The sequence below is a fragment of the Exiguobacterium sp. s191 genome, assembly GCF_018618955.1.
Classification (GTDB): Bacteria; Bacillota; Bacilli; order Exiguobacteriales; family Exiguobacteriaceae; genus Exiguobacterium_A; species Exiguobacterium_A abrahamii.
Genome location: NZ_JACSNC010000004.1, coordinates 1 through 57,671, shown reverse-complemented (window position 1 = coordinate 57,671; position 57,671 = coordinate 1). Strand labels below are relative to the sequence as shown.

Annotated in this window: 54 protein-coding genes and 1 pseudogene (1 of these 55 running past the window's edge); 27 read left to right on the top strand and 28 right to left on the bottom strand. The window is 47.0% G+C overall.

Annotation, left to right across the window (positions count from 1 at the left end):
- On the bottom strand, positions 1-2,226 hold the 5' portion of the coding sequence (gene pflB, locus KNQ09_RS14875) for a formate C-acetyltransferase (RefSeq protein WP_214858906.1). Its footprint begins 24 nt before the window's first position; the window shows 2,226 of its 2,250 coding nt (coding positions 1-2,226); the start codon lies at positions 2,224-2,226; the stop codon falls past the left edge of the window.
- 339 nt (positions 2,227-2,565) lie between these two features.
- Between pflB and KNQ09_RS14870 the strand changes: the two genes are divergently transcribed.
- Genes KNQ09_RS14870 through KNQ09_RS14860 form a run of 3 tightly spaced genes read left to right on the top strand, consistent with a single transcriptional unit; the run spans position 2,566 to position 4,836 of the window.
- Positions 2,566-2,994 (top strand): hypothetical protein, encoded by a 429-nt coding sequence (locus KNQ09_RS14870; protein WP_023467265.1) that lies wholly within the window; start codon positions 2,566-2,568, stop codon positions 2,992-2,994.
- A gap of 28 nt (positions 2,995-3,022) precedes the next feature.
- Positions 3,023-4,195 carry a DEAD/DEAH box helicase gene (locus tag KNQ09_RS14865; protein ID WP_023467266.1) on the top strand — a complete coding sequence of 391 codons (1,173 nt, stop codon included), beginning with the start codon at positions 3,023-3,025 and terminating at the stop codon, positions 4,193-4,195.
- Positions 4,192-4,836, top strand: a complete 645-nt coding sequence (locus KNQ09_RS14860) for a hypothetical protein (RefSeq protein WP_023467267.1) — start codon at positions 4,192-4,194, stop codon at positions 4,834-4,836. Before KNQ09_RS14865 ends, KNQ09_RS14860 begins: the two co-directional genes overlap by 4 nt.
- Positions 4,837-4,891: 55 nt before the next feature.
- On the opposite strand, the gene KNQ09_RS14855 is transcribed toward KNQ09_RS14860, so the two are convergent.
- From KNQ09_RS14855 to KNQ09_RS14825, 7 genes are all read right to left on the bottom strand, one after another.
- Positions 4,892-6,679 carry a GGDEF domain-containing protein gene (locus KNQ09_RS14855; protein WP_214858905.1) on the bottom strand — a complete coding sequence of 596 codons (1,788 nt, stop codon included), beginning with the start codon at positions 6,677-6,679 and terminating at the stop codon, positions 4,892-4,894.
- Positions 6,680-6,689: 10 nt separating this feature from the next.
- The gene (locus KNQ09_RS17610; protein WP_214858904.1) at positions 6,690-8,531 is read right to left on the bottom strand and encodes a diguanylate cyclase domain-containing protein; all 1,842 of its coding nucleotides are present in this window, start codon (positions 8,529-8,531) and stop codon (positions 6,690-6,692) included.
- 171 nt (positions 8,532-8,702) lie between these two features.
- Complete coding sequence (locus KNQ09_RS14845) at positions 8,703-10,604, bottom strand: ABC-F family ATP-binding cassette domain-containing protein (RefSeq protein ID WP_214858903.1); 1,902 nt, start codon at positions 10,602-10,604, stop codon at positions 8,703-8,705.
- 1 nt (position 10,605) lies between these two features.
- Positions 10,606-11,304 carry a lysophospholipid acyltransferase family protein gene (locus tag KNQ09_RS14840; RefSeq protein ID WP_029340873.1) on the bottom strand — a complete coding sequence of 233 codons (699 nt, stop codon included), beginning with the start codon at positions 11,302-11,304 and terminating at the stop codon, positions 10,606-10,608.
- 78 nt (positions 11,305-11,382) lie between these two features.
- Positions 11,383-11,640: a hypothetical protein gene (locus KNQ09_RS14835; protein WP_023467272.1), complete on the bottom strand. Its 258-nt coding sequence runs from the start codon at positions 11,638-11,640 to the stop codon at positions 11,383-11,385.
- A 38-nt stretch (positions 11,641-11,678) separates the two neighbouring features.
- Positions 11,679-11,984 (bottom strand): hypothetical protein, encoded by a 306-nt coding sequence (locus tag KNQ09_RS14830; RefSeq protein ID WP_050678231.1) that lies wholly within the window; start codon positions 11,982-11,984, stop codon positions 11,679-11,681.
- A gap of 125 nt (positions 11,985-12,109) precedes the next feature.
- Positions 12,110-12,277, bottom strand: a complete 168-nt coding sequence (locus KNQ09_RS14825; protein ID WP_023467274.1) for a hypothetical protein — start codon at positions 12,275-12,277, stop codon at positions 12,110-12,112.
- Between the two features lie 233 nt (positions 12,278-12,510).
- On the opposite strand from KNQ09_RS14825, the gene KNQ09_RS14820 reads away from it, so the two are divergent.
- The 5 genes from KNQ09_RS14820 to map all read left to right on the top strand — a co-directional run bounded on the left by KNQ09_RS14820 (position 12,511) and on the right by map (position 17,668).
- The gene (locus KNQ09_RS14820) at positions 12,511-13,365 is read left to right on the top strand and encodes a CvfB family protein (RefSeq protein WP_047395140.1); all 855 of its coding nucleotides are present in this window, start codon (positions 12,511-12,513) and stop codon (positions 13,363-13,365) included.
- A 332-nt stretch (positions 13,366-13,697) separates the two neighbouring features.
- Positions 13,698-15,257 (top strand): degradosome RNA helicase CshA, encoded by a 1,560-nt coding sequence (cshA, locus tag KNQ09_RS14815; RefSeq protein ID WP_035398788.1) that lies wholly within the window; start codon positions 13,698-13,700, stop codon positions 15,255-15,257.
- Positions 15,258-15,363: 106 nt separating this feature from the next.
- Positions 15,364-15,630, top strand: a complete 267-nt coding sequence (locus KNQ09_RS14810; protein WP_214858902.1) for a hypothetical protein — start codon at positions 15,364-15,366, stop codon at positions 15,628-15,630.
- Positions 15,631-15,702: 72 nt separating this feature from the next.
- Positions 15,703-16,893 (top strand): EAL-associated domain-containing protein, encoded by a 1,191-nt coding sequence (locus tag KNQ09_RS14805; RefSeq protein WP_023467278.1) that lies wholly within the window; start codon positions 15,703-15,705, stop codon positions 16,891-16,893.
- A gap of 13 nt (positions 16,894-16,906) precedes the next feature.
- A complete protein-coding gene (map, locus tag KNQ09_RS14800; protein ID WP_023467279.1) occupies positions 16,907-17,668 on the top strand; it encodes a type I methionyl aminopeptidase in 762 nt (253 codons plus the stop codon).
- Between the two features lie 292 nt (positions 17,669-17,960).
- Here map and menC read toward each other — a convergent pair whose 3' ends face one another.
- The 6 genes from menC to KNQ09_RS14770 form a co-directional block, all read right to left on the bottom strand.
- The gene (gene menC, locus KNQ09_RS14795) at positions 17,961-19,031 is read right to left on the bottom strand and encodes an o-succinylbenzoate synthase (RefSeq protein WP_214858901.1); all 1,071 of its coding nucleotides are present in this window, start codon (positions 19,029-19,031) and stop codon (positions 17,961-17,963) included.
- Entirely contained in the window at positions 19,028-20,410 is a 1,383-nt protein-coding gene (gene menE / locus KNQ09_RS14790) for an o-succinylbenzoate--CoA ligase (protein ID WP_353049759.1), read from the bottom strand. The genes menC and menE overlap by 4 nt, the downstream gene beginning before the upstream one ends.
- A 63-nt stretch (positions 20,411-20,473) precedes the next feature.
- Positions 20,474-21,298, bottom strand: a complete 825-nt coding sequence (gene menB / locus KNQ09_RS14785) for a 1,4-dihydroxy-2-naphthoyl-CoA synthase (protein ID WP_023469886.1) — start codon at positions 21,296-21,298, stop codon at positions 20,474-20,476.
- Positions 21,299-21,316: 18 nt separating this feature from the next.
- The gene (menH, locus tag KNQ09_RS14780) at positions 21,317-22,093 is read right to left on the bottom strand and encodes a 2-succinyl-6-hydroxy-2,4-cyclohexadiene-1-carboxylate synthase (RefSeq protein ID WP_214858899.1); all 777 of its coding nucleotides are present in this window, start codon (positions 22,091-22,093) and stop codon (positions 21,317-21,319) included.
- On the bottom strand, positions 22,090-23,718 hold the full coding sequence (menD, locus tag KNQ09_RS14775; RefSeq protein WP_251138222.1) for a 2-succinyl-5-enolpyruvyl-6-hydroxy-3-cyclohexene-1-carboxylic-acid synthase: 1,629 nt from the start codon (positions 23,716-23,718) through the stop codon (positions 22,090-22,092). The genes menH and menD overlap by 4 nt, the downstream gene beginning before the upstream one ends.
- Before the next feature lie 4 nt (positions 23,719-23,722).
- Positions 23,723-25,108 carry an isochorismate synthase gene (locus KNQ09_RS14770; RefSeq protein ID WP_214858897.1) on the bottom strand — a complete coding sequence of 462 codons (1,386 nt, stop codon included), beginning with the start codon at positions 25,106-25,108 and terminating at the stop codon, positions 23,723-23,725.
- A gap of 159 nt (positions 25,109-25,267) precedes the next feature.
- Here KNQ09_RS14770 and KNQ09_RS14765 point away from each other — a divergent pair, with 159 nt between their 5' ends.
- The 4 genes from KNQ09_RS14765 (at position 25,268) to KNQ09_RS14750 (ending at position 28,704) form a co-directional block, all read left to right on the top strand.
- Positions 25,268-26,161 carry a 1,4-dihydroxy-2-naphthoate polyprenyltransferase gene (locus KNQ09_RS14765; protein WP_029340886.1) on the top strand — a complete coding sequence of 298 codons (894 nt, stop codon included), beginning with the start codon at positions 25,268-25,270 and terminating at the stop codon, positions 26,159-26,161.
- 178 nt (positions 26,162-26,339) lie between these two features.
- On the top strand, positions 26,340-27,251 hold the full coding sequence (locus KNQ09_RS14760) for a guanosine-inosine kinase (protein WP_058704971.1): 912 nt from the start codon (positions 26,340-26,342) through the stop codon (positions 27,249-27,251).
- Between the two features lie 29 nt (positions 27,252-27,280).
- Positions 27,281-27,709, top strand: a complete 429-nt coding sequence (locus KNQ09_RS14755; protein ID WP_064300795.1) for an NUDIX hydrolase — start codon at positions 27,281-27,283, stop codon at positions 27,707-27,709.
- Positions 27,710-27,795: 86 nt separating this feature from the next.
- The gene (locus tag KNQ09_RS14750; protein ID WP_023467287.1) at positions 27,796-28,704 is read left to right on the top strand and encodes a YihY/virulence factor BrkB family protein; all 909 of its coding nucleotides are present in this window, start codon (positions 27,796-27,798) and stop codon (positions 28,702-28,704) included.
- Between the two features lie 51 nt (positions 28,705-28,755).
- Here the strand turns inward: KNQ09_RS14750 and KNQ09_RS14745 are convergent, their stop codons facing one another.
- Entirely contained in the window at positions 28,756-30,705 is a 1,950-nt protein-coding gene (locus tag KNQ09_RS14745; RefSeq protein ID WP_214858896.1) for a heavy metal translocating P-type ATPase, read from the bottom strand.
- 185 nt (positions 30,706-30,890) lie between these two features.
- Here KNQ09_RS14745 and KNQ09_RS14740 point away from each other — a divergent pair, with 185 nt between their 5' ends.
- Positions 30,891-31,820: a DMT family transporter gene (locus KNQ09_RS14740; protein ID WP_023467289.1), complete on the top strand. Its 930-nt coding sequence runs from the start codon at positions 30,891-30,893 to the stop codon at positions 31,818-31,820.
- Between the two features lie 163 nt (positions 31,821-31,983).
- Complete coding sequence (locus KNQ09_RS14735) at positions 31,984-32,271, top strand: hypothetical protein (RefSeq protein WP_023467290.1); 288 nt, start codon at positions 31,984-31,986, stop codon at positions 32,269-32,271.
- Positions 32,272-32,312: 41 nt separating this feature from the next.
- On the opposite strand, the pseudogene KNQ09_RS14730 reads toward KNQ09_RS14735, so the two are convergent.
- The 3 genes and pseudogenes from KNQ09_RS14730 to yfkAB form a co-directional block, all read right to left on the bottom strand.
- Positions 32,313-33,467 (bottom strand): annotated as a pseudogene (locus KNQ09_RS14730) (MFS transporter); the annotation flags it as partial.
- A gap of 68 nt (positions 33,468-33,535) precedes the next feature.
- A complete protein-coding gene (locus tag KNQ09_RS14725) occupies positions 33,536-33,718 on the bottom strand; it encodes a hypothetical protein (protein ID WP_023467292.1) in 183 nt (60 codons plus the stop codon).
- Positions 33,719-33,805: 87 nt separating this feature from the next.
- Positions 33,806-34,918 carry a radical SAM/CxCxxxxC motif protein YfkAB gene (yfkAB, locus tag KNQ09_RS14720; RefSeq protein WP_064300792.1) on the bottom strand — a complete coding sequence of 371 codons (1,113 nt, stop codon included), beginning with the start codon at positions 34,916-34,918 and terminating at the stop codon, positions 33,806-33,808.
- Between the two features lie 84 nt (positions 34,919-35,002).
- On the opposite strand from yfkAB, the gene KNQ09_RS14715 reads away from it, so the two are divergent.
- Positions 35,003-35,215, top strand: a complete 213-nt coding sequence (locus KNQ09_RS14715) for an SE1561 family protein (RefSeq protein WP_023467294.1) — start codon at positions 35,003-35,005, stop codon at positions 35,213-35,215.
- Positions 35,216-35,255: 40 nt separating this feature from the next.
- Positions 35,256-36,641: a 23S rRNA (uracil(1939)-C(5))-methyltransferase RlmD gene (rlmD, locus tag KNQ09_RS14710; RefSeq protein ID WP_035398768.1), complete on the top strand. Its 1,386-nt coding sequence runs from the start codon at positions 35,256-35,258 to the stop codon at positions 36,639-36,641.
- Positions 36,642-36,691: 50 nt separating this feature from the next.
- Here rlmD and KNQ09_RS14705 read toward each other — a convergent pair whose 3' ends face one another.
- The 7 genes from KNQ09_RS14705 to KNQ09_RS14675 form a co-directional block, all read right to left on the bottom strand.
- A complete protein-coding gene (locus KNQ09_RS14705; protein ID WP_064300791.1) occupies positions 36,692-37,570 on the bottom strand; it encodes an aldo/keto reductase in 879 nt (292 codons plus the stop codon).
- Between the two features lie 32 nt (positions 37,571-37,602).
- Positions 37,603-38,169: a TVP38/TMEM64 family protein gene (locus KNQ09_RS14700; protein WP_214858894.1), complete on the bottom strand. Its 567-nt coding sequence runs from the start codon at positions 38,167-38,169 to the stop codon at positions 37,603-37,605.
- Complete coding sequence (locus KNQ09_RS14695) at positions 38,166-39,560, bottom strand: sensor histidine kinase (protein WP_023467298.1); 1,395 nt, start codon at positions 39,558-39,560, stop codon at positions 38,166-38,168. Before KNQ09_RS14695 ends, KNQ09_RS14700 begins: the two co-directional genes overlap by 4 nt.
- Positions 39,557-40,240, bottom strand: coding sequence for a response regulator transcription factor (locus KNQ09_RS14690; RefSeq protein ID WP_023467299.1), 684 nt, complete (start codon positions 40,238-40,240; stop codon positions 39,557-39,559). Before KNQ09_RS14690 ends, KNQ09_RS14695 begins: the two co-directional genes overlap by 4 nt.
- 127 nt (positions 40,241-40,367) lie before the next feature.
- Positions 40,368-40,928 (bottom strand): GNAT family N-acetyltransferase, encoded by a 561-nt coding sequence (locus KNQ09_RS14685; protein ID WP_023467300.1) that lies wholly within the window; start codon positions 40,926-40,928, stop codon positions 40,368-40,370.
- Positions 40,929-41,158: 230 nt separating this feature from the next.
- Complete coding sequence (locus KNQ09_RS14680) at positions 41,159-42,298, bottom strand: amidohydrolase (RefSeq protein ID WP_214858893.1); 1,140 nt, start codon at positions 42,296-42,298, stop codon at positions 41,159-41,161.
- Positions 42,299-42,316: 18 nt separating this feature from the next.
- Positions 42,317-43,225 carry a TIGR01777 family oxidoreductase gene (locus KNQ09_RS14675; RefSeq protein ID WP_214858892.1) on the bottom strand — a complete coding sequence of 303 codons (909 nt, stop codon included), beginning with the start codon at positions 43,223-43,225 and terminating at the stop codon, positions 42,317-42,319.
- Positions 43,226-43,357: 132 nt separating this feature from the next.
- Here KNQ09_RS14675 and KNQ09_RS14670 point away from each other — a divergent pair, with 132 nt between their 5' ends.
- The 5 genes from KNQ09_RS14670 (at position 43,358) to KNQ09_RS14650 (ending at position 48,947) form a co-directional block, all read left to right on the top strand.
- Positions 43,358-44,173, top strand: coding sequence for a RecX family transcriptional regulator (locus tag KNQ09_RS14670; RefSeq protein WP_064300788.1), 816 nt, complete (start codon positions 43,358-43,360; stop codon positions 44,171-44,173).
- 321 nt (positions 44,174-44,494) lie between these two features.
- On the top strand, positions 44,495-46,222 hold the full coding sequence (locus KNQ09_RS14665; RefSeq protein ID WP_064300787.1) for an ABC transporter ATP-binding protein: 1,728 nt from the start codon (positions 44,495-44,497) through the stop codon (positions 46,220-46,222).
- A gap of 14 nt (positions 46,223-46,236) precedes the next feature.
- Positions 46,237-48,297 carry an ABC transporter ATP-binding protein gene (locus KNQ09_RS14660; protein ID WP_214858891.1) on the top strand — a complete coding sequence of 687 codons (2,061 nt, stop codon included), beginning with the start codon at positions 46,237-46,239 and terminating at the stop codon, positions 48,295-48,297.
- Positions 48,298-48,357: 60 nt separating this feature from the next.
- The gene (locus KNQ09_RS14655; RefSeq protein WP_023467306.1) at positions 48,358-48,678 is read left to right on the top strand and encodes a DUF1811 family protein; all 321 of its coding nucleotides are present in this window, start codon (positions 48,358-48,360) and stop codon (positions 48,676-48,678) included.
- Positions 48,675-48,947 (top strand): YfhJ family protein, encoded by a 273-nt coding sequence (locus KNQ09_RS14650; protein ID WP_023467307.1) that lies wholly within the window; start codon positions 48,675-48,677, stop codon positions 48,945-48,947. The genes KNQ09_RS14655 and KNQ09_RS14650 overlap by 4 nt, the downstream gene beginning before the upstream one ends.
- 47 nt (positions 48,948-48,994) lie before the next feature.
- Here KNQ09_RS14650 and KNQ09_RS14645 read toward each other — a convergent pair whose 3' ends face one another.
- Positions 48,995-49,978, bottom strand: a complete 984-nt coding sequence (locus KNQ09_RS14645) for a metal-dependent hydrolase (RefSeq protein WP_214858890.1) — start codon at positions 49,976-49,978, stop codon at positions 48,995-48,997.
- A gap of 103 nt (positions 49,979-50,081) precedes the next feature.
- Here KNQ09_RS14645 and mutY point away from each other — a divergent pair, with 103 nt between their 5' ends.
- The 4 genes from mutY to KNQ09_RS14625 all read left to right on the top strand — a co-directional run bounded on the left by mutY (position 50,082) and on the right by KNQ09_RS14625 (position 54,006).
- On the top strand, positions 50,082-51,098 hold the full coding sequence (mutY, locus tag KNQ09_RS14640; protein ID WP_214858889.1) for an A/G-specific adenine glycosylase: 1,017 nt from the start codon (positions 50,082-50,084) through the stop codon (positions 51,096-51,098).
- On the top strand, positions 51,098-51,523 hold the full coding sequence (locus KNQ09_RS14635; protein ID WP_064300784.1) for an SRPBCC family protein: 426 nt from the start codon (positions 51,098-51,100) through the stop codon (positions 51,521-51,523). Before mutY ends, KNQ09_RS14635 begins: the two co-directional genes overlap by 1 nt.
- Positions 51,524-51,639: 116 nt before the next feature.
- The gene (gene ntdP / locus KNQ09_RS14630) at positions 51,640-52,182 is read left to right on the top strand and encodes a nucleoside tri-diphosphate phosphatase (RefSeq protein WP_023467311.1); all 543 of its coding nucleotides are present in this window, start codon (positions 51,640-51,642) and stop codon (positions 52,180-52,182) included.
- A 90-nt stretch (positions 52,183-52,272) separates the two neighbouring features.
- A complete protein-coding gene (locus KNQ09_RS14625) occupies positions 52,273-54,006 on the top strand; it encodes an ABC transporter ATP-binding protein (protein WP_064300881.1) in 1,734 nt (577 codons plus the stop codon).
- A gap of 50 nt (positions 54,007-54,056) precedes the next feature.
- Here the strand turns inward: KNQ09_RS14625 and KNQ09_RS14620 are convergent, their stop codons facing one another.
- Positions 54,057-55,355 (bottom strand): glutamate-1-semialdehyde 2,1-aminomutase, encoded by a 1,299-nt coding sequence (locus KNQ09_RS14620; protein ID WP_214858888.1) that lies wholly within the window; start codon positions 55,353-55,355, stop codon positions 54,057-54,059.
- Between the two features lie 175 nt (positions 55,356-55,530).
- Between KNQ09_RS14620 and perR the strand changes: the two genes are divergently transcribed.
- A complete protein-coding gene (perR, locus tag KNQ09_RS14615; RefSeq protein WP_369792039.1) occupies positions 55,531-55,953 on the top strand; it encodes a peroxide-responsive transcriptional repressor PerR in 423 nt (140 codons plus the stop codon).
- A 14-nt stretch (positions 55,954-55,967) separates the two neighbouring features.
- Here the strand turns inward: perR and KNQ09_RS14610 are convergent, their stop codons facing one another.
- Positions 55,968-56,330, bottom strand: a complete 363-nt coding sequence (locus KNQ09_RS14610; protein ID WP_029340912.1) for a DUF2614 family zinc ribbon-containing protein — start codon at positions 56,328-56,330, stop codon at positions 55,968-55,970.
- A 114-nt stretch (positions 56,331-56,444) separates the two neighbouring features.
- Between KNQ09_RS14610 and KNQ09_RS14605 the strand changes: the two genes are divergently transcribed.
- Positions 56,445-57,314 carry a nucleotidyltransferase-like protein gene (locus KNQ09_RS14605; RefSeq protein ID WP_035398755.1) on the top strand — a complete coding sequence of 290 codons (870 nt, stop codon included), beginning with the start codon at positions 56,445-56,447 and terminating at the stop codon, positions 57,312-57,314.
- Positions 57,315-57,671: the final 357 nt, after the last annotated feature.

Sequence of the window (57,671 nt, the reverse complement as noted above, 5' to 3'; positions counted from 1 at the left end):
ATTGATGACATCGATCTGTTGTTCACGCGTCAGTTTAATGAAGTTAACGGCATAACCGGATACCCGAATCGTTAACTGTGGATATTGTTCTGGATGCTCCATGGCATCGAGTAACGTCTCACGGTCAAAGACGTTGACATTCAAATGGTGTCCTTTTGAAGTCGTACCACCCATATATCCGTCAAGTAATCCGACCGTATTGCGAATACGTGTGGGCTCATCCTTACCAAGTGCTTTTGGAACAATCGAGAACGTGTAGGAAATCCCGTCGAGCGCATGTTCATATGGTAATTTTCCGACAGATGTCAGTGCGGCGACAGCTCCTCTAGTGTCACGTCCATGCATCGGGTTAGCACCCGGTGCGAATGGTTCACCCGCACGGCGTCCATCTGGCGTATTTCCTGTTTTTTTACCATAGACGACGTTTGAAGTAATCGTCAGGACAGACTGCGTCGGAAGGGCATTGCGATACGTTGGATGTTTACGGATTTTCTCCATGAACAGTGTGACGAGATCGACCGCCATCTGATCCACCCGTTCATCGTTATTCCCGAACTTCGGAAACTCGCCTTCGATTTTAAAATCAACTGCAATCCCATCCGCATCTCGGATTGGACGAACTGTTGCGTAACGGATGGCGGATAGACTGTCAGCGACGACCGATAAACCAGCGATACCGCATGCCATCGTCCGTAAGATTTCTGGATCATGTAAAGCCATTTCAATCCGTTCGTAGCTGTACTTATCATGCATGTAGTGGATGACATTCAGTGTGTTGACGTACAGTTCTGCGAGCCAATCGAGTTGACGATCATAAGCCGCCATGACGGTTTCGTAATCGAGTACTTCGTCGAGCATTAGTGGTGTAGCTGGGGCAACTTGGATTTTGAGCTTCTCGTCCATTCCGCCATTGATCGTATAAAGTAATGCTTTTGCCAGGTTTGCTCGCGCACCGAAGAACTGCATCTGTTTCCCGATCTTCATCGCGGAGACACAACAAGCGATGCCGTAATCATCTCCATAAACCGGTAACATCAAATCATCGTTTTCATATTGAATCGAGCTTGAAACGATCGACATCTTCGCACAGAATTCCTTGAATCCGCGTGGAAGCTGAGTAGACCAGAGAACGGTTAGATTCGGTTCCGGTGCCGGACCAAGTGTCGAGAGAGTGTGTAAGAAGCGGAATGAACTTTTCGTGACGTTTGATCGCCCATCTTCACTCATTCCACCGATTGATTCCGTTACCCACGTCGGATCACCTGAGAACAGATCGTTGTAGTCTGGTGTCCGTAAGAACTTAACGATCCGAAGCTTCATGACGAAATGATCGACGAGTTCTTGTGCAGTCTCTTCCGTCAAGCGACCAGCCGCAAGATCACGTTCGACATAAATATCAAGGAACGTCGAGACTCGACCGAGTGACATGGCTGCCCCGTTTTGCTCTTTGATGGCAGCAAGATAGGCAAGATAGACCCACTGGAATGCTTCTTGTGCTGTTTCTGCAGGGCGGGAGAGATCGAAACCATAGCGAGCTCCAAGCTCGGTCAATTCCGTTAATGCGCGCAACTGTTCATTCATCTCTTCACGGTCGCGAATCATCGATTCAGATAAGAACCCGCCACGTGCCTTTAAATCCTGCTTACGTTCTTCGATCAAGCGTGCCGTTCCGTACAAAGCAACACGACGATAGTCACCGATGATCCGTCCGCGACCATAAGCATCAGGTAATCCGGTGATAATACCGGCTTTACGTGCAGCGCGCATCTCAGGGGTATAGGCATCGAAAACCCCTTGGTTATGTGTCTTCCGGTACTCGCTGAAGGTTTTCGTGACGGTCTCGTCTGCTTCAAAGCCATACGCAGCTAGGGCATCATTCACCATCCGAATCCCACCGTTCGGATGAATCGAACGTTTAAACGGTTCGTCTGTCTGTAAACCGACGATTTTTTCGAGTGAGCGATTCAGATACCCTGCATCATGCGAGAGGATCGTTGATGGTGTTTTAGCATCGACGGCATACACACCACCACGTTGTCGCTCTTCATTCGTCAGCTGTAGAATTTGTTGCCAGAGACGTTCCGTTGCTTGCGTCGGACCGACTAAAAAGTGATCATCTCCTGTATATTCCGTGCGATTGAGTCGGATGAAGTCTGCGACATCGATCGTCTTTACCCATTCACCAGACGTAAAGTTCGTCCAGGCACTCGTTTTTTCTAATAACATGGATACCACTCCTTTAATATTGAGCTAATCATCAGTTCCTTATGTGAATAGTGTAACAAAAGGAAGGGGTGATTCCCTTTACGTTCATGTGAATGTTTTAACAAGTGAACAAACGTTGATATGACGGGCTTTCTTTATTTCTGTATTCATATGAGAATAGTTTAAAAAAAACAGTTTTAGATTGCTAATTCAAGGTTTTTTGGAAACTGTATGAGTTGATTTGAAAAAGATTCACTAGAACAGTTGAAACTGTGAGGAATGTCACGCTACGGTGCCTTGTATTTTTAAGACGTATCGTTGACAATGAAAAAGGGAATATAGAACGTGGAGGTGTGCCAAATGGAGTATGTATCATTAACACAACAAGGAGAGTATCAGTCAGGAGACTGGGTCTCGCTGAAAATCGGATCGGATGGTTCAACGCGAACGGGAATGATCACGGAATTCGAAAATGATGGATTCTGGATTCGGTTTGAAGATGATTTTGATTATGAAGACTTTATCGGCTATGATGAATCGTATTGGATTGCGCTTGTTCGTCGTCCGGTTGACGTAAAAGCGACGTATGCGAGTCTTGCCGAGTACCCGGCACTCGCTGCAGAATTACAGGATCGTGTCATCCAAGGATTCGAAATTTTAGAAGAAGAAGCCGGTGAAAGCGAGATTCGATTCCATATTCGATTGCTCGACGCAGGAAATGAATATACACAGACATTACGGGGATACCGTGATGCATCAGGAGATCATGTCGAATACGTAACGGCATGATGGAATTAAGAGAGTAGGAGAAATCGTTATGAACTTTACAAAACCATTTTTACAGGAAGCATGGGAACGCGCACGCTTTACGGAGTTGATGCCTGTTCAAGAACAAGCGATTCCGTTGTTGCGCGAAGGAAAAGATGTCCTGGCGGAAGCGCCGACAGGAACAGGGAAGACGCTTGCCTATGTCATTCCAGCTTTAGAAAAGATTGAAGTAGAAGAACCACACGTGCAAGTCGTGATCACGGCACCAACACGGGAACTCGTCATGCAAATTCATCAAGTCATTCAATTGTTTGCTCAAGGAAGTGGTATCAAATCCGGTGCATTCATTGGTGGTGTTGAATTAAAACGACAATATGAACGATTGAAGAAAAAACCACAAATCATCGTCGGAACACCAGGGCGTCTCGTTGAGTTGATTGATTCGAAGAAGCTGAAGATGCATAAGGTGAAATTGATCGTCTTGGACGAAGCAGATCAAATCTATGAGAGTGGTATGAGTGACTCGGCGACGCGGATCGCAAACAGTGCACTACGCGATCGTCAGTTAGCATTCGTCTCAGCGACATTACCGGAACGGACAGCAGAATGGGGACGGACGCTTGCGAATAATCCTGAGACAATTCGTGTTGAGCGTGCCGTCAGCACACAAGTGACATTTGGTTATTTGGAGACTTCACGTCGTCAGAAGCCGGAATTGTTACGTCGTCTGGCGAACATGCAAGGATCAAAAGTGCTGACATTCATTAATAACCGCTCCTTCCTCGGACCATTGAATGGCGAGTTGAGTAAATTTTCATTGAAATACCGGATTTTAGACGCTGAAAAAGGCAAACGAGAGCGGATGGAGACGTTACGTTCTTATAAAAAGGGAGAATTTCCGTTACTCGTCACGACAGGTCTTGCGGCACGTGGTCTAGATATCGAAGCAGTCACGCATGTCGTCCATTATGATTTGCCGGAGTCGCTTGACGATTTCGTACACCGTTCAGGTCGGACGGGACGCGGAAACGCGAACGGAATGGTACTTGCTCTTGTTACGGATCAAGACTTAAAACACTTAAAAACACTTGCGAAACAAATGGGCGTCGAGATGGAAGCGATGGAAATTTACCGTGGGGAAGTCATTCCAAAACGTGAATTCACAGCACCTCAGACGATTAAACGACCGGCTACTCCTCACCGGAAAGGGCGATCGAAATGAAGAACGATCGAAAAGTAATTCCGTTTCCGACGACGGTTTCTGAAGCGGAAATGAATGCAGCCTTGAAGAAGATGTATCAAGAAGCAGCGACAGCGCGTAGTACGGATTGGGTCGCTTTCATTGAAGAGATTGCGACGGAGGGACGTTGGTATTTAAAAGATGCTGAATTGTTCCGGGACTTATTCGTAGATTGGGCAATCTTCTATGAGACGGATGATCAAGGAAAAACGCCGCACGGTCGTTTTCTTGAGCAGGTCAAAGAAGAGTTATCGCCTAGCCTCTACCGTGCCTTGCGTGGATTAGCGGACCCGATGCCTTCGTTGTTTCAAGTCGAGGCGGATGGTGTCGTTGATTTAATGTCAAAACAGACGTATCAAACGGATTTGTCTGAGATTGAAGTCGAACCAGGTGATTTGTTGATTGGGAAACTGCTCTACATTTCTGGGAAATGGCGCTTTGCGATTGCCTATATGAAAGTAGCGCGCGCACTGGTACCAGAAGTCCTCGCTTTGTTGACGGACTTCGTGGATGAAGTAGGAGAAGACGCGTTGCTTCGCCAGTACCCTGAGTTTTGTGCGGAATTGATCGACTTACTCCTCGATATTGAAGAAGGCAACATTGCGCCGAGACCAGAAGAATAATCGAAAAAACCTAGGACACATGACCGATTATGATCAATGTGTTCTAGGTTTTTTTTCAAGAATCTGCTCGATATAGGGCGACATCGTTTTTATCCCGATGTTTCACGCGATACATGGCAAGGTCGGCTTGCTTTAAGCATGTTTCAAGATCAGCCTTATGACACGCGGTCACACCGATGCTTGCAGAAACGAATAAGGATTGTCCTTTATAAACGTAAGGACGTCTTAAAAAGTGTAAGAAGGATTTGCATTTTCGACGTAAGGACAGTTCATCATCGGCGTGTAAGAGGATCGCGAACTCATCTCCACCAAGTCGATACACCTGTTCTAAAGAATTCGTATGCTCGCTCAATCGTTTCGCGACCTCGATCAATACGTAATCACCTGCTTCATGACCATACGTATCATTGACTTGTTTAAAACCGTCTAAATCGACTACCGCAAGATAATTCATCTCGAGGAGATGGTTCGAAAAATCTCGCTCTAACGAACGACGGTTTCCGATACTTGTCAAGGCGTCATGGTAGGCGTGGTATTCGATACGTTTTTGCCGGAGCTTTCGTTCAGTGACGTCATGTAAAATCGTGAAACGTCCCATCGAGGTGGTGGCAATTTGAATCGGAATATCAATGATCTCATATCGTCTATGTTGTTCATCTTCATACTCATCGATATCTGTCTCAAGTGTTTCTAATAAGTGACGCATCGTACGAGGAATATGTTCAATCGTCATGTCGGGTAAATGAAACAGACGTTGGGCAGCTAAATTTGCGTATAGTGCCGTTCCGGATTGATCGAGTCGAATCATCGGGTCAGGATGACCGAGAAAGAGTGGAATGACTTGCTGTTCACTATCTTTGATTTGTTGTTTTCGGTGCTCGATGCGTGAAGCGAGTTGTTCATTCCGTTCGTGTAATTGTGCGACGATCAACCCATGCTGACGAGCAATCAAGATTTGTCGAATGATTAGTAAAACTAAAATGATGAAGATATCGAGCTTTCCGCCTTCTCGTTCCACCATGTAATGAATAAATAAAGGAACGGCCAGTAGAGGGAGCCAGGAACGGGGAATGACCGTCGTTCGAGTGGTTCCTTCTTCGATATGATCAATATGCCATAGAATAGCTGCACTTTGCGCCAAACGGATCAAGATCGGGAAAAACAATAGATAATTTGCTGAGAAGTCCGGGAAATAAACACTTGAGACTTCGTAGATACCGCGAATGAAAATGGATAAGAACAATAAGAATAATGCCATCCTTGATACCCAATGAGTTTCTTGAATGAACGTGAAATAGAAGAAGACGAATAAACCGAGTGATGTATTCGTAATGACGATGATGGCATAAGGAACAGTTTGCAGTCCCGGATTCGTCAATTCATTGAGGACATGAAACGCAACAAGTGCTACGAAAACGACGATGATCGCGGCATCGACGAAAGCGAGCACGTGTTGCCCGAGTGTCCGTTTTGTGATGATTCGGTAAAAAATCGCGTATAAGAATACATAATGAGATATTGAAAATAAAATCAGGCTATAAATAGATGGAACTGGAAAGTCTGGATCGAAGAAATGTAATGTCTCAAGAACGGAACCGATGCAGGATAAAACCAGTGATCCTAAAGCGATCAGCCAAAACTTTCGTCTGGGTACGACCAATGTTTGTTCCTTACGATAAGCAGTAAGAATAAAGTAAGCAATCAATCCAAGAGAGACATACTGTAGTACTTGTTCAACGATCCGATTAGAGATGGAAGGAGTCCATGTAGCAAGGATCATTAGAGCAAAAGATATGACGAGCATGGCAGGAAACCAACGGATGAAATAGTTCGATTTAAGCATGGACTCCCTCCTAACGTTTAATTTGAGTAGCGAACAAAAAATTGTTTTTTTCGGTCTTCTTAATATGGTACATGGCTTCATCTGCTCGAATCAATAATTGTTCAGAGCTTTTACCATCTTCAGGGTATAAGGAAATTCCGATTGATGGTGTGACTTGAAGCGTATGTGTCTGAATATAGAACGGATGATTTAGAACTTCGAGAACGTGTTCGGCAAACTGGCGTGTTTCCGAAGCAGATGCCTGAATGAAGATCAAGAACTCATCTCCTCCAAGACGTGCAACGAGATCAGTTGACGTCGTCATCGATTGAAGGCGGCTCGCCGTCTCTTGTAACACGAGGTCACCAACATCATGCCCATAAGTGTCATTGATTTGTTTGAAACCGTCTAAATCAATGAATAGTAAGGAGCCGTATTCTAACGTCGGCAGAGTCAGATAAAGTTGTTCCTCGAAGTAACGCCGGTTTGGCAAATGCGTGAGCGAATCATGGTACCCCATACGTTCTAGCCATACTTCCTGTTGATAATCTTCCGTGATATCCGCCAAGATGACGAAATAGCGTTGTTGATCCGGGATATCGATGATTGTCGTATTCAAAAAGATTTCCGGATGTTCCTCCGTGGCCGGTACATGTAGCAAGTGAGAGGGACAAATCAGCTGCGCTTGTTGAAGCAATGGAATGAGTCGATCAAGTTGTAGCCGTTGGCTCGGTCCGAGCGGTAAATCGCTCCATCCAGCTTCGACAGCAGCTGGATTGACAGATCGAATCTGATACGTAGCATCGATTTCAAGAACAACTTCTGGATAAGATAGAAAAAGCGACGTTAGTTCTTTTTCGCGTAACTGTAAGAGTGCTGTCTTTTGATGGACGATGTCTTCTAGATTCGTTTGCAGTGCTGTTGTTTCCTGTAACAACCGCAGATTTTCCTGATATGAAAAAAGCTGTCGTGTTAAAAATAATAAAAACGTAATGCCGACGGAAAGTGAGAAGAAGGTTTGGGAGACAGGGAAGAATGTAATATAGAGAATCAGTACAGATAATAAGATGTACGACATCAAGGAACGCGTAAGTGTTTCGACCCGAATAAGAGTTGCTTGTTGTTCATGACTGATGGGAAGAGCGCGAGTATTCATGAAGGCAAGGATGAAGAGTCCGCTGAGTGGGTATAGCGGAAGCAATAAACCAGCTATTCGCGGTTCACCGTTCAATAACAACGTATAAAAAATAAAGTTCGTCATACCGAGCACGAACGTTCCGAATACTAGGAAGAGGAACCCTAATCTCGATACGTTTCGCTTTAGTCCAGAAGCATAAAGTAAGAAAAAGAACAGCGTCAACAGAATCGTCAAGAAGGCATAGAAGGTCCAACTGATTTGCTCGAGCACCGTCCGCGTATAAGAGGGGACAAAGCGGAAAATAGCGATGTATCCAGCAATCATCGATACAGTGAACAATGTTAAAGAATCAAGAATCAATAATTTTTGTTTTTGAAACAAAGTCAAATCCAACTGCCGAAATAAGAAGATGACCATCATCGTTAAATGAACCGTGTAAGGCAGATCCAGTAAGACGTTCAGGTTAACAGCGTTCCATTGAAAAAGACGACCAATCATATTGAGGAGATCGCCTAGAAAATACGAGAAAAAGGCGACCGATAACCATTTATATGGAATGGAAGATTGTTTGAAAGCCTTTGATTGACTAAGTAGGAAAATGACGAAAGAACCAACTAGACTAATGATCGCTGAAAGTTGTAACGAGCGATCTTGTGGCAATAGCCAGAGCAGGGTGTACGTGACAACTAAGTAGAATGCGACGGTAGGGTAGATGTTTTGAACGATCCGTTTCACCGGAACTCCTCCTTTCGCAAGCCTTCCATGAAAATGAAATATGCTATAACATTACCCGATATCTAGTTTGAATTCACATTTATTTTCAGATTTAAAATGAAAATAAGAGGCAATTCCCATTTCATGAAAAAAGCGGGGTTCTTCTTTAAGGAAGAACTCCGCTTATCGAAATTATTGATTAGATTGACGATAGTTTTCAAATGCCTCGATTTTTTCAGAAAGGTACGTCCAATACTCCATCCGTTCATCAAGCATCGCTTTCGTTTTTTCAATGGCTTGATACAGTTCATTGACTTTACCAAGATCGCTTCCTGCCGAAGCAAGTTCGGCTTCTAATTGCTCCAGTTCTGCCTCACTTTCTTCGATTTGTTGTTCAATGATTGCCCAATCTTGTTGTTCCTGATAACTTAGTTTCTTTGGCGTCTCTATCTTTGGTGCTGTAGCAACCTCAACCGTCTTTTCAACAACGATTGATGGAACGGGTGCTGTCATTTGCTCAAGATAGTCTGTATATTGTCCATAATAAAAGACGACATTCCCGTCTTCAAATGCAATCAAGCGATTGACGACCCGGTCGAGGAAGTAGCGATCATGACTGACTGTGATGACGGTGCCTGGGAATGATTCCAAATAATCTTCGAGTACGGATAACGTTTCGGTATCCAAGTCGTTCGTCGGCTCATCGAGGAAGAGGACGTTCGGTTCCTCCATCAAAATCGTCAACAATTTCAATCTCCGCTTTTCTCCACCAGATAGTTTACCGATTTGTTTATATTGTGCTTCTGGCTTAAAGAGAAACTGTTCGAGCATCTGACTTGCCGTGATTTCCTCACCAGCAAGTGTCGTGATGACTTTTGCGATCCGTTCGACCTCATCGATGACACGGCGTTCGGGATGCGTGAACTCGGCAAATTGCCCATAAAAGCCAATCTTCACCGTTTCGCCGTGAATGATTTTACCGGTTGTTGGTTCTAAGCGTTTCGCAAGGATTGAAAGAAGTGTTGATTTTCCGCTCCCGTTTCGCCCGACGATACCATACCGTTCTTTCCGTCCGATCAGAGCGTTAAACGATTCAAAAAGAGTCCGTTCACCAAATCGATGCGAGACATCATGCGCTTCGATGACCTTTTTACCAAGACGGGTCGAACCGACTTGTACTTCGAGTGTCGATTCTTCTTCCTCGTACGAGAGGTCTTGTAAAGCATCCACGCGCTGGATCCGAGCTTTTTGTTTCGTCGTCCGCGCCTTTGCTCCGCGGCGCAACCAGGCGAGTTCACGACGGAGGATGTTTTGACGTTTTTCTTCCATAGAAGCCGTCCGTTCACGACGTTCGGCACGTTTCTCAAGAAACGATTCATAGTTTCCGACATAGAAATAAGCCGTACCGTTCGCGATTTCCATCATATGATTCGTCACACGATTCAAGAAATAGCGATCGTGGGTAATCAGTAGAATCGCACCACGGTATTCCTTGATTTGAGTCTCAAGCCAACTGATCGTCTCAGCATCGAGTTCGTTCGTCGGCTCATCGAGCAGGAGAAGATCGGCTTCATCAAGTAAAGCTTCAGCGAGTCCGACACGCTTGCGTTGTCCTCCGGAAAGAGAGCCGATCAGCGCGTTCAAGTCGAGGATGCCGAGTTTGTTTAAAATCATCTTTAAGCGTGATTCCGTGTCCCAAGCTTGCGCAGCATCGACTTCTGTCTGAGCTGTGATGAAGCGATTGAGTAGTGTTTCACTCGTCGGATCTTGTTCGAGTGCTAGACGCGCTGTTTCATAGTGACGTAACGCGTTAATTGTTGGTGTATCACCAGACAACAATACTTCCATGACCGTTTGGTCTTCCGGATAATCGGTCGTTTGCGATAGCAAGCGAATCCGATAATCATTCGGGTGATGCATCGTACCAGCGTCTGCCGTCTCTTTACCTGCCAAGATATGCAGGAGTGTCGACTTACCGGTCCCATTGACGCCGATGATGCCAATCCGGTCGCCAGGTGAGACGGAGAATGTCACATCTTCGAAGACGATTTTATCGGCGAATTCTTTTTTGAGATTTTCTGCTTTCATTAACATATTAGACACCTTCTACAATCTGTTTGATTTGCTGTTCGACTGTTTGGACGAGTTCTTTCTGTGTCATCGTACTCGGATCAATCGACGGTAAGATCGTGACGTCGACCGTGGCAGGACGAATCTTACCCGTCTCCTCCATGACACGATAACTTCCTGAAATTGCGACAGGTACGACACGAGCGCCACTTGAGGTCGCGAGTGTGAAGCTACCCGCTTTGAACTCCGCCATTGGACCGCCTTTGGAGCGTGTTCCTTCCGGGAAGATGATCATCGATTGTCCGTCCTTGATCGTCTCGACACCAGAACGAATCGCTTTCAGCGATTGGCGTCGATCTTTTCGATCGATCATGACACATCCCATCAGATTCATCCAAACATTGACGATTGGAATTTTATTCACTTCGATTTTTGAGATGAATGCTTTCGGTTTATCGATTGTTCCAAGTAGAATCGGAACATCGAAGTTCCCTTGGTGATTCGAGATGAAAACGACGGGTTCGTTTGCTGGGATGTGTTCACGACCTGTTACGTTGACACGAACGCCAGCGAGTCGGAGAAGAGAGTTTGCCCAGGCGCTTGCTACACGCTGGACGAACGCATAGCGCGCGAGGTGAGTTCGACGTTTTGCACTAGGTAAAAACGGTAAGGTACAGGGTAAGACAAGTCCAAAATAAATGAACCATATGACAGTACGTATCATGGTGAAGTGACAGCTCCTTTTTTCATTACTGATGTTATTGTACAAAAAAAGACCGGGCGTCGCACCCGGTCTGCGTGATTATTCCCAGTAACGAGGTTCAGATTCCTCTTCGCTTTCTCCTAGTTCAAAGGTGAGGCGACGTGTCGTTGGATCAACAGAGAACGTAGCGTTCGTATTGTCGATCTGTTTGATTTCCATCGTTTCCTCATCCAAAATGAGAGTCAAGCGGACCTTATCTTCGTGATCTACGAGCAGTACGCCATCTTCCTTCAACCATAAATCGATGACAGGGGAGTAGCGAAGTGTCCAACCGTTTGATAAAGGGATTTCGTTCATAATGAATCTGTTCCTCCTAGATGATGAAATCGTGTTCTTTACTTATCATGCTGGTCTGTCGCGGAGAATGCAAGTGGTGTGCTGGAATCTTGTTGAGGATAGGAGACTTGATAAGAAAGTTCACGCTTTTTCATCCGTTCGTATTGTTTTTTGACACGACGGTGTTGGATGTATTCAATGTAAGTCAGATAGGACGTACGTATCAGCTGGCGGATTGATGATAGTGACAGACAAATCGCTAGCGTAAAGACGAACACACCGATCGAACTCGTATAATAACCGGTAACAAAACTTAAATATGTAGTGATGAGACCCGCAATCGTCGTGAATAAGTAGAAGAGCACGTCCGTTTCCTCCTCGAAATTAAAATAATGGTATGTCCATTACAATTCGAGGTAAGTCGTGATTTTCCTTTATCGTCCTGTAAATGTCCGGAAAAAATAAAAAATCCACACGGAAGGTGTAGATTTTAAGGGCGATCGATTTGCTGAAGCGCTGGTGTCTTCGGTGTCATATCCGTACTGTTCGATCCTTCTGCGAAGACGATTCCAATCGTAGCAAGGAACGCAAAAAATGCAAAAACCAATGTTTTCGTGAAGCGTCGTGCGAACGAACGCGATTGAATGTTATGAAACATTTTTATCCCCCATATTTACCTAAACTAAACCTTCTTTTTCCTGTTATTTAATCATATATCTTTTTTTCAAAAAAATCACGCAAATGTGTTCCGTTCACAAATATGTCACAACTGTCATCGTTGTGTCGATATCAGAGATGAATGAAAAAAGAGTATAGTATGGTAGGGAAAGAACAGCAGAACGATTCACAAGGACTGGAATCGATTCAAATACAGAGAGGAGATGACCCGAAATGGGATTACGCGCAGGACAGGTTGTCACATTAAAAGTAGAACGCGAAGCAGAGTTTGGAGTGTTTCTGACAGATGGAAATGAAGACGTGTTGTTGCATAACAATGAACAAACACGGAAAGTAGCCCTCGATGAAGAGGTAGAAGTCTTCTTGTATCAAGATAATGAAGGGCGTCTAGCATCATCAATGACGATTCCAGAAGCTTCATTTGAAGACTATGTCAAGACGACGGTTAATGGAACACGCTATAACACAGGAGTGTTCGCGAATATCGGCATTCAAAAAGACGTTCTCGTCTCACTCGACGATTTGCCGCAGCGCCGGATGTTCTGGCCAGAAGAAGGCGATCAACTCTTCATTCGTCTGAAACATGATCAGAAGCTTCGGTTACTCGGAGACCCTGCACCTTATGCATACTTCAACTTACGTGCGAAGCCAGCTCCAGAAGAGTGGAACAACATGGACGTTGAAGGTCTCGTCTTCTCACAACGCGAACCAGGCGTTAACGTCTGGGTCAACGATCAATCGATCGGATTCTTACATGAACGTGAGATGGAACGCTGGCCGCGTCTTGGAGAAGTCTTGAAATTACGAGTGACAAATGTAAAACCAGATGGTACAGTATTACTTTCAGCACGACCACGTGCCTTTGAAGCCATTGATACAGACGCGGAGTTGATTCTGAACCATCTACTTGAACATGATGGCCAGATGCCGTATGGTGATAAGACAGCTCCCGAGACGATCGATGAAGTATTCGGTCTCAGTAAGGCAGCATTCAAACGAGCGCTCGGTCGCCTGTTGAAAGATAAAAAAATAGAAAAAAATGAAACGGGTATTCGGTTGACGAAATAATCGGACCGAGTAAGCCTGCGTTTCGAATAGATAGTAAGGAATTCATCATTTTGGTGGTTGCGGCTGGTTTGATTACCGGCGACCATTTACTGAATATACCCCATCACTAGTGGGGGCACGCGATGACGTACATCGCACGGTCCGGGCACTTCGCCTTTCCCTCGCCCTTATGGCAACGATTATGATGGTGACTTCCCTAAACATTATTATAAGAGAAACCACTCTATCTTTATGTGATAGATTCTGTTATAATAGGTAGTCGATTGTATTCGTTACGGTAGCGTCTGTTTAGTGGCAGACGCTTTTCATATGACAAAGGAGAGTATTTAGCATTGACAACATTTCGTGAATTAAATCTTAGTGAGGCACTTATCAAAGGTGTCCTAAAAATGGGCTTCGAAGAAGCAACACCAATCCAAGCAGAAACAATTCCAGTCGGACTCAGCGGCGTTGACTTAATTGGTCAAGCACAAACAGGTACTGGTAAAACTGCAGCATTCGGTATCCCAACAATCGAGCGTCTTGACGCAAAATCACGCAACATCCAAGCGTTGATTCTTGCTCCAACACGTGAGCTCGCAATCCAAGTAGCAGAAGAATTGAACCGGATCGGTGAAGTAAAACGCGTTCATGCACTTCCTGTTTACGGCGGTCAGCAAATCGATCGTCAAATCCGCGCACTTCGCAAAAATCCACAAATCGTCGTTGCGACACCAGGACGTTTGATGGACCACATGAACCGTAAGACGTTGAACCTCGATCACGTTCAAACGGTCATCCTTGACGAAGCAGATGAGATGTTGAACATGGGATTCGTCGAAGACATCGAGAAAATCCTCGGTGCACTTCCTGAAACACGTCAAACACTCTTATTCTCAGCAACGATGCCACCACAAATTCGTAAAATCGCAGATCGTTTCATGACGACTCCGACACACATCAAAGTCAAAGCAAAAGAAATGACAGTTGAAAACATCGACCAGTCATTCATCGAATTGAAAGAAAGCCAAAAATTCGACGTTCTTTGCCGTTTGATCGACACGGATTCTCCGGAACTCTCAATCATCTTCGGTCGTACGAAAAAACGTGTTGACGAAATGACTGAAGGTTTGATCCAACGTGGATACACAGCTGACGGTTTACACGGTGACTTAACACAAGCAAAACGTGACCAAGTCATCCGTCGTTTCAAAAAAGGAACGATTGATATCCTCGTCGCGACAGACGTTGCAGCACGTGGTCTTGACATCTCTGGTGTCACACACGTCTACAACTTTGACGTCCCACAAGATCCAGAGAGCTATGTTCACCGGATCGGTCGTACGGGTCGTGCTGGTAAAACAGGATCGGCTGTCACATTCGTTACACCACGTGAATTCGGTCAAATCAAAACAATCGAACGTGTCACGAACAAAAAAATGTCACGTCGTCATGCACCAACACTTGATGAAATCTTAGAAGGCAACTTGAAGCTTGCTGCACAAGAACTCATCAAACGCGTTGAAGCAAAAGACTCAAAAGAATATACGACACTTGCACAAGAACTCTTAGAAGAGTACGAAGCAGTGGAACTTCTTTCAGCAGCACTTAAAGGATTGACGAAAGAGCCGGATGCAACACCAGTCCAAATCTCTTCAATCGAACCAATCCGCGTGAAACGTTTCGGTAGCAACGGTGGTGGAAACCGTCGTCCTTACGGAAACAAAGGTGGAAGTGGAAGCGGCAACCGCAGTGGCGGATACCGTGGAAACAACCCACGCGGTGGCGAGCGTCGTGAAGGTGGTCGTTCATCTTCTTCATCAGATCGTCGTGAAGGCGGTTATGCTGGACGTAGCAACCGTAGCGAAAGCGATCGTAACCGTGGTGGACGTAAACCACGTTTTGAAAAGTAAACGATTCGAACCGATTTGTCACAGACAAGTCGGTTCTTTTTTATGATTTATCTGAGCGGTCATGATAAAATGAGCCATGAACGATAGGGAGAGGGCTGAATCATTCGTGTATACCATTTATGTAGCAGCATTCGTCTGTCTCGTTGCACTGATCGTCGCGACGAAAAAGATTTGTGAGCGGACGACAAAAGGACATTTTCGTTATATTCCGTTGGCGACCTTATTATTTGGCGGTATCATCTTTCTTGTGCTAGCCATCGGTAAGGGGGGAGCCGTCGGAATCCAATACGGTGTCCTGAGTATCATCTACTTGACGGCGACATTCGGTGTGTACTTGTATATCGCATTGCGGAAAGATACGACGTTATCGTAAAACAGGGGCTCTCTCGTTACAGAGAGGCTCTTTTTTTGTTAAGATAGAACAAGAGTACAAGGGGGGAATAGAATGGATGCATTAGATGTCATCGTTCATCCCGAAGAGATAGAGGCGTGGTTTCAACCGATCGTAGGCGCTGCCCCTTTTAAGGTGGAAGGGTATGAAATCCAGTCCCATTTTCGTGGTGAACCGTTAAAACCATTTTTTCAGGAAGACGATGTTCCAATCGAGTATCAACTCGAAGTCATGGGGCATGTCGTCCGTCAAGCATTCCAAAAAGTACCCTCCGATGCACAAGCGTTTATTCTGATCCGTTGCCGTCCAGCTTGGCTGTTTGAAAACGGTGGGGAGGACTTCTTGCATGTCTTACGGACGGTCGACTCGTCGTTTCCAAAAGAGCGGATGTACGTTACTTTGACGGATGTCCAAGTCGATGATTTTGACCGTCTGGGTCGGATCGTCGCGTATTACCAGAACTCTGGACTGAAGGTAGCGCTGGACCGTGCGGAAGCAACGAGTCTTGAACGTGTCTTTTCGATGTCACCGGATATGTTGATCGTCGATTTATCCTCCATGATTGAAAAAAAGACCGTCTCAGCGTCGTATCCACATCTCTTACAGACGATGGAGCATCTTTGCGACCAGCTTGGAGCGCCACTTTTGTATAAGAACATCAGTCATCTCGGTCAACTTCGGTATGCGTGGCAGCACGGAGGACGTTACTACATGGGGAATCTACTTGGAGAAGCATCACCTGAATGGGTCATGACCTGTCCTGGTATGGAAGTGTTGATTCATGAAGTCCCGATGTTTTATAAATATGATCGCGAGCAGATGAATCGCTTGTTTCAGCTAGAGCAAGACTGGACGGTTCGATTTAATGAAGATTGTCAGTCCTTGAAGCCGGAACAAGATCTCGATCAATGGTTGCTGACGCTCGCCCGGAAGATGGAGCCGGAATTCATCCGGTTTTATATCACGGATGCGAATGGATTCCAACAATCTTCAAATGTCAGTAAAAAGAGTGGGGAGTGGAAACTGTATTCCTTCTACAAAGGGTACAACTGGAGTTTCCGTCCTTACTTCATCCGGACGACGGTAGCGATGGAACGACGACATAGTGGATATTTGTCCGAACGGTACGTCGACTTCAGCTCGAGTGAACAAACGCGGACATTTAGTATGCCGCTCAGTAATGGGATGTTCTTATTTGCGGATATCTCTGCAGATTATCTATATCAAGAACGATTGAGTGAATGAGGAGGAAATGAAAGTGTTAGATTATGATTACGAGGCATTACGAGAAATTGGACGAATCGTCGCCATGGCACGCGATGAGATGGCGGATGCCGTCAAACCGGGAATTACGACGAAGGAACTCGATGACATCGGAGCACGCATCCTGAAGGAACAGGGAGCAGAATCTGCTCCAATCGTCATGTACGATTTCCCAGGAGCGACATGTATTAGTGTCAACGATATCGCAGCACACGGTATCCCAGGGAAGTATGTCATTCAAGAAGGTGATATCGTCAATGTCGATGTCTCGGCTGTGAAGAACGGTTACTACTCGGACACAGGGAAGACGGTCATCGCAGGAGAAGCAAAACGTCCGGAAGATGTCCGACTCGTTGAAGTGTCATTGACGGCGCTTGAGAAAGGACTTGAAAAAGTCAAAGCCGGAACGAAGGTCAACCAGATCGGAAAAGCAATCTATGCCGAAACACGTAAGAGCGGTTTCACGGTCATCCGTAACTTAGCGGGACATGGTCTCGGTAAGACACTTCATGGTGAGCCAGAATCCATCTCGAACTACTTCAATCGTGAAGAGAATGATTTGTTGAAGGAAGGCCAAGTCATCGCTGTCGAGACGTTCATTTCAACAGGAGATGAGTTCTGTATCGAAGATGAGCGGGACGGTTGGACGTTATACACACCGAACCGGAGCCTCGTCTCACAATTCGAGCACACGGTCGTCGTCTTGAAGGACGGGTATGAGATTTTGACGAAAGTCGAAGGCAAAGAATCGTTCTAAGAAAAGCTCATATAGTAAAACACGAGAAGGGGGCTGACTCAAAAGTCAGTTTCCACAAAGGTAAGGGTGGCAGAATGATAATCTGCCACCCTTATTTCATAACAAAAAGAATGACGCGTTTCACGCAACTCCTACAGGAAAAAGCGCATCTTTGCGCTGTCAGAGACAAACAAGACCCGCTTTCCTGCTTGAATAAGGCAGGAAAGCGGGCTTGTGTCTCGACTGAGGAAAGGGCGTGAAAAGACGCGTCATTCTTTTTGAGTCAGCCTTCTTTTTCGTCGTAGTGCTCCTATTATAAGGATATCCGGGACGTTGCCAATTTGTTTAACTGTGACTCGGATACGGCTGGAGCGGAATAACGAATGTGTCCGTGTTCGACATGATACGGGGTCTCAAGCAAATCTTCTTCGAAATAATCGGCAGTACTTGCCATATCGATCGGATAAGCGAGTCCAGGCAGTGTTGCAAAAGCAAGGGTCTGACGACGCCCGATACCGCTCTCGAACATCCCACCGAGCCAGTAGGGTGCTTTTGTTCGAAGGGACAAAGCGTTCGTCAGTCCACCGACGCGTGCCGGCTTGATGTTCAGAATCTGACCAGCGTGGAGCGTCTTCATCAACTCGGCATCCACTGGAGCGACGATGGATTCATCGAGACAAATCGGTGTCTGTAAGAGTCTAGCGAGACGTTGATGTCCGGACCAATCCGACGCTGCGAGCGGCTGTTCCATCATAACGAGACCGAATGAATCCCACTGTTGTAATAGAGGGAAGTCTGCTTCAGTGAAGCTGCCGTTAGCGTCAAACATCAAGGGCGCATCAGGGAAAGCGGCACGTACTTGCTCAAGAACGACGGTATCCGTCGGAGCGAGCTTCAGCTTGATCCGTCCATATCCGGAAGCGATCGCTTGTCCGACGGCTTCGACGGTCTGTGCTGCAGAAGCACGTCCGAGTGCTTTCCCGCAAGGTACGAGAGATGATTCATCACCTCCGAGATACGTGGCGAGCGATTGACCGGTAGCTGCTGCGAATAATTCATAAATCGCTCCTTCGAACATCGCCTTTGCCATCGGATTACCTTGCACGATGTGGAAGCGATCCGTAACGTCTGCTGGATGATGGAGCGGTTGTTCAAGTAATCGATACAGCAGCGGAGCGATTCCTTGAAGAGAGTGCTGCGTTTCTGATGTATACCACGGTGTATCAAACGCGACACCTTCCCCGTAACCGATTCGTCCTTCCGAATCAGTCAGACGCAAAATCGTCGTCCGACGTACTGTCAGCGTCGAGAGGGCGGTTTGCATCGGACGACGAAAAATGAGCGGAACATCGAACAGTTCGGCAGACTGGAGAGTGATACTCATAATGACTCCTTCAGTTGCTTCCGCAATAGTTTACCATTTGCATTGCGTGGCAGCGCGCTATGATAGATATAATCAACCGGACATTTATATTTAGCGAGCAATTGACTGATTTCCGTTCGGACGATGACTTCATCGAGTGTACTGACGATGAAGGCGACCGGAACCTGTCCCCATTTAGCATCAAATCGTCCGACGACACCTGCTTCTTGAATTCCATCAATCGAGAGAAGTGCTGATTCGACTTCAGCTGGATAAATGTTTTCCCCACCTGAGATGATGAGGTCGCTTCGACGATCGAGGACGTAGAGGTATCCATCGGCGTCCAAGCGTCCTAAGTCACCAGTCTTGAAAAAACCGTCTGCCGTAAAGGCGTCTGCCGTTTTCTCTTCCTCATGAAAATAACCTTTCATGATCGTCGGTCCTTTGACTTCGATTTCTTGGTGACGCGTAATGCGGATTTGCGTCGGATGAATCGCTTGCCCGGCCGATCCAATCTTTCGTAAGGCATCCTCTGGCAAGAGGGTTGCGATTTGAGAAGCTGTTTCCGTCATCCCGTATGTCTGCATGACCGGGATATTGCGGTCGAGTGCGCGCGTCAGAATCGGTAATGGTACAGGACCGCCTCCTGTCAGTACGACGCGAAGCGCGTGGCGACGTAGCCCGGCTTCGAGCAGTCGATCAAGCATGACCGAGACGAGTGAGACGTGGGTGATCTTTTCCGTCGTAATCCAGTGCAAGGCGCGTTCTGGTGAAAAATGTGGCTCAAGAATGATCGGTACTCCATAGATGACTGCCCGATAGACGACAGCTAATCCACTCATATGGAACAGCGGCGTGACGATCAAAAAACGATCCTCTGGCAGTGATCCGATATGACGCGCGGCGTTCGTCGCACTCGAAAAATGATTCAACATCGTTTGTTCGACGGCTTTCGGATGTCCGGTCGTACCACTCGTAAAGAGCATCGATTGGACGTATTGCTTGGGCATATGGCGTATTAACAGGTCAGGTGCTTCTTTTTCATAAGAGAAAGCCACGCACGGAATCCTTGTATCAAGTGTCCGGTCCGTCACGATGAGTCGTACATCTGCCTGTTTGAATTGACGTAATACTTCCGTTTGCGTCAAACGTGTGTTGATCGGGACGACGGTCAATTCAAGCAATTGAGCTGCGTGAAGTGCGACGATGTAGCGCGCACTCGATGGACCGTACAGGGCGATCCGGTCTCCACGTGTCACGATCGTCGCCCAAGTACTCGCTAAGCGATGTGCGCGTGCATATAGTTCGGACCACGACCAACGCTCTGTTTCCGTAATGAGCGCGATGTCATCCGGCTGTTCTTTTGCCCGTGTATAGATCCAAGGATACAAAATAGTCACTTCCTTTTGAGATGAATATACGAAAAAGGTTCAATGTCGTAAGACGATTGAACCTTTTTTTCATTATGGGAAACGCGGGAACTGTCCGAAGTCCGGGTTGCGTTTTTCTTTGAACGCATCGCGTCCTTCTTTTGCTTCGTCCGTTGTGTAGTACAACAACGTTGCATCTCCTGCGAGTTGCTGAATCCCTGCAAGACCATCTGAATCAGCATTGAATGCCGCTTTGAGGAAACGAAGAGCCGTTGGTGAATGTTGAAGGATTTCAGCACACCATTGAATCGTTTCTTGCTCGAGATCTGCGAGTGGAACGACCGTGTTGACGAGTCCCATATCAAGTGCTTGCTGTGCGTCATATTGACGGCAGAGGTACCAGATTTCACGCGCTTTCTTGTGTCCAACAACGCGTGCGAGGTAACCAGAGCCATATCCAGCATCGAATGAACCAACTTTTGGACCAGTTTGTCCGAAGCGGGCGTTGTCTGCAGCGATCGTCAAGTCACACACGAGGTGAAGGACGTGTCCGCCGCCAATCGCATAACCTGCGACCATAGCGATGACTGGTTTTGGGATGACACGAATCAAACGTTGAAGATCAAGAACGTTCAAGCGTGGAATTTCATCGTCACCGACATATCCACCATGTCCACGTACCTTTTGATCTCCGCCAGAACAGAATGCGAGATCGCCTTCACCTGTTAAGATGATGACGCCGACATTTTGATCGTCACGTGCACGTGAAAATGCGTCGATGAGTTCGTGGACCGTGTGTGGTCGGAACGCATTGCGAACTTCAGGACGGTTGATCGTGATTTTCGCGATCCCGTTCCATTGTTCATATTTGATGTCTTCATAGCTGCGGGCTGATACCCATTCCGGAGCATATTTCATGTGAATTCCCCCAATATGTTAGTAATGAATAAGTAGATTCTCTACCATTGTAACAAACTTTTGCGGTTGGTCGATATGTGGGGCGTGCGAAGCGTGCAAAATCACGTGAATTTTTTCAGGTGATGCCGCTCGTGAAGCGATGGCACGGAATTTTTCATCCTCTGCCCCGACGATCCAATCAATCTCTTTCGGAAGGCATGACCATAGGGATGGCATGCTTCCTGTACCTTGTGCACGTAACGAAGCACTCAGACCTTCCACCGTTTGGGACAGGCGCTCCTGACGCAGTCGCGTACGTTGCGATTCCGGGAGAAGGGCTTGGGGTTTAAATAGTCCAAGTGTCTCCCAGTGATCGATGAAAGCTTCGAGTCCGCCTTTTTCGAGTCGCTCCGCAAGCACTCGATCCGATGTACGACGTACTTTTCGCTCGAGTGCCGTCTCGATACCCGGTGTCGTACTAACAGCGATCGTCCGAGCGATTTGCTCAGAGACGACGCTCAGCATTAAAGCGATTCGTCCACCCATCGAATATCCGAGGACGATCCATGGCTCGGATCGCATAGCGAGCAGTGCCTCGAGATCCTTGACCTGTTGCGTCAAACGCATTCGTTGCTCAGACGCCGGTGTCGTTTTTCCATGTCCCATCAAATCGAGGCGATAGACGGTGAAGTGAGTCGATAAATGCTCACTTAGCATGTCCCACGTCGAGAGGGAGCCTGTAAAACCATGAAGCAATAGGAGCGGTGGACCCGATCCCTCGATTTTCACATGATACGTATGCCCACGCAAAATCATTGGAACACCTCGGCTAACGCATGATTCGTCACGTCCCAGATCGAACGGTGCATCTGTACGTTTTCTGTTCGTGTCGTCTTGACTTCAAGAATCCGAGTGACGTTCGTCTCTTCCGCAAGTGCTTGACGTAACGCGGCGATGGAATCGATCGCCTGATAGGTTACACCGTATCCGGAAGCGAGAGAAGCGAAGTCGAGATGCTGCGGTGTACCGAAGAGTGGTTCGAATACCTCTTGCTCAAGTCGTTGTTGCGGTAAAAAGCTAAAAATGCCACCACCTGCATTGTTGACGAGAATGATCGTTAACGGAAGCGTCCGTGCTGTCATCAGACCGTTGATATCATGAATGAAAGCCAAGTCACCGACGAGTAAGTAGCGATGTGTGGCATCAAACGTTGCTCCTAGAGCGCTTGAGAGAATGCCGTCAATTCCGTTCGCTCCTCGGTTCGCGAGTAGACGAAGGGATGTTCCTGTCGGTAGGAACGTATCGACATCCCGGATTGGCATACTGTTCGAAACAAAGAGACTTCCGTCCTGTAACGTCGCCAATGCACGGACGACGTTATATTCCGTCATCTCCTCTTGATCGATTGTCGCAAAAGCAGCGGCGACGCGTCGCTCCGCCTGTTGCAACAGTTCGAGGTACTTAGGGTCGTGCGGAACAGATTCATGATGCGCGAGTTGTCGCGCGTGACCAATCACGAAATCCGAATGAAGCTGTGGATCGCGCCAGTTTCCTGGATGACCGACGACCGTCGTCGGAATATCCCGAGACCAAAGCAGATAAGGTTTTGACGTCGGCATGGCACCGAAACGAATGATTCGATCTGGTCGGACGTGCTGAGCGGTAGCGGGATGTTTGAGCCATGTATCGTAATAGGCAAAAACGTGAGCATCATGCGATTGTCGTCCTTGACTGAGTGGATCCGCCAACACCGGAATCCCTGCTTGTTTCGCATACGAGATGACAACCTGACTGTCCACCGCAGTAAGTTGTGGTCCAAGTACAAAAAGAAGACGCTCTTCTTGAAGTGCAGTCGCTAAAGCGTTGTTTACGCCCGGTGTCGGTTCAGGTAAAACACCGACCGGACGCCCTGTCCGTAAGAGATCGAGTTCCGGCACGAGCGGTTCACGTAACGGAACATTGATTTGAACCGGGCCAGCTGGTTCCGTCAGAGAGAGTAGGGTTGCACGTTGTGCAACATGAGCGACGTAAGGAAGGCTCGCTTCTTCTGCTAACGGAAGATCAAACGCATGCCGAACCTGCTTCCCGTACAGACCAACCTGATCAATAGCTTGTGGCGCACCGACATTCCGTAATTCATGTGGTCGATCGGCGGTCAAGACGATCAGCGGAAGTTCAAAAATATTCGCTTCGGTCACGGCTGAATAATAGTTCGTCGCAGCGGTACCGCTTGTACAAATCAACGCAACGGGACGAACGCGTTCTTCCGTCCGTGTTAGACCTAAAGCAAAAAAACTAGCCGACCGTTCGTCAACAAGGACGTGGGTACGGCTAGAAGGATGCAGAAAAGCAGCAATGGCAAGTGGTGTCGAACGGGAACCGGGACTGATGACGAAGTCCCGGACACCAGAAGCGACGAGCGTATCAATTAACGTGTGCATCCACTTAGTCAACATAAATATCATCCTTTTCAATCGAACCGACGTGTCCAAGTGCTTGTACCATCGGTGATAGTTTAGTTTCCGTCTCTGCCAGTTCACTATCGAGATGAGAGCCTTCGACGAGACCACAACCGGCGTAAAGAATGACCGCCCGTTCTGTAAACAATCCAGATCGAATGGCGACGATGAATTCCCCGTCATCCTGTCCGTTCATCCAACCAACAGGTGAACCGTACCATCCTCGTTCGAACGTCTCAATTTCTTGGATGGCATCGACTGCTAACTGCTTGGGTTCGCCTCCAAGCGCAGGTGTCGGATGCAGTTTTTCGATTAATTGGAATAACGTCACATCTTCTTTTAAATGAGCTGTGATCGGTGTATAAAGATGTTGAATATGGCGATTCTTCAAGAGAATCGGCGTATCCGGACAATCCAGTTCCTCTGAAAAAACAGATAATGTTCGTTCGATCGAATCCGCGACGATTCCGTGCTCCACCCGATTCTTTTGATCTTGTAATAACGATTGACCGAGTGCTTCGTCCATCTCATCCGTTGCGTGGCGTGGTGCAGAACCAGCGACGGCTGCCGTTTCAAGACGACGTCCACGTTTTAAGACGAGTCGTTCCGGTGTAGCGCCGATAAAGGCTTCTTCCGGATTTGGTTGGAAACAGAAGACGTAGCTGCCGGGCTGCGTATCTTCGAGTTCAGCGACGACAGCGGCTATATCGAGTGGACGATCCAGTTCATAGACGACTTCGCGCGCCAGGACGATTTTTTCAAGTGTCGTCTCCAAGTAGTGCATAGCTTGATGGAACGAAGCTTCAAAGGCTTCATTTCCATCCCGCGATAGTCGTAAGCGCGTGACGCCTGCGGAAGTCGATGGTTGCGGTTGATTGACTTTGGCGAAATCGAGTGCGAGTTCATTTAAGATTGAATCGACTTGATCCATTGGCTCGACGCGGGCAAAAATCGTCACACGTGTCTTGCCATCTTGTTCTAGAAATAAAAACTTCGGAATCGTCATCGAGGCATCTCCGAAGGAAGACCAGCGATAATCCGGTTGTTTGAGTTCGGTAAACGAAAATCCGCTGAACGCAAATAAATCATGACCGACATGATCGCGATTCAAGTTTGTCCATTGCGATTGAATCCGTAAAAAACGATCCGTTCCTGAAGCCTGAAGTTGTTGTACGATGCCAAACCCGATGGCCCGCATCGAGCGATCAGGTGTCGCGAAATAAAATCGTTCCTCGATACCCTGTTCGAGGGAACGCATGTCAGTTGCTTCGATTTCCCATGAATACGAAGCGAGTATAGGTCGTTGTGAGGCGTTCGCCTGACTGACGGCCTGTTCGATACACTGTTTTAGCTCTTGTTGAGCGTAAGCCATACCGCTCATTGCCCCCTAGTCTATAGATACTGTGATATGTTTCACTTAATCTAAGTGTAAACTTTTTGCGGACAAAAAAGAAGGAATAAGCTATCTCGGATTGAACATTGACAGCAAAAAACGAAACCCGATACACTTAGACAGGAAAGGGGTTATTATATGAATAAATCAATCGCTGTCTATTGGCGAATGACACGACCGCATACGTTAACAGCAAGTTTTGTTCCGGTCGTCGTCGGTACGGCAGTTGTCGCACCACGCGTGGAATCGATACGCTTGGATTTGTTCGTGGCGATGTTGATCGCATCGATGCTGATTCAAATCGCAACGAATCTGTTCAATGAATACTACGATTACAAACGTGGTTTAGATACGGAGGAGTCGGTCGGAATCGGTGGATCGATCGTTCGTGACGGATTCAAGCCGGGAACGATCCTAGCGTTCGCACTTACATTGTATGGCATCTCGGCATTACTCGGTGTGTATCTGTGCATCGAGACATCGTGGTGGTTACTTGTCGTAGGACTCATTTCGATGTTCGTCGGATATATCTATACAGGAGGACCGCTTCCGATTGCCTATACACCGTTCGGAGAAGTCGTTGCAGGCTTTTTCATGGGATATATCATCATCGCGATTTCGGCGTACTTGCAAATTGGTTATGTTCCGACAGAAGCCGTTGCGATTTCGGTACCAGTCGCCATCTTGATTGGTTCAATCCTACTTGCGAATAACATTCGGGACTTGGATAATGATAAGGTCAACGGACGAAAAACGATTGCCTGTCTCGTCGGACATCGCCGTGCCGTGTACGTCTTGATTGGATTTTTTGCGGCAGCTGTCCTGTCTCTCATTATTGCTGTACTCGCATTCGAAGTCTCATGGTTTGCGTTACTCGCGTTATTGAGTATTCCGCTCATGATCAAAGCAGTACGTCTCTTCTGGGAAGACTTACCACCGGAAAAGCTGATGCCTGGCATGGCACAGACCGGTAAAGTGAACACGATTTTCGGACTCTTACTCGCCATCAGTCTCGTGATCGCGAATATCTAATCTTTAATCAAAGCAGCAGGCGATCCGCTTGCTGCTTTTTTAACGTGAAGATAGCGAACAGTTAGAAAAAAAGTACTTCGGTTGTCACTGATTTAAAATTTTACTATAATTGAAGCAATGTGCCTGAAAGATCAAACAAGGTCGGAAATCAGGAAATATGGTTAGAGGTGGAACTGAAATGAATAAAATCGCGGTAATCGGAAAAGTATTCGTCGACATAAAAGGAACTTCGTTCGCTCCTTTGCATAAGGATGCGAAAAACGTAGGAGACATCACGTTTTCAAATGGAGGAACAGGACGCAACGTAGCACAAAATCTAGCCGTCCTCGGGAATGAAGTTCGCTTTATCTCGACGGTTACGAATGATCAGATTGGCGTGGGAGTGCTCGATGAGCTGAAATCTTACGGTGCAAATGTGGATCATGTCGAAATGTTAGAAGATCATGGAATGGGCATGTGGCTAGCTGTCATGGATAACGAAGGTGATTTGCAAACATCGATCTCGAAACAACCGGATGCGAAGTTGCTCGAAGAGGCGATTTTACGTCAATCGGTCTATGCACTCGATGGAGTCGATGCCGTTGCAATCGATCTTGATTTGTCCGTTACGGTCTTAGAACGTTTGATTCATTTATGTCGCAAAATGGAGTTGCCGTTGTTTGGTGTTTGTGGTCACTTGAGCGTCATCGAACGAAATCGTCATCTGCTACAAGGGTTCACTGGATTCATTTGTAGCCGAGAAGAGGCGGAAATTCTGTCTGATCTGTCGATCGTGACGGTTGAAGATGCGATTCATGTAGCAAATGAGCTAGCGAAAAAAGGTGCTCCATTCACGGTCGTGACGATGAGTGAACTCGGGGCGGTCTACGTTGATCGTCGTACAGCGACATCAGGTCACGTCGGAACGAAAAAAGTGAAGGTCGTTGACTCAACGGGAGCAGGCGACTCATTCTTCTCTGCTGTCTTGTCTGAATTGACACAAGAGAGACCGGCAGAAGAAGCCTTGAAGCTTGGCATGAAGGTTGCAGCGGAAGTCATCGCTTCGACAGAAAACGGACTCGTTCCTGAAATGCTGGATGCTCTTCGATAAGTAGAAATGATAAAAGGGGAGGTGGCGTCATGCCGATTCAACGAAGTGCAATCATTTTACGAAACGAACAGGATGAAATTGCGTTGATCCGACGGGATAAACCGAACGAAACGTATTATGTCTTTCCAGGCGGTGGGAAAGATAACGGAGAATCGTTAGAAGAAACAGCGATTCGTGAAGCACATGAAGAACTTGGAATCGATGTGGAGTTGACCGGTATTGCCGCCATCGTCCGTTTTAATGGATTCGACAATCCTTATTTTTGGGCGAAAACAATTGGGGGTCGCTTTGGCACGGGTACGGGTGAAGAGTTCGAAGAGGAAGGATCGGGTTATACACCGGTCTGGATCAAGCGTTCGGAGCTACCTTCGTTACCGATTCGTCCACCGTCACTTGCCAAACAGCTGGCAGAAATGACAGAACCATTCTATGGATTGATCCTTTCTGAAAACGAATGAGGTTTTAGTTGAAATAAAATGGGAAAAGTATATTAAAACAATGAGGTGGTCTTCGACTGCCTCTTTTTCATGAAGGAGAGATGACGATGGCGCATTCACGCGATCCAAAAGGGCTTGCCCTGAACTTAAAGCAACGAATGTCCGATCATAACATCACGGATTATGCAGGGACACTCGCTTATTACTGGTTTTTATCCATTTTCCCAGGTATCATTTTCGTCATTTCCGTCTTATCTTTCTTTGACATCGATCGTCAGACGCTCGAATCACAAATTCGTGACTTAGCGCCAGGTGGAGCCGTCAACACATTCACCGATACGATTTTCCAAGCTATCAAGGAACCACAAGGTGGATTGTTATCGATCGGTGCGATTCTTGCCGTCTGGTCCGCCTCAAAAGGAGTCGATCGTTTGATCACGACGGCGAACCATGCCTATGGAGACTTCTCTCCCCGTGGTTTTGTCGCAGCACGTGGGATTGCCTTGTTGCTCACAATCGTGCTCGGAATCGGGATGTTGTTGCTGATCGTCTTGAATGTTCTCGGTGGTCCGATCATCACGTATCTTGCCAATTTCGTCCTGCCGATCGATATGGGGCAAAAAATCCTACTGACGGTCTTACGGTATGTCGTGTCGACGATTCTATTGATTGGTATCCTGTCGATTTTTTACCGCGTCGCACCAAAGCGCCCGATTACATTCAAAGAAGCAATTCCAGGAGCCGTTTTTGGTGTCATCGTCTGGCAATTATTATCGGTTGGATTCGGATTTTACGTCTCGAACTTCTCGAATTACAATCAAACGTACGGTTCGCTCGGTAGTGTCGTCATCTTGTTATTATGGCTCTACTTCACAGGGCTGATCATCTTACTCGGTTCTGAATTGAACGCATCATGGGAACGATTCATGAAAAAAGCGGATCCAAAGAAGATGGAAGAGAAACGCTTGAAGGAACAAGCTGAACTTGATGCGATTCCGACGAATACGTTCGGATGAAGATACGAAAAAACGTCTGACTGCCTTCCGGCAATCAGACGTTTTTTCGTGTTAAGCAGCTAATCGTTTTTCAGATGAACGCTGTGGAAGACTTGGTAAAGCATCCTGTTGAAGAAGGCGTAAACCGTTCAGGATGACGAGAATCGTTGATCCTTCGTGTCCAACGACAGCGAACGGCATGATCAAGAATTGTGACAAGTTCGATACGATCAATAAGAGAATGACACCGATCGCAAGCGTGATGTTTTGTTTGACGATCCGGTTCATCTTCCGGGCTTTATGCACAGCATAGGCAAGACGACCTAAATCATTTTTCATCAAGACGACGTCAGCGGTCTCAAGCGCAGCGTCCGTTCCTTCACCCATCGCAATCCCGACATGTGCTAATGCAAGGGCTGGGGCATCGTTAATGCCGTCACCGACCATCGCGACGGTCCGACCTTCTGTTTGGTATTGTTTGATGTAGCGGACTTTATCTTCCGGTAGGCACTCAGCGACGAAATCCGTTAATCCTGCTTCACGCGAAATAGCAGCTGCCGTGACCGGATTATCACCAGTTAACATGATCGTTGCGATGCCGAGATCATTTAAGGCAGCAATCGCTGTTTTGGCTTCCGGACGAATCGTATCACGTAACGCATAAAGCGCTACGATCTGTGCTCCATTGCTGACATAAACGATCGTATGCCCTTGCTCTTTCAATGGCTGTTCGATCGCGACGAATGGATCGTCTAAACCATCATGGAACGCCCGTTTACCGATACGATACGTGACACCATCGACAGTTGCTTCAATCCCGTATCCTGTCACATCTTTAAACGTTGATGGTTCGCGGACATCGGTTTTTAAGTGATCGACGATTGCTTGTGCGAGTGGATGGTTCGACTGCGCTTCGATGGAAGAGACCGCTTGTTGGACTGTTCGGACGTCCATGCCTTCCGCGTAACGACTTTCAGTGACGACGGGTTTCCCTGTTGTCAGTGTTCCCGTTTTATCGAAGACGATCGTATCGACTTGACCGAGCGTCTCAATGTGGGCGCCTCCTTTAAAAAGAACGCCATTTTTCGCAGATGCGGCAATTGCAGATAAGGCAGCAGGTGTAATCGACGCAACAAGGGCACAAGGTGAGGCGACGACGAGAAGAATCATCGCGCGGTAAATACTTGTCTCAAATGTCCAGCCAACGACGTAATGAGGGAGGACCATCATCAGTGCGACGACAAGCAATACGATTTTGACATAACGGCTTTCGAAACGTTCGATGAACTGAGCAGATGGAGACTGTTCACTTTGTGCGTTTTGGACCATATGAATGATTTTTTGGAACAACGATTCGTCAGCAGCTTTCGTCATCTCAATCGTCAAGACACCATTCATGTTGACAGTCGAGTTATAAACGGTATCACCTGTTTGTTTTTCAACCGGAATCGATTCTCCTGTAATCGATGCTTCTTCGATCGCGGCTTGACCGCGTACGATGACACCATCGACTGGAATCCGCTCCCCAGGACGAACATAGACGAGGTTACCGATCGCTAATTGTTCGATTCCGACGACTTCGAGTTGACCGTTTGCATTCAGACGTGTTGCTTCCTCTGGTTGTAAGGACATCAAGCTTTGCAAGGCACGTTCGTTTTTATTCATCGTGTATGTCTCAAGGGCACCGGATAACGCAAAGATGAAGATGAGGATCGCACCTTCCATCCAGTAGCCGATGGCAGCCGCACCGATGGCAGCTAAAATCATCAACAATTCGACGTTCAACGTTTTTTCTTGATACGTCTCCGTCAATCCTTCCTTCGCTTTCGCATATCCTCCGATTACATAAGCCGATAAGTACAATGTGACATAAACGGCAGACGCCGTATTGAATTTTTCGAGTCCGTAAGCAACTAAAATCAATATTCCGCTAAACAATGCTAGAATCAATTCGTGATGCTCATCCCAAGCATGACGGAATACGGAACGCTGTTGAACATCGGTAGTAGTGGAAGTCGTCATATTAAAACTCCTTTCAAAATGTAAATGAGAAATGAAATCATTATAGAAAGAGAATGAGAATGTGATATATCAATGAGTTTAACTGATTGATAATGAGTTTCATTGTCTCTAGATTATAATTATTATTATCTGTAGAATTACTATACCATGCTTCAGTGAAAAGGAACAGGAAAGGAACTAGAAAGATGCAAAAAATTTTAACCCATCGGATTGGACTCGTCGTCTTTGCGTTACTGACGACTTTTTTGTGGGGCAGTGCGTTTCCCTTCATTAAAAAAAGTTATGACTTATTACAGATCACATCTTCCGAATACGGAGAGCAATTGCTGTTTGCGAGCTATCGTTTCTTTTTAGCAGGTGTGTTATTACTTGTCGTCAGTGTCTTCGTCTTCAAACAGACGATCACACTGAAGGAGCGGACTTACGCCTATAGTCGTCTCGGCTTCTTTTTGACGTTCTTGCAGTACGTCTTCTTTTATATCGGTCTATCTTTGTCAACTGGCGTACAAGGATCAATCATTGCCGGATCGACTTCGTTCTTCCAGATGTTGCTGGCACATTTTCGATATGAAGACGATCGACTGAATCGATTTAAAGGACTCGCCTTATTCCTTGGATTCACAGGTGTCATCTTGGCCAACTGGCCACAAGGTGGGCAAGGTGTCTCGTTTGGAGTAGGGGAAGGATTATTGATCGCAGCAATGGTTTCCGGGGCGTTCGGTAACTTGATTGCCAAAGAATACTCGGCACGTTATCCAGTGGCACCGATGACTGGATGGGCGATGGTCATTGGATCAATCGGTCTCTTTATCGCAGGAGTCATTCTCGATGGTCACGTCGCACCATTCACCTTTTCAACGACAAGTGCTTGGATGCTCGTGTATCTTGCCTTCTTATCAGCGACTGGATTTACACTTTGGAACTTACTAATGAAATATAATCCAGTCAGTAAAGTGTCGTTGTTCATGTTCTTCGTACCGATCTATGGTGTCAGTTTATCGGCCTTGATTCTCGGCGAGACGATTCCACCGCAAGCGTTGCTTGGATTACTCTTCGTCGTCAGTGGTATCTTAGTCTCGACGTACCTTCCTGTATGGTTTCAAAAGCGAGGTTGACGAAGATTCAGAATCGTGCAAAAATAGTTTCAATCAAAGTAACTCCCAATCGTTCGTTGCTCAAGCCGACCTGTTCGGCTTTTTTCTGTACGGTCAAGTGAAGACCGATTCGGCCTTGTCTGAAAGGCTAGTGCGACTATAAAACGGAAGGAGATGAAAACGAATGGAACGGAATGAGATCGTTCGAAAGATCATTGCCACTCGTCGTCCGCGTGATGAGTTTGCCCGGTTCGTCGTAACGTGCGTCAGTCAACAATTGAAGGAAACCCATGGAGATGTGGATGTGGAAATCATCGAGGCGGAGAGAGGTTACGATTCAGTGTGGTCAATCAACGGTCGAGAGGTCGTCGTGCTGCTCGAGACAGAAGAGCTGAAGCGTGCAAAAGAACAGCCGTATGCGATCGACGATAAGCTCTGGCGGAGTTTTCGGCAAGAAGGAATCGTGAAATAAAACAAAGGATCTTGCGCATCATTAGCGCAAGATCCTTTGTTTTAGATCCGGGATGATTCGTGACGTTTCGCGTATCGTAAGAGAAACGCAAGTGTCGCTAGAACCAGAACGAATAGACTGAAATAAAGCATAGCTGGAAGCAGAACAAACAAGCTGCCGGCAATCGGTCCGAGGATCGAACCAAGACTAAAGGCAATCCCCGCAAGCAAGTTGCCCGTCGGAAGAAGGTGTCGCGGTAACTGTTCCGTCATATAGGCGACGCCGAGCGAGTACGTCGAGCCAAGTGCCATCCCGCTGACGGCGAAAATCGCAAACAACCAACCGTATCGTTCGAAGACGAAGCAAGCAACCAGGAAAGCGACAGAGCCAATCGAAAGAACGGTTACTAACGTCCGACGTTTTCCGAAGTGATCAGCAAGTCGTCCAAGTGGAAGTTGCATGATCAACGAGCTGACGACGAATGTCGTGATCAAGGTACTCGTCTCAGATAGACCGTACCCGTTACGCGTCGCAAAAACGGGAAAACTGGCATTCAGTGTGGCTTCGAGAAAACCATATGTAAAGCCAGGAAGTAATGTAAACCAAGCGGTTGATAAGACAAGTCGATACCGTGAGGCAGCACTTTGCAGCTCCTCCGGCATGACGGAGGACGGTTTTTCGTTCGGCATACGCGATAACAAGATCAGGACGATGACAGTCAATGTACCAGTCAACACGAATGGTAGCCAGTTGATGACATCGACGAGAGGTGCCGCAAGAGGACCGAGAGCAAAACCGAGACCGAATGCCATCCCGTATAGTGACATCGTTCGTCCTAACCGTTCATTTGGGGTAATGGACGTCACCCAAACCTGTGATCCATAGTGTAACGTCTGATCACCAAATCCGACGAGGAACCGTAAAATCATCCAAGCAATGACGCTTGGAAGAAGTGGAAATAAGAAAACCGCTACTGCAACAAGAGCGAGTCCAAACGAGATGACCGGAATATAACCACGTCGTCGTAGTGGACCTTCCATGAGAGGGGCGGCGACGATGACACCGATATAGAGAACGGCAGCGCTGAGACCGTTGATGAAAGCGGGGGTTCCTTGGCGTTCAAGTAAAATAGATAACAGTGGAATCAGCAGACCTTGCGTGAATCCGGAAATGAAGACGATCGATAAGATAAGAGCAAAACGACGTGACACAAGTAACGACGACCTTTCTTTTTTCTTTTAGCATAACACGCCCCGGTCTATGAAACGGGAGACCGGGGCGTGCTTCATTTATTTTCTTGTTCAAAACGTGTCGGACGCGGCATATGCAGAAGATGTTCGTCCCAGTCTGTCTGGTCGAATACTTCATCATGTTCGATGCTGTGTGAAGCGCGAATACCAACCATCATGACGAACAAGACCATACTGAACGTACCGATGATTGCGACAATACCTACGAGCCATTCCATCCCGGTCACCCCTTTTAGAAAAACAGAATGTGTCTACTTTGTGACATTTTTCCCGGGATGCCATCGTTCAAAACCTTTTTTTTAGTTTTAAAGCCGGCTGGACTGTTTTGTGAAATCAATCTCAGGGTAATATGCGTTTTTCACAAGCGCGTTCGGTCCAAGGCATTGCACCGCAGGGCAGTGACATGACAAGCTTTTATTCAGTTCTGTCTCTTGCCACTCAGCATAAGCATCATTGAAGGATGTCTCATGAATCGTACCTAGCGAAGCAAGTTCGTCACCGAAATCCGTCACGATGATCTCGCCATCAAAGATGTTGACGTTGAGACGGGAACGTCCATCAGGGTCATTGCGAACAGAGACGTTTTTCTCTTGACGCAAGCGACGATGAAGTTCTAAATCCGCCTCTTCCATCGAACAAGCATAGAAGGGGAGTGTTCCGAATAACATCCAGACGTTCGGATCCCGGACGTCAAGCAAACGATGGATCCCGTCGCGAATTTCGGGCAAGCTAGCTGCTTCGATCATCGACGCGAAGTCAGCGGGGTACATCGGATGCACCTCGTGGCGGACACACCCCATGTCGACGATTTCCTTATGAATCGCTTCAAGGTGTGGTAATGTCCGTTTATTGATCATCGTCTCTGCAGAAACGATGACACCACGTGCATTTAGAACACGGGCATTCTCTTTCATCGTCTCGAAAAGCTTCGTCCGTGCTTCACGTGACGGTTTTCGTTCCATCATCGCAAAGCCACCATCGATGAAATCATCAGCTGTTCCCCAGTTATGTGAGATGTGCAAGATATCTAGATAAGGAATGATTAATTCGTAGCGAGATAACGGAAGTGTTAAATTTGAGTTGATTTGGGTTTTAGCACCACGTTCGTGGGCATACTTAAGTAAAGGGACGACATATTCCTTGATGGACTTCATTGAAAGCATCGGTTCGCCGCCGGTGATTGAGAAGGCACGCAGATGTTCGATTTCATCCAGACGTTGAATAAGTAGCTCGACTGGAATCTCGGGTGACTCGCTACTGGATAACATGTAACCGACGGCGCAATGTTCGCAGCGCATGTTACACAGTTTTGTTGTCGTGACTTCAATGTTCGTCAAACGGACCGTGCCGTATTGTTCAATGTCGCGATAAGCTTCCCACGGATCGTTCGCAATCGTGATGGGTGATGAATGTGACATAGATACTCCTCCTTTTTAGTGCTCCACTTCGTATCGTATGCTAAAATAACGTCGGAATCCAGCGGAAGAAAGGAAGTCTGAATAATGGGAAAAGCAAGAACTGATAAACTTGGTCAAATGAATGTGCTAAAATCAAGAATGCAGCTTCTCTGTCATACAATCGATTCACTCGATGAATCATCAGATATCGAAGATTTGGAACGACTAATCGTATCACTGGATCAACTCAAGGCGAAGGTCGTTCGATATGCGAAGGATATGAAAGAACAAGAAGAAACGAAAAAAGCGGTAGATTGAGACCGCTTTTTCATTTGCGTAAAGAGAAAGGATGAAATCAATGGCAACAAAAATCAAATTACAGACGGGTGAGGTCCGTTCGGTCACTTGTTTACGAATGGGAATCAACGGTGAAGGGATCGCAACACTTGAACGACAAATCGTCTTCATCCCAGGTCTACTCGTCGGTGAGACGGCACAGATCGAGATCACGGAAATTCATGCGAACTATGCGAATGCAAAAATCTTAAAGCGTGACGATCGTTCACCAGACCGTGTTACTCCACTTTGTCCGGTCTATAGTGTCTGTGGGGGCTGTCAATTACAACACATGAGTTACGATGGACAATTGCGTTATAAGGAAGAAATGCTTCGCAACGCTTTCTTGAAATCAACGAAGTTGAATGTCGAAAAAGCCGATATCCGCCCGACGATCGGTTCGAAGGAGTGGGGATACCGCAACAAGTCGCAATTCGTCGTCGGTAAACAAGGCAATGAAATCGTTAGCGGTCTCTATTCTGCGAATTCGAATCGTTTGGTCGCGATCGATGATTGTGTCGTCCAAAATAAGGATACGCTTCGCGTCAACCAAGCTGTCACGAAATTACTCAATGACTATAAAGTACCCGTTTACCATGCATCAAAACAAGACGGTGTCATGCGCCATATCGTCGTCCGGACAGGAATCAAAACGGGCGAAATTCAAGTCGTGCTCGTTGCCTTTAAAGACGGCTTCCGTGATCTAGAGGGCTTATCGCGCGATATCATGGACATTCCAGGTGTCGTCTCGGTTGCACTGAACATCAATGATAAGTTGACATCACGTGTCTTCGGAGAAGAGACGGAAGTCTTGCGTGGCGTTGAACGGATCGAGGAAGAGATGGGGGAATTCACGTATCAATTGTCTCCGCGTGCCTTCTTCCAATTGAATCCGGAACAAGCAGAGCGGATGTATGAAGAAATTGCGCGTGCTGCTGCTTTGACAGGCGAAGAACGTGTCGTTGATGCATACGCAGGTGTTGGTTCAATCGGACTTTGGATCGCTAAAGGAGCAAAAGAAGTCCGCGGCATGGAAATCATTGAAGAAGCTGTCGAAGATGCCAATGCGCACATGAAGCAATACGGATTCGACCATGCCCACTACGTCGTCGGTAAGGCAGAAGCCTGGATTCCGCGTTGGGTAAAGGAAGGCTGGATTCCAGATGTCTTCATCGTCGACCCACCACGCTCAGGTTGCGATACACAATTGTTGAACGCGATGATCTCGTCTAAAGCGAAAAAAATCATCTATGTCTCGTGTAACCCGCAGACGCTTGCGCGCGATTGCGATCACTTGATGAAAGCGGGATACAAGGTATCGTACATTCAACCGTACGATATGTTCCCACAAACAGCGCACGTCGAAGCGATCGTCGTGCTCGAAAAAAAGAAAAAGAAAAAGTTCTAAGTAACAAGCCCGTATGCACTCTTTGAACGAGTGGACATACGGGCTTTTTATCATGTTTGCGAAAGATAACCGAACGTCGCGTCACACTCAGCGAAGCGTTCCTTCAACCGGGCAACACGATCAGCAGGAAGTGGACCGCGCTCAATTAATTGCTGATTCAAAGCGAGGTGTTCTGGTCGAGACGTACCGATGATGGCTGTCGTGATCCCTGGCTCAAAGACCGTGAAACGAAGGGCAGTTTCAAGCCAACTCGATTCCTCGAGTGGATAAGCGAGTTGTTGCGCACGTTCCCAGTAGGGCTCGACGTACTGTCCGACCGGACGCTCCGTGAATCGCCACGGGGCGTTACCGATTGGACGCTTGGCGATGACACCGTGATCTAGAAGGGTGGGCAGGACTTCATCGACACGTTGATCAAATAGATTGAATGACGTTTGGAAACTGTCGAAGCGATTCGTTTCGATAGCATATGTTAAGTCTTCCCGATCACCGGAATAAGCGATGACGCGGACTTTTCCAGCTTGTTTTGCTTGGTCAAGCGCTTCGATGACATCTCCCTGGGCGAGAATTTCTCGACTACAAGAATGGAGGTGTACGATGTCGAGATAATCCGTTTGCATCGTCTGTAAGGCTTGATCGATGCCACCATGGACCGCTTCAAAGGTCCAGTCCTGCGTACCGGGAACATCATAGCCGACTTTCGTCGACAGAATGACGTCGTGACGACGATTCTTTAGAAATTGTCCGACGCGTTGCTCCGATAAGCCATAGCCGCGTGCTGTATCGATCAGATTGATGCCGAGATCACGTGCTTGTTCGAGTAAATAAACTGCTTCGCGATCCGTCATCTGTTCTGCGCCGATGTGACCAGCTCCGAACCCAAGCGGGGATACGAGTAGGTCGGATGTTCCAAAACGTCTTAACTCCATGAACGATACTTCCTTTCAGAAAATCTGTAGTTTTATATCGATGATGCTCGTTTTTGTTGAATACGATAGGCCAGATAACCAACGAGTGCCATGCCTGCAATCGACCATTGGATGATGGATGAGGATTGCATGAACTGATGGACGGCGAACACTTCGATTAACATGGCTGGAATTTTTCCGATCGTACTCGCAGTCAGGAAAAGTAGGATGGAAATACCACTAGCAGCACTGACGATATTGACGATGCCAGACGGGACGAACGGTAACAGCCGCAGCAAGATGATCGTCAAAAAAGCTTCGCGTCCTTGTTGTGCTTGTAGTTTTTGTTGCAAACGAGCGAATCGATCCGGAAGTGGGCGACGAAGGGCATACCGCAGTCCTTTTCGGTAAAGTAGAAACGCACAAACCGCACCTAGGACTTCACCGATGAAAGAGAGCAATGTGCCCATCCATAGACCGAAATAGACGAGATTCGCAGCGGTGACGAACGTACTCGGTAGGACACCAAGTACACTGACGACGACGCCGACTAAGACACTAACGAACGGAGCGAACGGTCCGAAGAGTTCAAAGGTTTGGATGACATGATGTTCCATCATTCGAATCCATCCTCTTCATCCGGAAGAAGTGGTAACTCGATGTGGACAGTCGTTCCTTCTCCAAGAACGGAGTCGAACCGGATTGTCCCATCATGACGATCGATGATGTGTTTCGTGATGGCAAGACCAAGACCGGTTCCGCCATCTTTACGCGTCCGTGATTTATCGACACGGTAAAAACGTTTTGTCAGTCGATCAAGATGCTCTTCCGGAATGCCTTCTCCTTCGTCCCGGATAAGACAATGCGTCCGGTCGCCGATCGTTTCAGTCGATAAGAAAATCTGTTTACCAGGCGGTGTGTACCGTAAGGCGTTATCGAGTAAATTGCCGAAGACTTGCTCAAGGCGGTCTGTATCGCCTAAGACGATTTGATCCGGATCGAGATTCATCACGAACGTGACTCCTTTTGACTGGGCGATGGGTTCCATCCGGTAAATGACATCTTCAAGTACTTGGCTGAAGACAAGTGGTTGTTTCGACATCGGATAGGAATCGCGTTCAAGTTGAGCGAGATCGAGCAAATCATTGACGAGACGTTGCAGACGCTCCGTTTCCCGCTCGATGATTTGGTAATACTGCGCACGCTTTTCTTCCTCGAGCGAATCATCCTGCATCATCTCCGTATAGCCACGGATGTAGGAGAGCGGTGTCCGCAATTCATGACTGACGTTCGCGAGGAACTCCTTCCGCTGCTCGTCGACTTCTCCGAGCGATTCCGCCATCTTGTTTAACGTTTCTGCGAGTTCTCCGATCTCATCGTCCGATTGAATCGGAATCCGATAATCAAAGTCACCTTGTGCATAAACAGTCGAGGCGCGCTTCATGTCGATCAACGGACGGATGATCGTATCGATGATTTGTCGTCCGAAGATGACGAGATTCAAGACGATCAGTCCGATCATGAAGAAGATCATCAGGCGGAGTGGGCGGAATGGTTCACTGATTTGACCAAGTTCCAGATACAAGATCAGCGTACCAACCAGTCGATTGTTTTCGATGATCGGAAATCCGGTCATCAAAATGTCCGTTCCTTCAATCGGATGGGTCCGACTGGAGACGACGGTTTCACCGTTTCGAAGTTCTTCGATATCCGCATTCGTCAAAAAGCGCAGTCCAGCTGGATTTTTCTTCAGGAAATCGATAAAGAAGACTTTCGATTCCGTCAACTCATTCGTATAAGTCATTCCATCGTAAAAAGCACCAGATAATCCTTCAGATTCATAAATGTTGATCAGCTTTTCGCCTCGGTTCAATAAGATATCTTCCTGCGTCTGAAGATAGAACCGGTCGTAGAGATAGAACGTCAGCAGGACGAATAAAATAGCGGAAAAAACGCTTGTGAACCAAATCGTGATCCAAATCCGGCGCCGGATCGTATAGCGCTTAATCATACTTCCTCGAATTTATAACCGATGCCCCAGACCGTTTGAATCGAGCCACCAGCTTCCCCGAGCTTTAAGCGAAGTGTTTTGATGTGTGTATCGACCGTCCGTAAGTTCCCGATATAATCCGCACCCCAGATTTGATCGAGTAACTGTTCACGAGAAAAGACCTTATCATTGTTTTGAGCGAACAGATGCAACAAATCAAATTCCTTACGCGTCAGACTGACCGGTTTGCCATTGACGTGGACACTCCGACTTTCAGTATCGAGTTCAAGCATGCCGAGCGTCAGGGTAGCCGATTGATCAACTGTAAAGCGGTGAGAACGACGAAGCGTCGCTTCGATGCGAGCAAGCAGTTCTCGAGGGCTGAATGGTTTTGTAATATAGTCATCAGCTCCGATTTTCAGCCCGTGAATGCGATCGAGTTCATCCGAACGTGCCGTCAGCATGATGATCGGAACGTTTGAGAATTCACGGATGCGCATACATGCTGTCAAGCCGTCCATTTCCGGCATCATGACATCGAGTAGAACGAGATGGAATGTATTTTGTTGAATGAGATGGATCGCTTCTTGTCCGTTAGAAGCTGTCATCGTCGTGTAGTGTTCTTTTTCAAGATTCGAGACGAGAAGGTCACGCATTTGTGCTTCATCATCTACTACGAGAATGTTAAACGATTCTGGCATTAGTCTTCGCTCCATTTCCTGTAGAAGAAAGTGTTTCTTCCATAAAGATGAGTTTTCTTATTTATCATACCATTTCAAACTTTAGAAGCGCATGCGTGGACACAAAAAAGCATGAGAGACAAGGCTCTCATGCTTCGAGTTGTTGGTGATCGTATAGTGTTTCGAGTTCCCGACCATGAATGTACATGTGGAAACTAGATTTTGAGACTTCATATAGCGTGAACTGTGTCTCACCGGCATTCAATTGCTCAAGAAGCGCAGGGCGCAACTCATCCGCACAGAACGCATACGGCAATTTTTCAGCTGCTTTTTGTGACCGAATATTGCTTTTGCGAATTTTCATGAAGACACTCTCATATCCAAGCTCGAAGAACAGCTCAGAGAAGAAGGCTTCTTTCGCTAAATGATTGTATCCTTTACCATGATACGGTTTACCTAACCATGTACCGAGAAACCCATATTGTCCTTCGATATCGAGTAAACTAATCGTACCAATCGGTTGATCGAATTCATCTAGGATGGTACGTGATACGATTTCACCACGTTCTTCCTCTTCGATTGCCTGCTTTGTAGTAAACAGAAATTCATCAAAGTACCGTGTTTTTTGGCGGACGTACGGATATACGTCTTGATGCTGCATCAGTTCGAACAAATCAGCGCAGTCGCTCAGCTCCCGTTGCTTGAGCATACTTCCATTCCTCCTTTTAGGACCGCAAGAATGATTGTCGAAAGCTACCTGTCTGACTCGTTTGAACCGCGCATGGTATGCCTTCTTCAGTTGTCGGATAAGATAATATTACCTTCTTTTTTTAAAATTGCAAGAAAATAATTTTTGTGAAAAAAGATACAAAAACAAGATGTTTTCCGTAAGCGTCTAAAACCCCCGAAAGGTGCAAAAAACACCTGGCGGGGGTGGGGTTAAGTCAAGTTCAGTTGAGCGTGTTCAAAAATGATTTTTCCGTCAATCATCGTCATGAGCGGCTTCGCTAAATAGTCGAGTGGGAAGTGGCTCCACAGGACGAGATCCGCGTCTTTTCCGATCTCAATCGATCCGACGCGATCGTCCACACCGAGTGAGCCAGCTGGATGAATTGTGATCGCGCGCAAGGCGACATCGACCGGTAGACCTTCTCGTGCAGCTAGACCGGCACAGAGATTCAAGTACTGGACAGGGGTGTACGGATGATCGGTCGTAATGGAGATCTCGAGACCATGCTCATGAAGAATCCGGTAAGTTTCCCATGTCTTATTCTTCAGTTCAATTTTAGACTTTCGCGTGAAGGTGGGTCCGACCGTCACTTTTTCGATCGGTAATTGTTCCATCTCTTTTGCGACGAGATGACCTTCCGTACAATGTTCGATACGCAAATCGAGATCGAACTCTTCCGCAAAACGGATGGCAGAAAGGATATCATCTGCTCGGTGCGCATGTACACGAAGCGGCATTTTATGATCAAGGACCCGTTTGATCATCTGATGGGCGAACGTTTCGGAAACTCGTTGTGTCCGAACTTCAAGAAAGGCTTCGCGCAACATCCCCATGATGCCCATCCGTGTCAGTTCACCGGCGCGACCAGCACTATGGACACGCTTTGGGTTTTCACCGAGCGCAACCTTCAGACCCGCATACTTTCGAAGAATCATATCATCGATGAACCGTCCGTGCGTCTTGATGACACTCGTGACGCCGCCGATGATGTTCATGCTACCAGGCATGACTTGAACGGTCGTGATCCCGTGTTCGACGGCTTCCTTAAATCCTTCATCAAGTGGGTACACGCCATCAATGGCACGCAGATGAGGAGTCATCGCGAAAATCGTCTCATTCGCATCATTTCCGACGGTTCCGGTACCTTCGTCATATAATCCGAGATGTGTATGGGCATCGATGAAACCGGGCAATAAAAAGTGACCTTCTGCTTCAATGACTTGATCGTTGTCTAAATGATCCAGTAATTCACCGATTTCAATGATTTTTCCATCACGAATACGGATGTCCCCGTAAAAACTGTCCGAAGTAATCGGATAGATATGTGCATTTCGAATTAAGATATCCAAGTATCGTCCACCCCTGTACTAGTTTGAATGCTCGATTGCTCGCAATGCATCCTTTAGTTCAGCATACCGAAACTTGTATCCGTTTTCGAGCGCTTTTTTCGGGATGACACGAGCTCCTTCTAGTACAATCGTACTCTTTTCACCGAGTGCGAGCTCTAACGCGAAGCGTGGCGCAGGGAGCCAGTGTGGGCGATGTAAGACTTTTCCGATCGTCTGTCCGAAACGCCGCATCGTCTCCGGGTGAGGCGCAGTGATGTTCAGCGGTCCTTCGACTGTCGGGGTCTCAAGTGCGAATAGGAATAAATCGACTAAATCATCGATGTGGACCCAGGAGACCCACTGTTTCCCGTCGCCCATCGTCCCACCACCAAACAAGACATAAGGCAAGCGCATTAACGGATAAGCGCCACCGGCTTTCGTTAGGACGACACCGATTCGTGGATGGACAAGTCGAATGCCAGCGTCAGCAATCGGGCGGGCAAGGTCTTCCCACGCGACACAGACATGACTTAAGAAGTCAGCGGTCGGTGGAAGTGGTTGATCTTCGGAGAATGTTTGATGCCGATCTTGTCCGTAAATGCCAACCGCAGAAGCAGACAATACGACATTTGGCTTTTGATCGAGTGCTTCAACGATTCGAACGAGCTCCTTCGTCGTGCTGACGCGACTGTCGAGAATGACGCGTTTGCGTTCATCTGTCCAACGTCCGTCGTTGATCGAAGCACCAGCAAGATGAATAAAGGCATCGACGCCTTCTAAGTGCTGTTCCGGTTTTGCGTCTTCTGTCATCCACTTGATATATGTGACATGCGCGTCATTTACTTTCGGATGACGCGTCAATATAAAGATGTGATGTCCTTGATCTAGTAAACGTTTCGTCAAGGCTTGACCAATCATACCGGTTCCACCGGTAATCGCAATGTTCATGTAATCCATCCTCCCTAAATAAGTAAAAGTAGCTTCTTTCCATTTGTTCCCGTTCCATGGTTTCACTCAAACATAGACCTGCCTGTTCATGATATCGTAGAACTACCGAATCAGGTTAAGGGAGGGAACGAAATGAAGATCAAACGGATCTCGACGCAGAAAAAGAACAGCGAACGATTCAACATCTATGTCGAGCGCGATGGCAAAGAGGAATATGCCTTTGCCGTAGACGTCGATATCTTAATTAAATACAATCTACAACGCGATAAGGAACTGGATGACGACTTCGTCAAGGAAGTGTTAACGGCTGAAGAACAGCAAAAAGCGTATCGTCTCTCGTTGAATCATTTATCGTACCGCATGCGGGCGACGAGTGAAGTCGTCGCCTATTTAACAGAGAAAGAGACACCGGAGCATGCGATCAAACATGCAATCGATCGATTGACGGAGCAACGCTATTTGGATGATCAACAGTTCGCACTTGCTTATACGGCAACGAAAAAAGCGACGACACCTCAAGGTCCGGGACGGATTCGCCGCGACCTTGAGGCATTGAAGATACCGAAGACAGCGATTGATGAAGCGATCGTGACGTTTACGGATGAAGAGGAATACGAAAAAGTCCTGAAGTTTTTGCGGCAAAAGCAAAAAGAGCTGCAACGGCGTTCCGTGCGGGAACTGACACAAAAGTTGCAGTTAACGCTCATGCAGCGTGGGTTTTCGTCCGATTTGATTAAAGCGGGCATTGAAGAGGTGTTTCGAGCTGAAGAAGGTGACGAAGAAGAACAAGCGGCCCTTTATCAAGCGCGCAAGTATTATCCGAAATACCGACAACTTGAACCGTTCGAACGCGAACAAAAAGTCAAGCAAGCACTCGTCCGAAAAGGATTTCCATACGGTCTAGCCGCTCAAGTCCTCGAACAAGTCAAAGAAGAAGAGGCGGAGTAATAAAAGCAAGACGAAAAATTGACAATTATCCGACAATTGTGCTATTCTACGCACAGACTAAGACAAGGAGGAACCGTCCTATGAAAAAGCCAATTGGTTTCACTCATATCCAACAGCTGAATACGACGGAGACTCTTGAGCGCGTATAAGTAATTCATTTCATGTGCGAGCAAGGGGATTCGTCTCCCGAGCGCGCAGACGAACAAGAATGCATCATGCCCATTTCAAGGCATACTGATTCTCGGACTGCATCCGGAAATCCGTATGCCTTTTTGCGTGCTCGGAAAAAGTACTTCATTTCACAGTAAAGGGGGGACCCTCATGCGTTTATTTCGGCAATTGAGTTGGTTTCTAAAAGAACACAAATCATCGTATCTCGTAGCAGTCGTCTTATTGATCATCACCGGCTTCATCGATTTAACGCCGCCATGGCTAATCGGTAAGGTCATCGACGGATTGCGGTCGGGATCGATGGACCAGGCGACGCTCTTGCAATACGTCATCGGATTAACAGTCATTTCCATCGTTTCCTTCATCTTGACGTATCTGTGGTTAGCGAAATTATTCGGAACGGCATTTTTATTAGAACGGACACTTCGGAGTCGCTTCTTTACGCACTTATTGAAACTGACGCCGACGTTCTACCAAAAGAATCGGACGGGAGACTTGATGGCGCTCGCGACGAACGACTTGAAGGCGGTCGAGCGGACAGCTGGATTTGGTGTCTTGACGCTCGTCGACTCGTTGAACATGACAGCGATCACCCTCGTCGTCATGGGGGTGGCGATCGATTGGAAGCTGACGCTCGCTGCCTTGTTACCGATGCCACTTCTCGCCTACGCGATGAATAAGCTCGGAAGTCAAATTCACGGACGCTTCATCACTGCCCAGGATTCATTCGGAACGATGAATGACCAGGTCGTCGAGTCGATTTCCGGACTGCGTGTCATCCGCTCGTTCGTACAAGAACCAGTCGATGTTAAACGCTTCGACGATGTCACGACGGATGTCTTTGAGAAAAACATGCACGTCGCAAAAATCGATGTCTTGTTTGAACCGATCATCAAGTTGCTCGTCGGTTTCAGTTACTTGATCGGCTTATCGTTCGGGACATATCTCGTCTTTACGAACGACATCACGCTCGGACAATTGGTCGCCTTTAACATCTATCTCGGGATGCTGATCTGGCCGATGTATGCCTTTGGTGAATTAATCAATGTCATCCAGCGCGGGACAGCAAGTCTTGACCGCTTAGAAGCAACGATGCGAGTCAAACCGTTGATTGCTTCGACACCGCGGGAACACGTCGAACATCCCGAGCGGATCGAGATGAACGATTTGACGTTCACGTATCCAGAGACAGCCCATCCGGTCTTGCGAGATTTGAATATTACGATCGAACAAGGATCAACGATCGGTATCGTCGGACCAACGGGATCCGGGAAAACGACGTTCTTGCGTCAATTCTTACGTGAGTATCCAATCGGACGGGATATGCTGACGGTCAACGGCGTACCGTATGAAGATATTGCGCTAGAGACGGTTCGCGGTTGGACGGGTTATGTGTCACAAGAACATTTACTATTCTCAAAATCTGTTCGGGATAACATTCTGTTTGGTGCAGGTGAAGCGACAGAAGAAGAATTGCAGGAAGCGATTCGTCTCGCATCGTTTGAAAAAGATATCGAAACGCTGGAACAAGGACTTGAGACGATGGTCGGTGAACGTGGCGTCACGTTATCAGGAGGACAAAAGCAACGTCTCTCGATCGCGCGGGCGATGTTAAAAAAACCAGAGTTGCTGTTGCTTGATGATTCACTATCAGCGGTAGACGCGAAAACGGAATCACATATCATTGATTCGATTCGATCGAATCGTCACCAATCCACGACATTAATTGTTGCCCATCGTTTGTCGGCAGTGGCACATGCGGACGAAATCATCGTTTTGCAAGATGGAATGATTTCTGAACGAGGAACACATGACAGCCTGATGGCACAAAATGGCTGGTACGCTCAACAATTCGAGCGACAAAGTGAAGAGATGTAAGGAGGTGCCTCTGCATGAATGAATTAGAATTATACCAACTCGATCCGGCACGTCGGAAGACGACGATCCGTTCGTTGATCCGCTATGCGATGCATGAGAAACAAGCGATCTTTTTAGGATTATTTTTACTCGTACTGGCAGTCGGAGCGGAATTGACAGGTCCGTATATCGCCAAAGTCATCATTGATGAACATATCGTGGCAATTGAGAAGGACTGGGTCGAAGTTAAATCGGACGGTGCGGTCACGTATGACGGCCGTCAGTTCGCTAAAGCACAAGACGTCTCTAAAAGTCAGATCGTTCAATCCGTCTCGATCGTCCAAACGACCAACGGCTACTTTTTCGTACCGAAACAAGTCGTCAGTGGAGGAGAGCGGAAAATCAGTGGAAATACGATGACGGTCACGCGTGGAGACGACGTCTACACGTATGATAATATTCAAAAACTGACACAAGGACAGGTCTATGATTTTTATTCAAAAGACTTAAAAGCAATCGGCTGGTTGTCCTTGATCTATGTCCTTTTGCTGCTGGTAGCAGCTGGTTTGAACTGGATTCAGCAAATCTTGCTCCAGCGATCTGCTCATAAAATCATTAAACGGATGCGTCTTGATGTCTTTACGCATCTGCAACGGTTACCGGTTCGTTATTTCGACCAGACACCGATCGGGAAAATCGTCAGTCGAGTCACGAATGATACGGAAACGATTCGCGATCTATATCTCGGTGTGCTCGCCCGGGTCTTCTCGGGGATCATCACGATGGCGGGGATTCTGGTCGCGATGTTCTTCCTCGATTATCGCTTAGGACTAGTCTCGCTGATCATCATTCCAATCGTCTATTTCTGGATTCAGCTGTTCCAGAAACTCGCGACGAAAAACAACTTCAAGGTCCGATCCCTCGTTGCCGACATGAATGGTCAACTGAATGAGAACATCCAGACGATGCCGATCATTCAGGCTTATGCACGTGAGAAGGAAGTTCTTGCCGAATTCGAACAAAAGAACGAAGAGAACTATCAGACACGGGCAAAGTTGTTACGACTTGATGCCCTGATGTCCCACAACTTATCCTACTTTTTGAAAAACTTGACGCTCGCCTTGTTGATTTGGGTCGTCGGTGGGAAAAGTCTGACGAACGGCTCGTTTTTATCGCTCGGGATCTTATATGCGTATATCGATTACGTGTCCCGTTTATTCGAACCGGTCACCCAAATCATGAATCAGCTGTCACCGCTACAACAAGCACTCGTGTCAGCGGACCGAATGTTCCAGTTGCTCGACGAAAAGGGAGAGCCGGTCGAACAAGGTCGTGTTGCTCGGTTTAAAGGGGCGGTGTCCTTCAAGGACGTCGAATTTAGTTATGAAGCGGGAAATCCCGTATTACGTGAGATTCAAATCGATGCTCGTCCTGGCGCGACGATTGCCCTCGTCGGACACACGGGCAGTGGGAAAAGTTCGATCATGAACTTGCTGATGCGTTTCTATGATCCGTCAAAAGGACAGTTGTTGATTGACGGACAGGACGTGACGACTTTACCGAAACAAGCGGTCCGTGAGCATATGGGGATCGTCCTACAGGATCCGTTCCTCTTCACAGGAACTATTCGCTCGAACATCACACTCGACAATCCTGATATTTCCGAAGAACGAGTACGACAAGCGATTGAAGCTGTCGGTGCGGATCGGTTCATTGATCGTTTACCGAACGGGCTCGATGAACCAGTCATCGAAAAAGGTGCCACGTTATCAGCGGGTGAACGACAGTTGATCAGTTTTGCCCGTGCGTTAGCGTTCGATCCTGCGATCCTAGTTCTTGACGAAGCGACAGCGAGCGTTGACTCGGAAACGGAAGCGGTCATTCAGGATGCCTTGCTGACGTTGACGAAAGGGCGGACAACGTTCATCATCGCCCACCGCTTGTCGACGATCAAGGATGCGGATGAGATTCTTGTTCTCGATCATGGTCGGATCGTCGAGCGAGGATCCCATGATGTGCTCCTCGCAGCATCCGGTATTTATGCGAAAATGTATGCGTTACAAAGTAAACGGAATCTTGAATTGAAATCAAGCTAATCCATCCAGTTTCTCCTCCTTTTCGTTTATACTGAAAAACGAAGAGGGGGAGTTTTTGTAATGGAGACACGGATGAGTCAATTATCAAAATACGAGCTTGAGATGTTGATCACGAAATTAAGTGAACAAAAACGAAAAGCGGAGCAACATGGGAATGTGAGTGAAGTGGAAGTCGTGACGCGAAAAATCGCCATTGCGAAAAGTTATTTGATCGATCCAGCACGATTCGAACGGGGAGCCTTTTACCGAATCGAAGGAGAAGAGGCACGATTTGAGTTACATTTCGTCAATGGGGTCATGGGCTGGGGACATTTTGAAGGAACCGCTCAGGAAGTCGCGATTCCGCTCGCGTTATTCACAGGAGAGGGAGAACAGACATGACGAATCGAGAACAAGCCCTTCAGCAACTGGCTGAAGAATTATTGCAAGTGAATGAAGTATTAACCCCGGAAGAAGCACTGACGTGGGTCGAAGTGCTGTGGGAAGATTTCGAAGCGACACTCGCGCGCGCAGGTGAGAAATATCAAGGTGAAGCCGTCGCGGTTCATTTCGTCGAGCAACAGATCAAACAGCACGGGGCAATGTTACACCGATTTAATACGACGAACGAAAAATTCAAACATTTGATGACAGGTCGAAACGTCGAATGAAAAAAAAGCTCCGCACATCGGGATTTCCGTTGCGCGGAGCTTTGTCTTTATAATGCAGGGATGAACAGTTTTTTCTGCAAGGTCCGTTCGCTGAACACCCAGCCGGTATAGGAGCTGACGATCTCTTGTGTGGCAGCGTCGATTCTGACGACGGCAACGAATGGATAGACTTCCTTCGTGAAGTAACGCAGGTTGGTGAAGCGGTATTCGACAATGCCATCCTTTCGTGAGACCGTATACGTATGAATCTTCGAAAACTCAAGAAACGCTTGCAAGTCAGCGTTTTGTTTGACGATTTCGTACAAGGCGTCACCGTGTGGTTCGTCCTTGATCCGGAAGTTTCCGCATTCGACGACGGTTCCACTGTTAATCTTAACGACGGAATACTCATCGCGTAAACGTGCCGCGACATGCCACTCATCCCATTTCATGCCAGGTGAGATGAACAGTTTATGCGCACCACGATAATAGCGTGCTGCGGTCGCGAGTGCATCGTTTCGTAACTTAAACTGCACAGCGTAATAGATGATGACGATGGCAATCAAAATCGGGAAGATGACGATCGTTGCTCTCGTTAGTAGCCAAATCCCGAACGCGGCATAATACATCGCGAACAGATACGGATCAAATGTGTTGATGACACCCCAACCGATCCAGGATTTTTTGAACGGGTGTAAAGCTTGTGTTCCATAAGCGTTAAACAGATCGACGAAGACATGGAGGGCGACAGCGATCTGCGCCATCAGCCATAATGAAGTCGGAGGTACACCAAACAATATACCGATGACGATTGAAAGTAATAATGGCCAGGCGAGCAAAGCAATCAACCCGTGCGATTTTCCGCGGTGTTGACGCAAGTAGGCGCTGTTTCCTTTAAACTTAAAGACAGTATCGAAGTCCGGTGCATGTGAGCCGACGAGCGCCGTCGTCGTCACGGCAGCAAACATCGTCGTGCTCGCTGCGACGTCAGGGTGTAGCGTCGAGATGGCGGCGAGACAAAGTCCCATGCCGATATGCGTACCAGTATCCAATGCCAATTCGCTCCTTCTATAAAATCGTGATGGTTGATCCATCGTGGTTCTGCCGAGTAATTTTTAATAAATATATCGTATTCAAGAGAAAAGAGGTAACCTTTTGACTGTCGTTCAAGAATATTTCACAAACTTTAATAAAACACAATTTACCACAGAACTGATTACCTGGTTCCTTCGTGAACAGCGAGATCTCCCATGGCGAAGAACCAAAAACCCATATCATATCTGGATTAGTGAGATCATGCTCCAACAAACGCGCGTCGATACAGTCATTCCATATTATGAACGCTTCACGAAACGTTTCCCGACACCGCATGATTTAGCGCAAGCGGATCAAAGTGAAGTCCTGAAGCACTGGGAGGGCTTAGGGTACTATTCCCGTGTCAAGAATCTTCAAATCGCGGTTCAGGAAGTTGTTGAAAAATATGATGGAATCGTTCCGGACGAAAAGGAATTGTTCAGTCAGCTGAAGGGCGTTGGTCCGTACACGACAGGAGCGGTTCTATCGATTGCTTATGGGCAAGCAGAACCGGCAGTAGACGGAAATGTGATGCGCGTCCTCTCGCGTGTACTTGGGATTTATGAAGACATCGCTGCGCCGAAGACACGGAAATTGTTTGAAGCAGCAGTTCATCAATTGATTGATCCGGCTGATCCGTCAAGTTTCAATCAAGGCTTGATGGAACTCGGTGCGATGGTCTGTACGCCAAAGTCTCCGATGTGTGGACTCTGTCCTGTTCAAGACGTTTGTTTCGCATATGATCGAAATGCACAGGAAGAACTACCTGTGAAGACGAAGAAAGGGAAGACGCAAATTATTCCGTATGATGCTCTCGTCTATGAAACGAACGGAAAAATCGCAATTGAACAACGAGCAGAAACGGGTTTGCTCGCAGGTATGTGGCAATACCCACTTCGAGAAGCAGAAGAAGATCGTAATGGGATGCTTGTCGGTCACGTCCGACATATCTTCTCACACCGGATTTGGGAAATTGCCGTCTATCGCGTGACGGAACAGCCGGACCAGACAATACTGGTTGATCAGGAAACGTATGCGACGCATCCGGTATCTGTCGCGCAAATGAAGATTGATCGACTATTAAAGGGGGAGATCTAATGCATACTTTTCGTTTTGAGACACGTGTCGATACATCAAAGGAGCAAGCGTGGGAGTTTTTAAGTGACGCCAAGGCCTTAAGTCGATTGACGGTATTTCCGCAAGTGAAGACGTCGGGTGATACACGGACGCGAGCAGGAAATACGATTCGTCTGCGCGTTGGTGTTCCTCCACTATTTGTCTCGTGGACGTCTTGGATTCCTTTCGTAGAAGAATATGTTTTCGTCGATGTCGGTACAAAAGTTCCGTATCCATTCCGGGCATGGTGCCACGTGCACCGAGTCGAAGAACGTGAATCTGGCGTCTATTTCGTGGATGAAGTGACGTACGCATCCTTCTTGCCAGCCTTCGTCATTGAAGCATTCATCTTGAAACCGATGTTCAAACAACGAAAAAATGCGATTTTGAATCACTTTCAAGCCTGAATTCCGTCATTTTTCTGAAAAAATACCCTTTCGTTTTTCATGCGTTCTGAAAATGGGTATAATAAGCACGAGAGTATAACAGAATGGAAGAAAAACGCTTTAGAAAGGAGTAGCACATGAGTCGATTCCCAAAAGAAAGTAGCAAGATTGAGATTCAAAGTTTCAAACATAACGGGAGCTTACACAGAGTTTGGGAAGAAACGCTCGTGCTGAAATCGACGGAAGAAGAATTGATTGGGTTCAATGACCGCATCATGGTCAGTGAATCGGATGGTCGTCAGTGGCGAACACGAGAGCCTGCAATCTGTTACTTTTCAACAGAACTCTGGTTCAATGTCATTTGTATGATTCGGGAGGATGGCATTTACTATTACTGCAATCTTGGATCACCTTCTACGTTCGATGAGAAAGATCGAGCAGTCAAGTACATTGATTACGATTTAGATATCAAAGTGTATCCGGACATGTCTTACATGATCCTCGATGAGGACGAGTATGAGAAGCATCGCCGCGAGATGAACTATCCGAAGGCGATCGATCGTATTTTGAAAGACAATGTCCAAATCCTGATTCAATGGATCCGCAGTCGCAAGGGTCCATTTAACCCGGCTTTCGTGGATATGTGGTATCGTGAATATGAAACAAGATATCGGAGATGATGGTTCGCCATCGTCTTTTTTTAATTGAAGGAAGTGAAACACGTGGCAACACAAGCAAAACGTAAGAAACAAGGTTCGATCCGCCGCTATATGGCGTTCGTCAAGCCGTATCAAAAACAGATTCTCCTGACGGTTTTCGTCGGGATCATCAAGTTCTCGATCCCACTTGGACTTCCGTTGTTGTATAAGTACATCATCGACAATATCCTAACTGGAAACACGATGCCGATGGCGGAAAAAAGTAAACAATTGGCGTATTTGATCGGAGCGGGTGTCTTCATCTTCCTGATCGTCAAGCCACCGCTTGAATACGTCCGTCAATACCTCGCGCAATGGTCAGCGTCGAAGATTTTATTTGACGTTCGTAATCGATTGTTTGATCATGTTCAGAAATTATCGCTTCGTTTTTATTCGAATACGAAAACCGGAGAAGTCATCTCGCGAATCATCAATGATGTCGAGCAGACGAAAGACTTCGTCGTCACGGGATTAATGAACTTATGGCTTGATATGATTACGATTTTCATTGCGATCGCTATCATGTGGACGATTGATCCGAAGTTGACGCTCGTCGCCATTATTCCATTACCATTCTACGCCCTCGCCGTTAAGTTCTTTTACGGTCGCTTACGCGGATTGACACGGGAACGTTCGGCAGCACTTGCGGAACTACAAGGTCATTTGACGGAACGGGTCAACGGCATGGCAGTCATTCGTAGTTTTGCACTCGAACCGCACGAGAACAAAGCGTTCAAACATCAAAATGATGGGTTCTTAAAAGCGGCGCTGCGTCAAACGAACTGGAATGCGCGGACGTACGTCGTCGTCTCGACGATTACGGACTTCGCACCGATCCTTATTTTCGGGACAGCGGCGTTCTTCGTCTTGAACGGACAAGTGACACTCGGGACGATGGTTGCGTTCATTGGTTATATCGATCGCTTGTATGCGCCGCTCGGTCGTCTCGTCAACTCCTCAACGACGTTGACGCAGTCGATCGCTTCGATGGACCGGATGTTTGAGTTTTTAGATGAGCCGTATGACATCACGGAAAAACCGAATGCACGCGATCCAAAAGATGTCCGCGGAAACGTTCAGTTCGAAAACATCAGTTTCGCTTACGAAGAAGGCGGCGAGCTAGCAATTGATCGCTTAACGCTTGACGTTCAGGCAGGTGAACGGATTGCTTTCGTCGGGATGTCAGGTGGTGGGAAATCGACGCTCGTCAGTTTAATTCCACGCTTCTATGATGTGTCTGCCGGTCGGATCACGCTTGACGGCGTTGATATTCGTGACTTGAAGTTGCGTGGTCTTCGCGATCAGATCGGGATGGTCATGCAGGAGTCGATTCTCTTCAGTGAGTCGGTTCAGATGAACATTAAGATGGGGAATCCGGAGGCGACGGATGAGGAAGTCATCGCAGCGGCAAAAGCAGCGAATGCCCACGAATTCATCGAACGGTTACCAAACGGTTATCATACGCCAGTCGGTGAACGAGGCGTCAAGTTATCGGGTGGTCAAAAGCAACGTCTAGCCATCGCTCGGGTCTTCTTGAAGAACCCGCCGATTCTGATTTTGGATGAGGCAACGAGTGCGCTCGATTTAGAGAGCGAAGCGATGATTCAAGATTCGTTAGCACGTCTCGCGAAAGGACGGACGACGTTTACTGTCGCGCACCGTTTATCAACGATTACCGATGCCGATAAGATCGTCGTCATCGAAAATGGTCAAATTACGGAAATCGGAACACACGAAGTCCTCATGCAAAAACGAGGCGCTTATTTCGAACTGTATGCCATTCAAAATCTGGAACTCGTCGAATAACACAAAAGCAGCGATCCTCATGAGGGTCGCTGCTTTTTTAGTGGGAGGACTTAGAGTCGAGCAAAGGCACGATCGACTGCTGCAATCGTCTCTGTGATGTCGGCTTCCGTATGTTCTGTCGTCAAGAACCACGCTTCGTATTTCGAAGGAGCAAGGTTGACGCCTTCTTCTAGCATCAATTTGAAGAAACGTCCGAACATCTCGCTGTCTGCACGTTCTGCACCATCGTAATCGATGACTGTTTCATCCGTGAAGTAGACCGTCATGGCACCTTTTAGACGGTTGATCGTAATCGTGACGTCATGACGTTTTGCTGCTTCTAGCACACCTTGTTCGAGTAAGGCGCCAAGGTGATCGAGTTGTTCATAGACACCAGGCTTCTCAAGTAATTCAAGACAAGCGATACCGGCAGCCATCGATGCTGGGTTACCTGCCATCGTACCTGCTTGGTAAGCCGGACCGAGTGGCGCGACGTGTTCCATGATTTCTTTGCGACCACCATAAGCGCCGATCGGTAAACCACCACCGATGATTTTGCCGAGTGCCGTCATATCGGGACGGATATCGAGTAACTCTTGTGCACTGCCGTATGTGAAGCGGAAGGCTGTGATGACTTCATCATAGATGACGAGTGCGTCGTGTGCATGCGTGATTTCGTTGACCGCAGCAAGGAATCCAGGTTGCGGTTCGACGATACCGAAGTTTCCGACGATCGGTTCGACGAGTACACAAGCGACTTGATCGCCCCATTGTTCCATGATTTGACGATACGATTCGATATCATTGAACGGTGTCGTAATGACTTCTTTTGCCGTCGCTTTCGTGACGCCGGCTGAATCTGGGGAACCAAGTGTCGCTGGTCCGCTTCCTGCTGCAATCAGCATCAGATCCGAGTGACCGTGGTAACAACCACTGAACTTCACGACGAGCTCACGACCCGTATACGCTCGTGCGACACGAATCGTCGTCATGACGGCTTCGGTTCCCGAGTTCGTAAAGCGTACTTTTTCAAGCGAAGGGATCGCTTTTTGTAGTTTATGTGCAAAGTCAATTTCTAGACGGTGTGGTGTGCCGTAAAGAAGACCATTTTGGGCAGCATGGGTGATCGCTTCCGTAATGTGAGGATGACCATGTCCCGTGATGATCGGACCATAGGCTGCTAAGTAATCGATATAGCGATTGCCATCGACATCATAAAAGTAAGCACCTTCTCCGCGTTCCATATAGACAGGTGCGCCGCCACCGACGGCTTTGAATGAACGGGATGGGCTGTTGACGCCACCAACGATACACTCTTGTGCGATTTCATATAACGCCTCTGAAGTAGGACGTGTAGTGTGGGTAGACATGAGGATTCCTCCAATCGATGATTCGTGAAAAATATCACGATATGATTGTATCATGGACGTCAAATCCGATGCAGAGCCGTTGACGGAATGCCTATTTGTAGGTAGACTAATTATAAAGATTACAATCTGATAATCAATGAAAGATAGAAATGAGGGGATGGACGTGGCTAACGAAATGCTGGATGACGCCGTGAAGTCACTTCGGGAATCAGGCGTTCGAATGACACCACAACGTCACGCGATTTTGGAATATTTAACGACGGGACACACTCATCCGACAGCGGATGAGATTTATCGTGCACTCGAACATCGATTTCCAAACATGAGTGTGGCGACTGTATATAATAACTTACGCGTGTTTCGAGAAAAGGGAATCGTTGAGGAAATGAATTACGGAGACGCTTCAAGTCGCTTCGATTTCGTTACGACACGCCATTACCACATGATCTGTGAGAACTGTGGAAAGATCGTTGATTTCAACTATCCTGTGCTCGATGATGTCGAAACGGTTGCGGCGCACTTAACGGGCTTTAAAGTCGATCGTCACCGATTAGAAGTGTACGGAACTTGTCCGGACTGTCAATCGAATGTCCAATAAAAAAACGAGCTGCCTTAGCGGGGAGCTCGTTTATTGTGTTTATTATATTTTTCATCAAATTCTTTTCCTTCAAGAGACGGATCCATCGTAAGTGGTTCATCGCAATGCATACATAAGTCGACGCGACCAAGGACTTTTGTTTCTTTTCCGCAGTTTGGACAAGTGACGACAGCTGCCTTCGTTGATGTCAGACCAATCAAGAAATAGAGTGCCGTACTGGCAAGAACCATGACGAAACCGAGAAGCATGAGTAAGACCATGATGATTTCAAATTGTTTGAGTAATAGACCGCCATACATGACGAGCATCCCACCGAACACAAGAAACATAGCAAGGTTTCGCGCGCGGTTTATTTTATTTTTACGTTGTTTTTTCAAGTGAATTCCCCCTGTTGTCAGTTTAGCATAAGAAGTGCAACTGTCTGAAGGAGGAAAGCTTGTTTTTTTGTCGAAAATGGTAACGACGAGTTCGTATAGAAGGGTGAGAAGTACATGGAACAAGCAACACGAACGATTTATTCGGAATACGCGGCTTATCGTGAAACACAAGGGATCATTGCTGTTGAGAAACGGCAACCACGGGATTCCTTGACGGATCAATTTGATACACTTCTTGTCGTCATCACGAGAGACCCAGAAGTCGAGTGGACGATCAAACATTATCGACTGAATACACTAAAGGTGTCATTACACCTCGTACATGAAGATGTCTTATCACGCTGGATTTTGTTAAATGCCAATCGACGTGCGATTCACTGGATTGCAGAAGGAACGATCGTTTTCGAACGGAACGATTATTTAGTTGACTTAAAACGGCAACTCTTAAACTTTCCTGATGAGGAAAGATGTCTACAGATGACGATCTCATTCGCTAAACTTCTGCGTCGTTTCCAAGACGGAAGGAATTTGTTCAGTCGCGGACATCATTATGATGCCTATACACACGTCCACCACGCTTTGCATCATCTCGCGCGATTATCGGTCCTTGAAAAAGGAAAACATCCCGAGACAGTCGTCTGGGAACAAGCACGACTGGATGATCCGGATGTCTATAAACTATATGAACAATTGTTGATGAGTGAAGAGACATTAGATCAACGTATTCACCTCGCCTTGATTGGTCTTGAGCATCTTTTGCAGTCGAAGGTCTTATCGGGAGGACGCTATTTATTCGAAATCATGCGTGAGCGGACGAGTCCTTGGACGATGTATGAATTGATGGAAGAAGAGCGACTGCAAGAAGTCAAAGTGGATTTAAGTAGTCTGATTGATTTCTTCATGCGAAAAGGTCTAATCAGGATTTCGTATCAAACAACTAAAGGAGCAGGGGTCGAACTCGTGACGTATGAGCCGGTCGTATGACGATCGGCTTTATTTTATCCATTTGATTGTTTTTTGCTATATATAGAAGGGAAAAGATTATAAAAGTTTTTTTAGAAAAACTATTGACGGTATTATACCGAGATAGTATATTAATACATGTCGACAGGGCAACACGCACTGGACGGTGACGAGAAAGAAAAAAGATTTCAAAAAGGGATTGACGCTTAAGTTATTCCGTGATATCTTATTAAAGTCGCTGAAAACGACACGACGAACTTTGAAAACTGAACGATGAGGCAAAAATCGTATTCTACGGAATACAAAAACGAATGAAGCGCAAGCTTCGTCAATCGTGACTTCGGTCACAAAAACGAGCAAGTCAAACACTTCATGGAG

Bases quoted from the DNA above. Each gene is read 5' to 3' on its own strand.
- KNQ09_RS14755 (WP_064300795.1), top strand. From the start codon at position 27,281: ATGCCGATTCAACGAAGTGCAATCATTTTACGAAACGAACAGGATGAA.
- rlmD (WP_035398768.1), top strand. From the start codon at position 35,256: ATGGCAACAAAAATCAAATTACAGACGGGTGAGGTCCGTTCGGTCACT.
- KNQ09_RS14685 (WP_023467300.1), bottom strand. From the start codon at position 40,928: ATGCTCAAGCAACGGGAGCTGAGCGACTGCGCTGATTTGTTCGAACTG.
- menB (WP_023469886.1), bottom strand. From the start codon at position 21,298: ATGAAATATGCTCCGGAATGGGTATCAGCCCGCAGCTATGAAGACATC.
- KNQ09_RS14715 (WP_023467294.1), top strand. From the start codon at position 35,003: ATGGGAAAAGCAAGAACTGATAAACTTGGTCAAATGAATGTGCTAAAA.
- KNQ09_RS14620 (WP_214858888.1), bottom strand. From the start codon at position 55,355: ATGTCTACCCACACTACACGTCCTACTTCAGAGGCGTTATATGAAATC.
- KNQ09_RS14860 (WP_023467267.1), top strand. From the start codon at position 4,192: ATGAAGAACGATCGAAAAGTAATTCCGTTTCCGACGACGGTTTCTGAA.
- KNQ09_RS14675 (WP_214858892.1), bottom strand. From the start codon at position 43,225: ATGAACATTGCGATTACCGGTGGAACCGGTATGATTGGTCAAGCCTTG.
- KNQ09_RS14805 (WP_023467278.1), top strand. From the start codon at position 15,703: ATGGATGCATTAGATGTCATCGTTCATCCCGAAGAGATAGAGGCGTGG.
- KNQ09_RS14735 (WP_023467290.1), top strand. From the start codon at position 31,984: ATGGAACGGAATGAGATCGTTCGAAAGATCATTGCCACTCGTCGTCCG.
- KNQ09_RS14855 (WP_214858905.1), bottom strand. From the start codon at position 6,679: ATGCTTAAATCGAACTATTTCATCCGTTGGTTTCCTGCCATGCTCGTC.
- KNQ09_RS14700 (WP_214858894.1), bottom strand. From the start codon at position 38,169: ATGATGGAACATCATGTCATCCAAACCTTTGAACTCTTCGGACCGTTC.
- KNQ09_RS14840 (WP_029340873.1), bottom strand. From the start codon at position 11,304: ATGATACGTACTGTCATATGGTTCATTTATTTTGGACTTGTCTTACCC.
- menC (WP_214858901.1), bottom strand. From the start codon at position 19,031: ATGAGTATCACTCTCCAGTCTGCCGAACTGTTCGATGTTCCGCTCATT.
- ntdP (WP_023467311.1), top strand. From the start codon at position 51,640: ATGAGTCGATTCCCAAAAGAAAGTAGCAAGATTGAGATTCAAAGTTTC.
- menD (WP_251138222.1), bottom strand. From the start codon at position 23,718: ATGCACACGTTAATTGATACGCTCGTCGCTTCTGGTGTCCGGGACTTC.
- KNQ09_RS14665 (WP_064300787.1), top strand. From the start codon at position 44,495: ATGCGTTTATTTCGGCAATTGAGTTGGTTTCTAAAAGAACACAAATCA.
- KNQ09_RS14745 (WP_214858896.1), bottom strand. From the start codon at position 30,705: ATGACGACTTCCACTACTACCGATGTTCAACAGCGTTCCGTATTCCGT.
- KNQ09_RS14635 (WP_064300784.1), top strand. From the start codon at position 51,098: ATGCATACTTTTCGTTTTGAGACACGTGTCGATACATCAAAGGAGCAA.
- menH (WP_214858899.1), bottom strand. From the start codon at position 22,093: ATGATTTTGCGTGGGCATACGTATCATGTGAAAATCGAGGGATCGGGT.
- KNQ09_RS14760 (WP_058704971.1), top strand. From the start codon at position 26,340: ATGAATAAAATCGCGGTAATCGGAAAAGTATTCGTCGACATAAAAGGA.
- KNQ09_RS14835 (WP_023467272.1), bottom strand. From the start codon at position 11,640: ATGAACGAAATCCCTTTATCAAACGGTTGGACACTTCGCTACTCCCCT.
- KNQ09_RS14605 (WP_035398755.1), top strand. From the start codon at position 56,445: ATGGAACAAGCAACACGAACGATTTATTCGGAATACGCGGCTTATCGT.
- KNQ09_RS14750 (WP_023467287.1), top strand. From the start codon at position 27,796: ATGGCGCATTCACGCGATCCAAAAGGGCTTGCCCTGAACTTAAAGCAA.
- KNQ09_RS14690 (WP_023467299.1), bottom strand. From the start codon at position 40,240: ATGCCAGAATCGTTTAACATTCTCGTAGTAGATGATGAAGCACAAATG.
- KNQ09_RS14770 (WP_214858897.1), bottom strand. From the start codon at position 25,108: ATGGCTTACGCTCAACAAGAGCTAAAACAGTGTATCGAACAGGCCGTC.
- KNQ09_RS14870 (WP_023467265.1), top strand. From the start codon at position 2,566: ATGGAGTATGTATCATTAACACAACAAGGAGAGTATCAGTCAGGAGAC.
- KNQ09_RS14765 (WP_029340886.1), top strand. From the start codon at position 25,268: ATGAATAAATCAATCGCTGTCTATTGGCGAATGACACGACCGCATACG.
- KNQ09_RS14725 (WP_023467292.1), bottom strand. From the start codon at position 33,718: ATGGAATGGCTCGTAGGTATTGTCGCAATCATCGGTACGTTCAGTATG.
- KNQ09_RS14705 (WP_064300791.1), bottom strand. From the start codon at position 37,570: ATGGAGTTAAGACGTTTTGGAACATCCGACCTACTCGTATCCCCGCTT.
- KNQ09_RS14825 (WP_023467274.1), bottom strand. From the start codon at position 12,277: ATGTTTCATAACATTCAATCGCGTTCGTTCGCACGACGCTTCACGAAA.
- KNQ09_RS14820 (WP_047395140.1), top strand. From the start codon at position 12,511: ATGGGATTACGCGCAGGACAGGTTGTCACATTAAAAGTAGAACGCGAA.
- KNQ09_RS14740 (WP_023467289.1), top strand. From the start codon at position 30,891: ATGCAAAAAATTTTAACCCATCGGATTGGACTCGTCGTCTTTGCGTTA.
- KNQ09_RS14650 (WP_023467307.1), top strand. From the start codon at position 48,675: ATGACGAATCGAGAACAAGCCCTTCAGCAACTGGCTGAAGAATTATTG.
- KNQ09_RS14670 (WP_064300788.1), top strand. From the start codon at position 43,358: ATGAAGATCAAACGGATCTCGACGCAGAAAAAGAACAGCGAACGATTC.
- KNQ09_RS14695 (WP_023467298.1), bottom strand. From the start codon at position 39,560: ATGATTAAGCGCTATACGATCCGGCGCCGGATTTGGATCACGATTTGG.
- KNQ09_RS14865 (WP_023467266.1), top strand. From the start codon at position 3,023: ATGAACTTTACAAAACCATTTTTACAGGAAGCATGGGAACGCGCACGC.
- KNQ09_RS14655 (WP_023467306.1), top strand. From the start codon at position 48,358: ATGGAGACACGGATGAGTCAATTATCAAAATACGAGCTTGAGATGTTG.
- KNQ09_RS14625 (WP_064300881.1), top strand. From the start codon at position 52,273: ATGGCGTTCGTCAAGCCGTATCAAAAACAGATTCTCCTGACGGTTTTC.
- yfkAB (WP_064300792.1), bottom strand. From the start codon at position 34,918: ATGTCACATTCATCACCCATCACGATTGCGAACGATCCGTGGGAAGCT.
- perR (WP_369792039.1), top strand. From the start codon at position 55,531: ATGCTGGATGACGCCGTGAAGTCACTTCGGGAATCAGGCGTTCGAATG.
- KNQ09_RS14845 (WP_214858903.1), bottom strand. From the start codon at position 10,604: ATGTTAATGAAAGCAGAAAATCTCAAAAAAGAATTCGCCGATAAAATC.
- KNQ09_RS14660 (WP_214858891.1), top strand. From the start codon at position 46,237: ATGAATGAATTAGAATTATACCAACTCGATCCGGCACGTCGGAAGACG.